A 57671-nucleotide genomic window follows, 5' to 3' on the forward strand; every position below is an offset into this window, starting at 1 on the left:
CAATTCTGTCATTAGTGAGATATTATCCTTAAGTGTATCAATTAAAACTTCCATATACTCTTTGTTTTCTTTTGCAAAATCTTTTGTGATTAGTCCTGCCTTAACTAGTTCTTCGCTTGCTTCTTCTCTTAATACATTTATATCTTGATTTCTTAAGAATTGTGCGTTTACCCAATCTAGTTTGTCCTTATCAAAGATACCGCCTGTCTTGGATACTCTTTCGAAGGAGAACTCTTTGATTAGCTCATCCATGGTAAATATTTCTTTATTATCTTCTGGTGACCAGCCAACTAGTGCTAAGTAGTTATTTAACGCTTCTGGCAAATAGCCTTTGTCCTTGAAGTCTTCTACTGATACGTCGCCTTGTCTCTTTGATAATTTCTTTCTGTCTTTGTTAAGTACTGTTGGTAAGTGAACGTACTCTGGTTTTTCCCAGCCAAGTGCCTCGTATAAAAATACGTGCTTTGGTGTAGATGGTAGCCACTCTTCACCTCTAACGATGTGTGTTATGCCCATTAGGTGGTCGTCAACTACGACTGCCATGTGATATGTTGGGAAGCCGTCTGATTTTAATAGTACTTGATCATCTATATCTTCTGTGTTGATTGTGATGTCGCCTCTAACTACGTCGTGGAATGTTATGTCTGTATCTTTTGGTAATTTTAGTCTAACTACGTATGGCTCGCCATTTGCCACTCTCTTCTTTGCTTCGTCTAGAGGAATATTTCTACAGAAGCCATCATACTTTGGTATTAGGCCCTTGATTTGTCTTTCTTCTCTGATTCTGTCAAGCCTTTCCTTATCGCAGAAGCAGTAGTATGCCTTGCCTTCTTCGATTAGCTGATCAACATATTTTCTATATATATCAAGTCTTTCTGATTGTATATATGGGCCGTAGTCGCCTTTTTGAACTACCTTGCCATCTTCAATGAAAACGCCTTCGCTGTAGTGTATGCCTGCCCAGTGAAGTGAGTTTATCAAGTTTTCTATAGCGCCTTCGACGTAACGTGTTCTGTCTGTGTCTTCGATTCTTAAGATGAAGTCGCCACCCATCTTTTCGGCGAATAAGTAGTTATATAGCGCTGTTCTTAATGAACCTATGTGCACAAAACCTGTTGGCGATGGTGCAAATCTTACTCTAACTTTTTTATCCACGATTATTCTTCCTTTCCTTTATATATGCAATTATCTTGTTAATAGCTTCGCTAGCATCTATCTCTTCATTTTCCATTTCACGACGAGTTGAGTACTCGACCTTGCCTTCACTAGCAAGCTTACCTACTGTAATTCTAAGAGGTATACCGATTAGGTCTCTATCGTTAAATTTGACGCCAGCTCTTTCTGCTCTGTCATCAAGAAGCACTTCGACCTTTTCCGCCAATAGTTTTTGATAAATTTCTTCAGCAAGTTTATTTTGCTCTTCGTCTTTTACATTGACTATTGTTACGATGGCTTCGTATGGACATGATGATATTGGCCAGATGATACCCTTTTCATCGTTGTTTTGCTCAACTATAGCAGATACTGTTCTTGATATGCCAACGCCGTAGCAGCCCATCCAGAAGTATTCGTCCTTGCCATTTTCATCCAAGAATGTTGCCTTCATTGATTTTGAGTATTTTTGACCAAGTTGGAAGATGTTTCCGACTTCTATGCCTCTCTTGAACTCAAGTTTGCCGCCGCACTTAGGACAAACATCGCCCTCAGCTATCATTAGTAAATCATCGACGAATTCAAATTTTTCATTATCACTAATATTATAGTTCATATAGTGATAATTTTCTTCGTTAGCGCCTATAACCATGTTTTTGATATTCTTAACTCTTTCATCGGCGATAAGTCTATCAGCCTTTAAGCCGATAGGGCCAGTGTAGCCTGGGAAGGAGCCCATAGCCTTGATCTCTTCGTCGCCCATCATCTCAATCTCGTGCTCTGCGCAGCCAAGATGCTTTATTAATTTTGTTAGATTAAGCTCTCTTGATCCAGGTATGAAAACTACGATCTTTTCTCCCTTAACCATTAGGTCAACTGCCTTAAGGCATCTATCTTTATCTACCTTTAATAATTCCGCTAAATCGTCAATAGTTTTAACGCCTTTTGTTTCTACTTTTTCAATCTCTTTTATATCTTCATTACTATTGTCATATTTATAAGCTACTTCAGCTTTTTCATCAGTCGCCGAAAAATCGCAGCTATCGCAATATGTGATCACGCCTTCACCAACATCTGAAAGTGCAGTGAACTCGTGTGACTCGTTACCACCGATAGCACCTGAGTCGCCTCTAACTATCCTGTAATCAAGTTCAAGTCTGTCGTAGATGTTTTCGTAAGCTTCCCACATGTTCTTGTAGCTAGCGACCATGTCCTCTTGAGTCTTGTCAAAAGAGTAAGCGTCCTTCATCAAAAACTCTCTCGCTCTATTGATACCAAATCTAGGTCTCTTCTCGTCCCTGTACTTAGTTTTGATTTGGTAGATATTTATTGGCAGCTTCTTATATGAGTTTACATCGCTTCTTATAAGATCTGTGAAAAACTCTTCTGCTGTTGGCGCAAGACAAAACTCTCTGTCGTTTCTGTCCTTTAGTTTAAACATCTCTGGTCCGAAGGTATCCCATCTACCCGACTCTTCCCAAAGCTCTCTTGGCTGAACAGCACTCATGTTGATCTCTTGAGCGTCGTGTGAGTCCATCTCTTCTCTAACTATGGCCTCAATCTTTCTGATTACTCTGTAGCCAAGGTTCATGTATGAATAAATTCCTGAGGCGCTCTTCTTGATAAAGCCGCCTCTTAATAGTAACTTATGTGATGCAATCTCTGCTTCGCTAGGATCCTCTCTCAATGTTTTAAAAAACATTTTACTCATTCTCATAGCTTTCTTCCTCCTCTTGGTACTCGTAGTTTTCTTTTTGTGCGTTGAACATCTTGTAGTAAAGGCTGTCTGTCTTTTGCATTAGTTTTTTGTGCGTGTCAAAGTCCTCTACAGTACCGTTATTTATTAACAAAATTTTATCGCAGAATATCGACGAACTCATTCTGTGTGAGATGTATATCGATGTCTTCTCCTTAACAAGGTAGTTGAAGTTCTCGTAAATCTCCGCCTCGCTCTTCGGGTCAAGTGCCGATGTTGGCTCGTCAAGTATAACTAGCTCGCTGTCCTTGTACAAGCTTCTTGCAATTGCTAGCTTTTGGAACTGTCCTTGCGATAGTTTTTCTCCCGTTTCAGAGTAGCCCATGGAGACTTTCGTGTCCATACCGCTACTTAACGAATTAATTTTATCATATATGTCAATATCTTTCAATACTTTAGTGACTTTTTCTCTGTCGTAGTCAGTCTTTGATGCAACAGTCTCTGCCACAGGGAAATTGTATATATTATAGTCTTGGAACACAACTGAGATAAATTTTTGGTACTCATCCATCTTTATCTTACTTATATCAAGGCCATTAAGAAGTATCTCGCCCTTTGTTGGCTCATAAAGCCTTGTCATTAACTTGATGATGGTTGTCTTGCCAGCACCATTAAGACCAACTATAGAAATCTTTTCGCCCTTATTAATATTGAAGGATAAATTCTTTAAAACGTAGTCTTCAGAGCTTGGGTACTTGAACCACACGTCTTTAAACTCAATCGTGTCAATGGACTTAGGCATATCATATTCGTATGCTTTTGCCTTTTCTTCTGGTAACATCATAAATCTATAGTAAGGCTCTGTCATGTTCCTCATCATAATCATATTGACATAGTTTTGTGAGATGATTCTAACTCTTTGGTTAAAGTTAACAAAGGCCGATGTGTATAGAGCGAAGGAACCGATTGAGATTTGTGGGCCGAAAACATTCGATACGGCTCTAATCGATATATAGATGTAGCTTAAAGCTCTTGATACGCCGTCTAAGATACCGCTAAAGAAAAATGAAAGTGAGTTTATGGTATACATATTCGCTATACCTGCGCTTATGTCCTTCATTAATTTATATATGGATCCATTGACCAAGTTATGCATGGAGAATAGCTTTACATCCATCATCTTACTATTGTCATAAATAATATTCATGTAAGCAGAAAATTTTCTGTTTATATCTTCAAGTGAAGCTAAGAAGTCTCCCATCTTCTTGTTCGCCCAAGCGCCTATGACAAAGTTTAGGCACGCTACTAAAAGAAGTATTACACCTAAAACCCAGGAGAAGCTAAAGGCGATTACCGCTAAGAAGATTACAACTACAAAGGATACAAATACTTCCGCAGCTATTTGAACGAAGTTTGCTAGAGGTGATTGAGTGCTCATGATGAAGTCCGCTTGGTCCTTAAGATTCATGTAATCTTTGTTCTCAAGCATCGAGTAATCAAGCTTCATAGTCTTTTCGCATATATTGTAACGAATTCTTTGTTGCACGCCAGGAAGGTCTACGTTGTTGATGTAGTTGTTGACATAGCCTGGTATTTTGGCTAAGACAACGTTTGCAAGCACCAAAAGTACTACATAAGTCACTATCTCAAAGCCAGCGCCATTCATTACTGAGTCAATAACTAGTTTTGGTAAGAATACATTTATCATCAATAGTCCTGCTGATGACAATGAGGCCAGTAAGATTAAAAATACTGTTTTCTTGGAGTATTCCCAAATTGATTTGATCATGAAGCCATATATCTTCATATGTTCTTTATAGTTTTTCATATTTAGGCCTCCTTAGTATAGTATTTACCTTGTATAGTGAACATTTCGTAATATTCACCCTTCTTCTTCATAAGCTCATCGTGAGTACCCTCTTCGAAGATCTTTCCGCCCTTAAGAAGTATAATTCTGTCGCAGAACTTTGTCGATGAAAGTCTGTGTGAGATGTATATCGACGTTCTGTCCTCTCTTAAGTCATTTAGCTTAGAATATATCTCGTGCTCAGCAAGTGCATCTAAGTTTGCTGTCGGCTCATCAAGTATAAGTATAGGTGAGTCCTTGTACACAGCTCTCGAGATGGCAAGTTTTTGTTCTTGTCCGCCCGATAGTTCAAGAGCGTCCTTAGCAACTTCATGAGACATATTTCTTTCGTAAGCGTTTTTCTCTTCTTCGATACGCTCCTTAAGTCCCACGTCCTCAATTGCTCTCTTGGCTCTTTCCAAGTCATAAGTTTCATGCATAGAAATATTATTACCAAGTGTATACGGATAGATATTTACCTGTTGGAATATGCAGGCAAACATCTTATATAGCTCTTCTTCCTTGAACTCGTTGATGTTTACGCCATTAAGAAGTATCTCGCCTTCGTCCGGTCTAAATAATCTTACTAATAAATTGATTATAGTGGACTTACCCTCACCATTGTTACCAACTAGTGCGATGGTTTCGTTCTTAGCTATCTTAAAGCTTAAGTTATCAAGCACTTTCTTATCTGTATTTGGATAAGCAAAGCTAACATTTCTAAACTCAATATCAACAGCACCACTAAGTCTATCTCTAGTACCATGGTCTGAGCTTAGCTTATCTGTTTCAAGTAAATCATACATATTTTCTACGTAAATAGTTTGATTAACAACAAAAAACTCGTAGTCTTCTATAGCTCTGTCGGCCAATAATACAAATTGTAGCATAAGTGTTAGATACATTAAGAAGCTACCTGTGTCAACTGAGCCATTCTTAAAGCTAAGTATAAGTGTATAGGCAAAAATGCCCTGAGCAATAATTAAAATTATTACTGATAAAAGACTCTTTCTAAAAGTTTTATTCACAGCTCTTAGACTAAAACTCTTTCTCTTATCAATAACGTTTTTATAAGCATTAAGTATCATGTCTTTTAAATTAAAAAGCCTTATTTCTTTACCAGATTTAAAATCACCAGCAGTTTTAGTGTAGTATCTGATTTCATCAGTTATTTTATTTATCTCGGCATCATTATCACTTACTTCTTTGTTTGCTTGTCTTTGTGCGTAGGCATAAGTAATTGCATATAAAAGTAGTAGTGCTCCTGTTAATGGTGATAAAGCCGTAATAACTCCTCCAATAATTATAAGTGAAAGAATTATAGGTGCAGTTCTTGCAAACTCTCTAAGCATGCCAGCAACTCCGCCCCAGTCACTGTTTGTTGCTTCAAAGGCCATGCCATACATCTTAAAGATGGATCTGTCACTTATGTATTTAAAGTCGGCAGCTGCCATCTTTTTGTTTTGCTCGTGCATTAGCTCGAACCTTGTTTTATTTGCAACTGTTATTACTTGATTTGAGCAGTAAAGGCTTACGCCTTCAACTAAGAACTCCAAGACAAAAAAGCCAAGTGAGATTAGTAAAATCCTTCTAATCGCGTCTGTACCGGGATTTTCTACGACTCCAACTATTAGCTTAGGCATTAGTGATAATACTAGTGGAGCGAAGGCTCCTAAGAGACAGGCAAATAAGATGTAAAGAATCATCTTCCTGTCTGTTCTAATCGCGTCTCCAAGCAGGCGCTTCAGTGTTTTTGTGTACTTCATTTTTCTCCTCCTACGAGTTAAGCTCCTTATTGATATTAACTAAGGCAAGCTCTGCCTCGTCAAGTGCGTCCTTAAGCTTCTTACTCTTCTTTAAGTGTTCCTTCGTATATAATTTATTTGAGCTTTTAACTATGTTTGAGAAAGCGGCTAATAGATTGTCAAAGCTCTTCTTAAGCTCTTCTTCACCAGCGAGCTTGTTCTTGTGAACATCGATCCTTGCACTTTCACCAGTAGCTAGGTCAATTGTTTCTCCAAGCTTTGGTGCGTATACCTCAAGACCTTGGTCTCTAGCTATCTTTTGCTTTAAAATTTCTTGTGCATCGCTCTCGCCATGAACCAAGAATACTTTTTTAGGCTTTCTTTCATAAGCATCTAGCCATTTTAATAGCATATTTTGATCGGCGTGTGCAGAAAAGCCTTGCAAGTCATAAACTTCTAGGCCTACGTCCACCATTTGACCAAAGAGCTTAACTCTTCTTACGCCACCCAGAATGATGCGGCCTAAGGAGCCTTCTGCTTGGTAGCCAACTATAACAAGCGAGTTTCTCTTGTCCCAAAGACAATTCTTTAAGTGATGTCTGATCCTGCCTGCTGTCATCATGCCTGATGATGCGATGATGACCTTTGGCGCCTCGTCCACATTAAGCGCCTTCGAGTCCTCTGTCTCGCGAATGTATTTTAAGTGCTTAAACATAAGTGGATCGTCGCCCGACTTAAGCAGCTTTTGTGTCTCTTCGTCTAAAATATCGTAGTTACGCATAAATACTTCTGTCGCGTCGACCGCCATCGGCGAATCAAGAAAAACTCTTACGTTTTGATTCTTTCTCTTCTCGAACTCTTTGTTAAGTAAATATATAAGTTCTTGGCTCCTACCAACTGCAAAGCTTGGTATTAGAACAGTTCCGCCTCTTGCAACAGTCTTATCTATGATATCAATAAGCTTTTGAGTGCTGTCCGTAATTTTCTCGTGATTGCGATTGCCATAAGTTGACTCCATGATGACATAGTCAGCGTCCTTGATGAAAGTCGGATCCTTTAGTAGAGGCCTGTCCGGCATACCAAGGTCGCCAGAAAATACAAGTTTAGTCTCTTTACCATCTTCATTTATGTAAATTTCCAAGATGGCTGAGCCAAGTATATGACCTGCATCTCTAAAGATGATTTTGATCCCATCAAAAAGTTCTATCTCTTCACCATAAGCATAGCCCCTTAAAAGCTTAAGAGTATCATCAACGTCTACGTCTGTGTAAAGAGGCTCAACTGGGTCAAGGCCTTGACGAAGATTCTTCTTAGTCTCAGTCTCAGCGTCTTGCATACCAATCTTTGCCGAGTCGTAGAGCATGACTGGAGCTAGGTCCATAGTCGCCTTAGTCATGATGACTTCGCCGTCGTAGCCATCCTTGACCATCTTAGGAAGCCTTCCTATGTGGTCGATGTGTGCGTGAGTGATTAAAACCTTGTCAATGTCCCTAACATTGTAGTCAAAGGGCCTTTTGTTGAGCTCTTCAAGGTCATTACTGCCTTGAAACATGCCACAATCTATAACAATCTTCTTGCCACAGGCTTCGAGCAAATAGTTGGAGCCGGTTACTTCTTGTGCTGCGCCTAAAAAACTTAGTTTCATATTAGCTCTCCTTTTTTATAAATATCCTCTACAATTGCGTCTATATCTACCTTTTCTTCTTCGCATTTAACATCAGCGATTAGTGGTCTCGTTTGTGGATGGTCTGGCGAAAATACTGAGCAGCAGTCGTCGAATGGCTCTATCGATTTTTCGTAAGTGCCTATCTTTTTCGCTATGTCAATGATGTCAAGCTTATCAAAGGCTATGAGCGGTCTAAAGATGACCATGTCTGTCGCGTCTTCTATCGCTTTAATGCCGTACATTGTTTGAGATGCAACTTGACCGATATTCTCCCCTGTGATGATGGCGTCGTAGCCCTTGTCGTGAGCGAGCTTCTTCGCAACGCGCATCATTATCCTTCTTGAAACGACTGTTGTGTACGAAACGTTCATATTTTGGTTGATGGCTGTGTAAGCATCAAGCATATTATATGAGTATAATTTTATACCTCCAGTGTAGGCAGCAACTATGTCTCTAAGGCCTTTAACCTTCTCAAGTGCTTGCAGCGAGGTAAATGGGTATGAGTGGAAATGTATCGCATCGACCTTAACGCCGCGCTTCGCCATCATATATAGAGCGACTGGACTGTCTATGCCGCCTGATAGTAGGCAAAGTGCCTTGCCGTTAGTTGCCTTTGGCATGCCACCAAGTGCCTTGTGCTTTTCTACTGAAACGTAGGCAAATTTCCTTATGTCAACGTAAACTTCATGTTCGGGCGTATGCACATCAACTTTTAGTCCGTCAGTATTTGTAAGTATGGCAGCGCCTATCTCCCTTGATAGCTCCATCGAGTTAAGCGGAAATTTCTTATCCGCTCTTGTTGATGATGCCTTGAATGTGCCTTTTAAATTCTTTTCCTTAACTAGGTCAATAGCGAGGCGCCTGATCACTTCGATATCTTTTTCACATCTATAAGCCTTTCTGATCCAAACAATGCCGAAGACTTTTTTTAGTGCTTCAATTGCTTTTTCAGATTTTGCTTCGTCCACTTCTATAATTATCTTGCCGATATCATTATAAAGGCTGTCGTAGCCGATGTCCTTCATGTTCTTATCGATGTTTGAGATAAGTTTTTGCTCGAAGTACCTTCTGTTGCCGCCCTTTAGGTGCATCTCGCCCTCACTGATTATCAAATATACTTTATCCGTCATCATTTTTTAACACTCCTAATAAATTTAACCGCTTTCTTAATGATTTCCGCCGACTTTAAGACCTCTTCTTCAGTATTCATCTCGGAAAATGAAATTCTTACCGTCTCTTCAGCTTCTTTTTCGCTGTAGCCATAGCCTTCAAGGACACGCATGTGCTTCTTTTGCTTCGATGAGCAAGCAGAAGACGTTGAAATGTAGACCTCATCTTGCTCTAAGATGTGCACTAAGACCTCGGCCTTGATATTATCAAAAGCTACCGACAAAACGTATGGCGAATAGCCCTCGCCCTCTGAATGAAGGTGAACGCCATCAAGCTCTTTTAGGCTCTCTATCATTTTATTTTTTAAATCATTTACATATTTATAATTATCTTCTAGATTTTTATCCAAAATTTTAACCGCTTCAGCAAGAGCTAAGACGCCCGGAACGTTCTCAGTACCTGCTCTTAGAGAAAATTCTTGTTCGCCGCCATAAATAAGTGGCTTAACCAAGTTCACATCGCGTGCGTAAAGGCAGCCAATGCCCTTAGGCGCGTGAACCTTGTGGCCCGACATCGACAGAAAATCAATATTGCCCTCGCTTAAATCAATACGAAGCTTGCCAAAAGCTTGAACCGCGTCAGTCGCAAAAATTATATCTGGATAAAGCCTCTTTACTTCACGAGAAATGCTTTCTACGTCTATGATGCTGCCCACTTCGTTGTTAACATGCATAAGTGAAACAAAGCCAAAGCCATCATCAAGCTTTGCTAATACATCGTCTAAAGTGATTTGTCCGTCCTTAGGATGAATTTTAATCACTTCAAAGCCATTGGCCACTAGATTGTCAATAGGCTTATTCATCGCTTGATGCTCGACCGCCGTCGTCAAAATTTTCTTCTTCTTTATATCCTTAATCGAATTTACAATAATGTTATTCGCCTCACTCGCGCAAGACGTAAAAATGATTTCGCCAGACTTGATATTTAGAAATTTTTTGATGACGCTCCTCGCCTCTTCAAAGTCATTCCTTAGTAAAAAGCCTGCCTTATGTATGCTCGATGGATTCGCATAAGCTTCTTCAAACGCATGCACAGCCGCATCCATCGCCTCTTTATATACTTTTGTTGTTGCACAATTATCTAAATAAATCATAAACCTCACCACTTCTATTATATTATAAAGCCGTTAAAATAGCAATGAAAAACGCATTCTCATGGGAAAAAATAAATATTTATATCATCACTGCCATAAACATAAAATATTATTTGAAAAATCGTATTATTTATATATTTATCTTGAAAAAAATCAATACTTGTGATAAAATATCTTTATATGAGGAGGGAAGAAAATGGACATCAGACAAATAGAAACTTTTGTTGAAGTCGTTAGGCTTGAAAGTTTCTCGAAAGCTGCAGAAAAGCTATTTATAACTCAGCCAACTGTGTCAAATCACATCACCGCTCTTGAAAAAGAAGTCGGCAGTGAACTTATTGACAGAAGCGGTAGGCTGTTTCGAATTACGCCGACAGGCCAAATTTTGTACGAACATGCGGAGAAGATCATCGATCAGATCAACAATGCTAAGTATGAGATTGACGCCTACGACCAAGGTCTGCAGGGTAAGATAAGCATTTTGTCGAGCTCCATCCCTAGAGAGTACATCCTTCCTGATTTGATCAAGTCTTTCCTTGAAGAGCACCCGAAAATCAGTTTTTCGCTGCAAGGAAGCGATTCAAAGGAAGCTATCAAGAAAATTTTGACTTATGAGAATGACTTTGCCATCGTCGGCAAGATGAATGACAACCCAAAACTTGATTTTGTTAAACTCGTTAAGGACTCAAGTGTACTTATAGTGCCAAATGACAAGTTTGAAAACCTTAAGAATGGTGACACAGTTAAGTTTGAAGACATACTCGAAGAAAACTTTATTCTTAGGGAGTATGGCTCTGCCTCTCTCGAAACCATAATCAACGCTATATATCAAAGCTCGAAGGACGCTAGAAAGCTTAGGATAGTTGGCACATGCGATGACAATGAAGCGATCAAGTCCTTAGTAAGCAAGGGCGTTGGCCTTAGCTTTATGAATAGGATTGCAATCGAAAGAGATATTAAGGAAAATAGATTTAAGTACCTTAACATAAAAGGTGTGGATTTCTCAAGAGACTTCTACTTCTTGTATCACAGAGAAAAGCCTCTAAGCCCACTGGGTAAGAGATTTAAGGACTTTGTCTTAGATTATGTAAAGAAAAATAAATAGATAATGTTTTTTATGGAGTTAGTTTTTTCTAGCTCCTTTTTTGCGGCATATATAATTCCACATTATATATCTTTACATTAAACACTTTTTGTTATATAATAAAAATCGAAAGGGTGATTAAATGGCAAATATCATAAATGCTATAATAAATATCGTAGAAAATCCTAAGCTCGAGTTAAGAAAATACTCTTCTAGTCATAATAGGGTAAATAGCGTTGGTGAAGCGCTAGAAGAATATATTAAAGATGCTTTTGCTGGAACTATAAACGAAAATAATGAAAATAAAAGAAATGAAGTACGTTCAAAGATTTTTAGTTACTTAGGTAATCAAAATAATCCACCTGATTGCATTCTGCGCGATGGTGATGCAATAGAAATAAAAAAGATTGAGTCAGATACTTCTAATCTTGCGCTAAACAGCAGTTATCCTAAGAATAAATTATTTGCCAATAGTCCTATGATTAATAACTCTTGTCGTAATTGTGAACAATGGAATGTTAAAGATATGATTTACACTGTAGGTGTAGTAAAAAATGGTACTCTTAAAGCATTAGCATTTGTTTATGGAAGTGAATACTGTGCTGATAATGTTGTTTATGAAAGAGTTAGAAATACAATTAAAGAAGGTATTGGGGGTATTGATGCACTAGAGTTTGCTGACACAAGAGAACTTGGAAGAGTAAACAGGGTTGATCCTCTAGGTATTTCTTTTCTTCGTGTTCGTGGTATGTGGGGTATTAAAAACCCATTTGAAACATTTGATTATATTTATAAAAAAGATAAAAACAAAAAATTTAATTTGATGGCTATTATTAACGAGGAAAAGTATTATAGTTTTAACAATTACAAAGACTTAGAAAAAATAATAAATAATAATTTAAACGCAGATATTTCAAACGTAAAAATTAAAGATCCTAATAATCCAGCAAAATTAAAAACAGTCAAATTAATAAATTTTAGTATGTAGGTGAAAAATATGAATATTATAAGTTTATTTTCTGGAGCAGGTGGGCTAGATTTAGGTTTTGAAAGAGCTGGATTCAACATTTTGTTCGCTAATGAATATGATAAAACAATATGGGAAACATATGAAAGAAATCACAAATCTCCATTAGACAAAAGAGACATTAGAGCTGTTGCTACATCCTTTATACCTGATTGTGATGGAATAATTGGAGGTCCACCATGTCAAAGCTGGAGCGAAGCTGGGGCTGGTAGAGGTATTAATGATAGTAGGGGCAAACTATTTTTTGACTTCATAAGAATTCTTAAAGATAAACAACCAAAATTTTTTGTTGCTGAAAACGTTTCTGGTATGCTTGGTAATGCACATAAAGATGCCGTGAAAAATATTCTTTTTTTATTTAATAACGCTGGATATAACGTAAGCATTAACTTAGTAAATGCTGCAAATTATAATGTACCTCAAGATCGAAAAAGAGTGTTTTACATAGGTTTTAGGCAGGATTTAAATGTAAAGTTTAATTTTCCAAAACCTTTAAACAAAAAACTGACTCTAAGAGACTCTATCTGGGATTTAAAAGAGTCAGCTATTAAGGCTAGAGATAAAAATAAAACAAACGGTAGCGATTGTATTATCCCAAATCATGAGTACTTTACAGGAAACTACTCAACAATTTATATGTCTAGAAATAGAGTTCGTAGTTGGGATGAACAATCATTTACTATTCAAGCTGGAGGCAGACATGCACCTATACATCCGCAAGCGCCAAAAATGCTCTTTGTTAGTAAAAATAAAAGAATATTTGTACCAGGGGAAGAAAACCTATATCGCAGACTTACAGTAAGAGAATGTGCTAGAATTCAAACTTTTCCAGATGATTTTATATTTTATTATGAAAATGTTTCTGATGGATATAAAATGGTTGGCAACGCTGTACCCGTAGAGCTAGCTTACTGCATAGCTAAAAGTATTAAAGATTGTTTTTAATAAAATAAATAGATTTTGTTTATTATGGAGCTAGTTTTATTGGCTGTATAATATCTATTGGGGAGTAAAACCTCAATAGATATTTTTTTGATAAAATTACAAAAAAAAGTTGCACTTGCACACATTTTATCCTATACTTAAAATACCACTACAACATAGGAGGTGTGTACAAGTGCAAGAATATAATACCATAAATTTGCTAGCTTGTAAAGATGTAGTTGTTAACAATTTTAAAGAAGGTGAAAATGTAGTAGTTATAGAAGCACAGACAAAAAAGTTAAAAAGCTGCCCATACTGTGGTTCTAAACATATCTGGGTTCATGATCACAGAACTCAAAAGATAAAAGATACACAGATGCATGGTAAAAAATGCATAATAAACCTAAGAAAAACTAGGTACAACTGTAAGTGCTGCGGGAAAAGAATTGATAGCAAAACAGAACTAGTAGCAAAGAAAATGACCATGACAAAAAGACTAGTAGCATCCATAGCTAGAGAGTTTAGAGAACTTTACTCAATAAAGTCAATATCAAGAAGATACTCAGTAAGCACATCAACAGTTACAAGAGTCCTATCTTACCTATCAGTAGAGAGAAAAAGTCTTCCAAAAGTACTTTTAATAGACGAGTTTAAAGGCGACAGCGGTTCATACAAGTATCAATGCTCACTTCTAGATGGCATAACACATGAAATCATAGACATAGTTAAAAGTAGGCAAGAAAATATTTTGTTTGAATACTTTAAAAACATACCAAAAGAAGAAAGAGAAAATGTAAAGATATTTGTTAGCGATATGTCAAAAACATTTAAAAACGTTAAAAACGCATACTTTAAAAACGCAGTACACATAGCAGACAAATATCACTTCGTAAGACAAGTCTCTTGGAGCTTAGAAAACGTAAGAAAGAGAATACAAAAAGATACATCAGCAGAAATGAGAATATACCTAAAAAGAAGTAAAAGCATACTTACAAAACCAATGCCAAAACTTAATGATGATCAAAAGCGAGAAGCAGCTCTAATGCTAGAGATAAGCGAAGAGCTAAGACTAGCATATGGCTTAAAAGAATCCTTCTATCAAGAAGTTCTAGTGCAGAAAAACAAAGAACAAGCACAATACAAGGTAAACGCATGGATAGACATATGTAAAAAATCAAAACTTAAAGAGTTTAAATCATGTATAACAGCCTTTACAAACTGGTCTGATGAAATTACAAACTCATTTGACTACAAACATTCAAATGGAGCACTAGAAGGAAAACATACAAAGATAAAGACACTAAAAAGAAACAGCTTTGGTATGAGAAACTTCGAGAGGTTCAGAAAAAGAATAATGCTTTTAGACTAAAATATATATATAAAACATCATAAAAACCTAATAAGCCTATATAGGTTTATTAGTCATGCAAAAATTACATAAATTTGTGTTATTTTAAGTATATAAATTAAAAACGTGCAAATGTTAGTTTTAACATAAAAAGAGAGACTTAAATCAATAAGTCTCCCCAATATTTGACATAGAGCCTAAAAAATTTGATTTTTTACTAAATTTAATAAAAATAAGCAAACCCAGGAAAAAATTCCTGGGTTTGTCTTCACTCTGAGAAGGCAATTGCCTTCTTTAAACTATAAATAACTTTTCTATAACAATTATATTGATTCTCTTCTCATTATTTCATAAATGATGTTAATGTATAAATCGATTCACTCAATAATATCTTTATTCACAAATTGAAGAACTTAGGACTATAAGTCCTAAAACCTTTACGCTATGCGAAGAGAATTGAATCGCAACAAATTATCTATATTCACAAATTCTTGAAATAAATCGATGCATGGGGCGAAGTCTAGCGAGTGCACGTCCGAGGTGTACTTAGACGTACTCCGCAGGACGTAAACGAGTGTTACGAGCGCCAGGCGCGATTTAGACAAGAATTTATTTAAAGCGGTAATCTCCAAACCAAGGATACACCTTCTCCTCAATCTCCTTCTTCGGTATTACCAATGCGCTTAATCCGTGTACGCTACCTGGTTTACCTATTAGTGAAGCTGTCTCCAACTTATCTGAGTGGACTCTACCTATACCAACTTGCAAGATGGATGTAGCAATTGTGCCTCCCGGGATATTTGTCTTAACGTTTTTATTGATTGTGTTCCAAATTGAACCTATCTTTAATATATTTTCAGGTCTTAGGACTTTTTTAGCAAGTGCCTTTATAAAATCTTGTTGTGTCCTTTGTCTACCATAGTCTGCTACACCGTAGCTGGAGTCTTTATAACCTTTTCTAAATCTTAATAGACCTATAACATTATCCTTAGTAATTGTTTGCTTACCTTTTTTAATATTGATGTGCAGCTCATTACCCTTTGTTGTGTCATGGTAATTCATGTCGATTGGCACGTCAAATTCTACGCCACCAACTATATCCACTAGCTCCTCAACTGCCTTATAGTCAACTCTTACGTAGTAGCGAACATCAAGCTTTAGCCAGTCTCTAACTGTTTTAAGCGTTAGCGCTGGTCCGCCGTATGAGTGGGCGTGTGTCAGCTTGTCGTCTGCACCTTTAATCTTTACTATGCTATCACGAGGAAGGCTTAGCATCTTGATTGAGCCGTCGTCAAAGTTTACTTTGCAAAGCATCATTGTGTCTGATCTTTGTCCTTTCATTTCCTTTTGGCCGGCATCTCTCTTATCTATACCCATGAGCAAGAAACAAAGCTCGTTACCGTGCTCTTCCTTCAAAACCTTTTGGTCATCTGGGAATATCGGGTTCAGCTCCTCTTCTGTTTCTTCCTCTTCTTGAGCCTCTTCCTCTACTTGATTTTCTTCTATATTATTATCACCTTTTAATTCGCCGTTGTTGATCCTCTTTTGCGCCCTGTAAAACACAAAGCCAAAGGCTAGAAACGCAACTATAAAAGATATTACAAATTTCTTTTTCATAATCAAACTCCTTTTACTTCTCATATTATAATACAAGGCGCGATATTTTTCAATAGAGTTCATAAATTTGTTACTATTTTGTTAATCTCTCTTTATCTTTGAGAATGGCTTCGCTGCCACTCTAATTAATTTTACACGTTTTACTCACTCTACTTAAGGCGATATGCCTATGATCATCTAGTACTTTTGTCTTCTTCGGAAGTTTTTTCTACTAAATCCAAAAGTTTATTCGTAGTGGCAAGGCCATATCCATAGTTTGTGGTGATGACCGCTCTCTTAGAAAGCTCTTTCGCCTCGGCTATAGGGAGTTCCTTACGAGTTTTGCGGTCGATGTAGCGGCCGTGCTCAAAAATTCTGTCTCTCGGATAGACAAAAAGCGTATCGTCTGTGATGAAGCTGCCTTTGTCAAGATGGGTTAGCGGAAAGACAATATTGTCCTTGCTTGCTTCATCGTCAAGTAGGTCGACGCCCATGTTTGGGTACTTCGTCTTGTCCCAATCAAGTAAATTAATAAGTGTCGCGTATAAATCTAGCTGGCTACCTATATTGTGCCTTTGCGTGTTTCCTTTGTAGCCGGGGACTCTGATTACTAGCGGTATGTTCATCATTTCATCGTAGTCAAGCTCCTTGCCGAGCCATTTCTTAATCGATTCTTGGCGCTCAGCATTTTTAACTGTCATCGCATGATGGTCACCATAAATCACTATGACCGTGTCGTCTAAAAGACCTAGCTCATCCAGATCTTTGAAGAAGCTCTCTATGGCTTCGTCTGTGTATCTCGCGCACTTGGCGTATCTATATACATAATCATCTTCATCTCCGGGAAGCGGCTTAATGCTTGCTAACTCCTCTGGCAAGATGAATGGCGTATGCGTTGTAAGTGTAATCATGAAGGAAAAGAACTTATCGCCATTTTGCGCGGCGTCCTTATACTTCGCCATGGACTGCTTGAAAAATGATTTATCAGCTAGACCCATGTTGATGATCTCGTCTTGGGTAAATTCTTCGCCAAGCATGATGTCATCCACGCCAAGCTCTTCGTAAAAATGCCTTCTGTCGTAGAACTTACCAGTGTTGCCATGAAAGGCCATGGTCCTGTAGCCATGGTCCTTTGCAGATGTGAAGAGACCGTAGTTGTCGCAGTCCTCATAAAGCTTGTAGGCCTGCCCCTTAAGTGAAGGATAAAGTCCGTTAAGCGAGACAAACTCCGCGTCCGAGGTATTGCCCATGCCCAAAAGTTCGAAGTAGTTATCAAAGTAGATGCTGCCCTCGTCCTTGATGAGGCTGTTCATAAATGGAGTAATCTCCTCTCCGTTGTACTCTTTGTTCACAAAGGTATTTTGAAGGCTTTCGCACTGAATTACAATAATATTTTTGCCCTTCGCAAGCCCAGTAAAGTCGTTCGAAGTAAATTTTCTCTCTCTAAACTCTCTTCGGGCGTCCATCTCGATGCTCTCATCTTGCATAGCTCTTTCGTCTACAATTCTCTTTAGCTTACTCATGGCAATGGTCGAGTAAAGCTCTGTACCAAAGATGCTTCCATAAAGGTATTGCGGCGCGATTATCAGTAGCGCGGCTAAGCCTATGCCAATGGCTGAGCGCTTCACGCTGCCCTTCTTTTTTTCGCTCGTCATGACTAAGACAATATTTATTAGTGAAAGTATAATAATCGCGATTAAAAATACGCTGATATTCTCGCGAATAACTGGTCCCGTGCCCTTAAGCTCTTTCGTTTGGCCGAATCTTGAGAAAAGATCAAAGTTTGCAAATTCTGCATAAAAAACGCTTGCGCCTATCTTGGCAAAGCCTGCTACAGCTATGACGGCTGCCCTATATACCCTTGAAGTAAAGGCAAATAAAACTGCTAACTCTATCGCCGATGTTAGTATGATTGCAAGCGTCAATAAAATAAGCCTTGGTCTTTGATCCAAAGCTAGTTTATAAATAAAATTTTTATAATAGAATAATATATTGATTATAAATACTATGCATATTACTATGCTCGCTCTTTTCTTTTTCAAAGCCTTCGCCTTCTTCCTCTTTTCATTATATCACATTTTACATGATTATAATAATATTTTTACTAAGGCTCTTGGCATAAAAATAGAGCCGCTTCTCGCGGCCCATATCGATAAAAAACTATTTTTCTATAAATTTTTTAAACTTATTGGCAAAGTCCTTGATTCTTTCTTTATTGTCTGCTATGAACTTTCCTTCTTCATCTGCAAATGGAATGCTTATTGTGTTCATCGCATCAATATTTGCTCTTAGTTGATGAAGTACTGCTATAAGTTCTTTTTGTGCAAGTCTTGTTCCGTCAAGGCCTTGTGTTACGCCAACCACAGCAAAGTTCTTGCCGCCGATTAGATACTTCTCTTCATCGTTTGGTCTCGATAACCAGTCAACCATGTTCTTGACAGTGCCAGGAACGGAGTAGTTGTACTCAGGTGAAGCAATGATGACGCCATCTGCTTCTCTAATATCTTCCCTAATCTTCTTGATCCAAGCTTCTTCAGGATGTTCAAGATCTGCATTAAATATCTTAAAATCATTTGGATAATATTCTACGATATCGTAATCAGCAAATTCCTTTTCTATTTCCTTTGCTAATAGTTTATTCAGTGAGCCCTCTCTTTGTGAGCCAATTAAAAATACTAATTTCATTTCATCACTCCCTCTTAAACTATATACCCAAATACATTAATTATAATGCTTAAGTCCCAAAATTAAGTCTCTAAAGACGCTCGCAAGATAAAGTGAGCCTGCGACAACTATGACAGCATCATCTGTATATAGCTCAAGTGCCTTCTTGTAGGCTTCTTTGTTGTCTTTAATAAAGTAGATGCCGTCTCTTTCGCCGATCGCCTCAGCAAGCTTTTCGAATTCAAAGTCCCTGCCTTTGTAGACAAGGCTAGTCACGATAAAGTCCGCATCAAGCCCATCGAAAGTCTCGAAAACCTTTTTATAATCCTTATCCTTCAAAAACGATGTGATCATGATAACTTTTTTATCAAGTCCAAGCAAATATTTCTTTAATTCAGCAGCACTCGCCTCGTTATGTGCCCCATCTATGATGATGTATGGATTTTCCTTAACAGTCTCTATACGGCATGGCCACTTAACTTCGCTTAGGCCTTTTTTAATAGCGTCTTCACCTATGTCGAGTCTAAATCTATTAGCAAGGTCCTTTGCTACCCAAACTGCCATGGCCGCGTTTTTCGCTTGAAATTCGCCCGCTAGACTTATGCTATAGTCCTTTCCATCGTAAGTAAATTCAGTTTCTGTATCAGTTTTACCTATGCTTATGGCCTTGCCATCCAAAACTTTTACCTTGGCATCGACCTTTTCCGCTTCGTCTTTAATTACATCAATAACATTCTCCCCTTGAGGGTAGACGTAAACCGTGTCAAATGGCATAATGATGCCTGCTTTGTTAAAGGCAATCTCTTCTAAAGTGTCGCCAAGCACATTTTGATGGTCATAGTCAACTTTCATAATGACATCGGCCGCCTTTTGTGTGAAGCAGTTAGTCGAATCATATAGGCCGCCAACGCCCACTTCGAAGATGGCGAAATCCACGCCTTCATCGGCAAAGTACATAAGAGCGATGAGAGTCACTATCTCGAAGTAGATGCAGTTTATCTCAAGTTCGTTTATCTTATCGACTATGGTTTTTAAGTAATGATAAAAGCGATCAGGCGGAATGAAGTCGCCGTTTATACGTATCCTGTCGTTCATCCCTTCAATCGAAGGCCCAACGAAGAGGCCAGTCTTAAGATTTGCCTTTCTTAAAATATTGTCAAGGATGATGCAAAACGAGCCCTTGCCAACAGTTCCCGCTACGTGAATCACATTTAAATTCGATATATCAAGCTCAAATATTTCTATGAGCCTCTTCATATTCTCATTGCTAGTCATATCGCGCTTGTGCTTAGTCACGCCGTAAAGGCTCTCAAGTATCTCGCTTGATTTTTCAAAATAATTTATCATTTCAATATATAACCTATGGACCAAACAGTTTTTATGTACTTATGGTCTGGGTCAATCTCCTTTAGCTTATTTCTGAGGTTTGATATGTGTACGTTGATGGTGTTGTCAGAGTAGATGTCGTCCTCCCAAACTGATCTGTATAGATTTTCCTTGGTAAAAACTTTTTTCGGATTTTCGATTAAAAGCCTAAGTAATTTATACTCCATCCGTGTTAAATTAAGTGGCACTTCTTTAAAACTGATAACGTTGTTGTCGTTATCAAGGTAGAAGTCCTCGAAGCGCACAGCCTTCTCGCCAAGCCTGTTGTAAGCATTGGAGCGTCTGAGCTGTGCCCTAACACGGCTGATAAGCTCATCATTATCAAAAGGCTTCATGATGAAGTCATCACAGCCAAGGTCAAGGCAGCCAAGTCTAGTCGCCTTGTCAATCTTAGCAGATAGAACTATGATAGGCATCTTCATATCTCTGGACCTAGCGTAATTAATCACGTCTTCACCCATAAGCTTAGGCATCATAAGGTCAAGAAGCATTAGATCCACCTCGTTATTCTTTAGGTAGTCAACCGCTTCAGCCCCGTCAAACACTTGATGCGTCTCAAAGCCGCGCTCACTTAAGAGCTCCTTAATTAAATTGTTTATGTCTTTATCGTCTTCAACTATTAATATCATAAGAACACCTCAAGATAATTATATAATGAAATGGGGATAATAGCAAGAAAAAAGTGGACTAAGCTATATTCAATTTAGCCAAAGAATTTTATATGAATCGATACTTGACAATTTTCTAAAGCTGTTGTAAAATATATTCGGAGAGGCGATATTAATATTAGTTTGTTAGGAGTAGAAATACTCTTTATTTTGCATGCTAATCATAGGGGATTAATTTTTAATTAATCCTTTTTTTATCGCTTAATGCATACGATATGTATGTAAATTTTTTACAGGAGGCTTTATTATGAAGAAAAGATTTTTATCTCTTCTATTTGTCGTTCTAATGTTATTCAATGTTTGCTATGCAAAACCGGTATCATTAAACGCAAAAGATTTAGTAAACGAAAATTCAAGAACTTATATTGAGTTTTCATCATTAAAAGACTACGGTCTTAAAACTGAAATGAAAGACGGTGCTTATACTGTCAGCGATGGCAAGGCAAACTTAGTATTCAAAAAGGATACTAACGAGTTCACTGTTAATGGAACTAAGTTTGCTATGGATGCAAAGACAAAAGTTAAAGGAAACGAGTTTTTAATTCCATTAAGAACACTGTTTGAAACATTAAACTACAATGTCGTATATGATCAAAAAACAAAAAGCTTAAAGCTTGAAAAGAACAAAGAAAATACCCTTCCAGTTAAAGAAGCTAACTACACTATAACAAAAACTCATAAAAAAGTAGCATCTCTTGCTCCAAGCGTTACAGAAATTATCTTTGACCTAGGCGCAGGGGATATGCTTGTAACAAGAACAGACTACTGCAATTACCCTGCAGCAGCTGCCAAAATTACTTCAGTTGGTAAAATGAATGAACCATCAATAGAAAAAATTATTGCTCAAAAGCCAACAGTAGTTATAGCCGAAACACATTTCAAAGAAGACGTTTTAAATCAACTTAAAAAGGCTGGCATGGAAGTAATTGCATTCAAGACACCAAATTCTATGGAAGAAACATATGAATCAATCAAAGCTATAGCAAGTATAATTGACAAAAACTATGAAGCAAGAGCCCTTATCTCAACTATGAAGGGTAAATTAGCTCAAGTTTCTCTTAAGACAAAGAAACTTAATAAACCAACAGCATACATCGTTGTAGGCACTGGTGAAAGCGGCGAATACACTCACGGAAAAGATTCATTTATGAATGAAATCTTAAAGATCTGTGGCTATGTAAATGCAGGTGAAGACGCTGAAGGCTGGAGCTATACATTAGAAAAACTAATAAAGAAGAATCCAAATTATATACTTACACCTCAATGGGCAATGGACACTATAAAGACAGGTGCTGCCTACAAAGGTCTAAGCGCTGTTAAAGATGGCAAAGTTGTTCAAATCAATGATGATATCTTCTCAAGAGCATCAAACAGAGTCGTTACAGAAGGCTTAAAAGAACTACTAAAGATAGCTCATCCAGAAGTAATTAAAGACTTAGAATTTTAATGAAGAAAAAACTGTTTTTATCTTTATCTTGCGTAGTGCTCCTTGCACTTATGGTCTATGCAGTAACTTTAGGCTCAGTATATATAGAGCCTGAACTAATACTTAGATCAATACTAGAATGGATAAAATATGGGATGGATGGGGTCACTTGTGATGACTCCATCCGTTTTATTATCTTTGAAGTGAGACTACCAAGAATAATACTCGCGGTGCTTACAGGCAGCCTTTTGTCAATGGCAGGAGCAGTCTATCAAGCGATATTTCAAAATCCCATGGCAGATCCATACGTAATAGGTATATCATCAGGTGCGGCCTTTGGTGCGACCATCGCCATCATATTCTTACCGCCAATGATGCTTCTTGGTAACTCGATAGTAAGCTTGGCAGCCTTTGTCTGCGCTATACTGACAAGCATACTAGTATACTTCATCTCAAAAACAAAGAGAGGCGTAGATACATTCTCGCTATTATTGACAGGCGTAGTCATCAGCACAGTGCTTTCAAGCTTTATCTCGTTAATGATGCTAGCCCACCAAGACGAAGCAATGAAGATTATGACTTGGACCATGGGCTCATTCAACGCAAAAAGCTGGAACCATGTATTAACAATACTTATACCGACAGTCATAGGCATATTCTTCACAATATATCACGGCAAAGACCTCAACGTCCTTGTTATGGGCGAAGAAGAAGCGATGACCATGGGTCTAGACACAAAGAGATTAAAAAGAAACATGCTACTTATTTGTGCGCTTCTGACATCCATCGCCGTATCAGTCAGCGGTATCATAGGCTTCGTTGGCCTTATAGTGCCGCACTTCATAAGGCTAATCTTCGGAAGCGAACATAAATTTCTACTCAAAGCTTCACTCATATTTGGAGCAATATTTATGCTTCTTTCAGACACAATCGCTCGATCACTTATAAGCGGCTTTGAAGTACCAGTTGGCATCATCACTTCACTTATAGGCGGACCATTATTCTTAATACTACTTGTGCGTTACAGGAGAAGTTTAAGATGAATATACTAGAAATAAAAAATATATCATTCTCCTATGGAGATAAAAAAGTTTTAGACAATATAAACTTTAGCATTGATTATGGTGAAAAAGTTATAATCATAGGACCAAATGGCTGTGGCAAGACAACATTACTTAGAATAATTTCTGGCTATCTAAGGGCTGATGCAGGTGAAATTTTACTCGAAGGAAAAAACTTAGATGAATATAAGGCAAAGGAAAAAGCAAAAATACTTGCCATGATGCATCAAGAAAATAAATCGTCTTTCGATTTTAAGGTCGAGGAAATAGCTGAGATGGGCCGCTACCCTTATGTGCCGTGGAACGCAAAGCTAAGTAAAGATGATAAAGTAATCGTCGATAGATCGATAAAGCTGATGAACTTAGATGCTTTTAGAGAAAAATCCATACTAAAGATATCCGGCGGAGAAAAAGCCCGTGTCATGGCAGCCAAAACATTTGCACAAGAGCCAAGACTTATGCTCATGGACGAGCCAGTCAGTGCTATGGATATAAAACAAGAATTTCATCTTATGAATATAGTGAAAAAAAGCGATATAAGCTACGCAATAGTACTTCATGACCTAAACCTAGCTGGTGCCTTCGCTGACAAGATTGTACTAATGAAAAAAGGACAGATAATATCTGTCGGCACAGCAAAAGAAGTATTAACAGAAGAAAACATAAAAAAAGTCTACGAAGTTGATTCAGAAATTATAATCAGAAACGATAGACCTTATGTCTTGCCACTTAATGGCGATTATTAATATGAATAAAATACAAATCTCATGAGATAAGCTCATGAGATTTTTTATTTGCAAAAAAAAGTGAGTAGATCTCTACCCACATACATATCACGCTGCATTTATTAAGCTGTGCAAAGCCTCTTTGCCTTGGTATACCTCGTGCATAAGCCTCTCTATCGTGTATCCCTCCATAAGCTTAGTCTTGACGAAAGTCCTTAGCCCATCATAAAGCTCAAAGGTGCGCTTAGTGCTCTCAGGCCTTGTGTAGACCTTCCAGTAACGGCAATAAAGATAATTTTGGCCCTCGTTCTCGATAAAGCCAATAACATCGTCAATGGGAAAGCCAAGGAAAATGCCTATCTCGTGTGGGAACTCAAAGTGCCTTAGCTTAGATTTAAGAGTAGATAGACATTGATCGAGCTCAATTGCTTCGTAGCCGTAGTCCTTTAAAAACTTCGCTATCCTAGGCTTTTGAATGTACCTAGCGAGCCTCTCTTCATTGTAGATGAGTAGAAGCATACTTGCTTCGCACTCACAAAGCTTTTCGATTGCTATGCCATAAGCCATGAAGATGCCCTTATACTTCTCAAGAAGCGCCTCGTCATATGATGCATTCGCCTTCGATAGAGATATTAAATTTGCTAGCTTAGTCCCCATAAGAACAGGGGCGCAGTGATTTGCCAAGATGGACTCAAACTTCACTTCGCACATGGCACTCTTCCTTTCAGATAAATTAGTTAGGTGCGTCTAACTCCTTGATGATATATTAGCACATGCTAAGTGATATGTCAAGTGTTTTTTATTTATAGATTATATTACATTCATTTAATTTTTCGCTTAAATGTGTTTCATCTGAATTTCTAAAATAATAAAATAATACCTTCTTAGATTACTTTACCCAAAAGAAAGAGCAATCACAAATTTAATGCGACTGCTCTATCTTGTAATAGTTTTAAAGAAGAAATTTATTTTTTATCACTATCAGCTTTTAATTTTTCCATCTCTTCAATGGCCTCACTCTTTCTTCTTATAGAGTGTAGTATAAGTGTAACAGTAACGACTGCATATGAAATGAATGTTCTTAGGTACTCACCTATCATTGAGTTGCCTGTGATGTTAGCGCCTGCTGTAGGCATTACTATAAACATCAAGTGGAAAAGTACTGTACCAACAAGAGCATTTTTGATTGTCGCCTTTGATACGCTCGCTCCACCTATTAGTAAGGCTGCTGCTGCATATAGTGCTGCTTGATCTGCGCCATTATATGTGTTTAAGTTACCTATGTTTTGTAGATAGATTATTTGTCCGAAGGCTGCCATAACTGTAGAGATGACTACGGCTTTAAGTCTTGTCTTATCTACATTTATGCCGGCATCTTCAGCTATTCTCATATCGGCTCCAACGGCTCTCATGTCTTGACCAAGTTTAGTCTTTCTAAACCAAACTATGAATAAACATGCTAAAGCGATAACTATGAAGGTTGCTATAGGTAATTGAACACCTAAAACTGATATATCGTGGCCAATAATTCTGTCCACTAATTTATCAAGACCCTTTTGACTTTGTAGGTCGATAGCATTTCTAACGCCATAGCCACGTGATAGTATTAGGTCTTTGTTCTTGAATGGAATTACTCCACCAAAGATGTATAGTACAAAGAATTGATAAACACCTGTCATGAAATATCCAAGTATCATGGATGTAATCATTTCTCTTGATTTTGCTTTATTTAGTACGCCGCCTGCGAATAAACCAAGTACTACAGAGATTGGTATTGATACCAATGAAGCGATGAGTATAGCTGGAAGTCCTGTTATTCCCCAATTTTCAACGAAGATTAAGGCAACTTGACCAGCCATGGCGCCTAGTACCATACCAAAGTTAATGCCTAAACCGGCAACTATAGGTATAAGTAGTGAAAGTACCAAAAAGGCATTTCTCGCAAATCTTATGATTACTTGTGAAACCAAGAATTGTGGTGAGAATCTACTAAATATTATGCCTATCGCACAAATGATGATAAACATTACTGGGACGGTGTATTCATTTACTGTAAACAATTTATTACGCTTTTTCATTATTTTCCACCCTCCTTACGTGTCAAGGCAAATAGTATAAGTCCGTTTGATATGATAAGTCTTAAAACGTCTGAAATATCAACCTTAATTGCTGTATTAATAACCGTTGGTGTCATTGTTAATATACCTTGGAAAAGTAATGTACCTATCAAAACGTTCTTGATATTAGCTTTCTTAATGGATGCGCCACCAAGTAGTATAGCTGCAACACTTGGGAAAGCGAAGAATTGTGGTGCGTTATACATTTGAACGAAGCCATAACTTTGTTCGTAGATAACCATACCAGCTGCGCCTAATGCACATGATAATATTACTGCTAGCATCCTAGTTTTGTTTATGCTGACACCTGCTGCTCTTGCATAATTTTCGTTTGAGCCAACCGCTGTCATTGTTGTACCTTTTTTAGATTTAAAGAAAAGATAAACTAAATATGCAAATATCGCAAAAACTATAAACATACCTGTCGGTATAAGTAGTTTATCGCCTAATTCGCTTGCCGTTTCTAGCTCTATACCAAGTATACGAGAAAAGGCTTTCTCCCAATATGCTTTTAAAGATATAGTTGTTCTTAAACCTTCACCACTGAAACCCATAACTGATTCTGGATTTTTAAATGGAAGTACAACCCAAAAAATGTTCATTAACGCGATGAATGAGAACCCAACGTATGTCGCAATAATCATTTCGTCGCCTTTTACTCTGTTTAATATAAGACCGTATAACCAGCCAAATATCGCTCCAAATATCATGCCTATTGCAAGTGCGAATGTTACACCGCCAATACCTGTCAGTCTTAATTCTAGCGATAAAACTGCTCCTAACATACCGCCTATAAGTCCAACTGGCAAACCAAAGTTAAGTCCGCATCCTGCTTGTATCATAGGTATCATCGATAAAACTAGTATGGCGTTCATACCAAAACGTGTTAAAACGTCTATGAATGATCTTTTTAAGTCAACGCCTATAAAACCTCCAACTATGAAAAGTCCTACTATGAAAAAGAAAATGATTACTCTAGGAAGTCCGATTCTTTTAACTAAATTTTCTTCTCTCATATTCTACACCTCCTCCGGTTTTGTTCCGGCCATCATTAGTCCAAAGTACTCTACCGGATCTGTAGGTAATAGCTCGCCAAATACTTTGCCTTCAAAGATGACAAGTATCCTGTCAGCTATGCTTCTTAACTCTTCAAGCTCACTTGATATGATGACTATGGATGTATCATGCTCTCTGTTATACTTTTTAAGCGCTTCAAGCACAAGTGACTTCGCTCCAATGTCTATACCACGAGTTGGTTCTGATACAAATAAGAATTTTGGTTCTAGGGCAAATGCCTTTGCCAAGCATACCTTTTGTTGATTACCACCTGATAAGTTCTTTGCCTTTTCACTAGGGCCTTGAGTCCTTATTTCAAGTTCGTCAATGTATTTAAGAGCTTCTTCTTTCATCGCCTTATCATCTCTAAACTTGAATGGACCCACCTTTTTTATGAATCTATCATTAACCATCATAGCATCGAAGGCTATGTTCCAGTCAATGCCTTCATCAAGAAGTAAGCCAACGCCACGTCTGTCTTCAGAAACAAAGGCTAAGTTCTTTTTCAAAACTTCCTTTGTATGAGTTATATCTAGAGGCTCTCCTTCATAAGTAACGGTTCCGCCAGATGGGTACAAGCCCATAATACCGTTTGGAATACCTAATTTACCTTGACCTGCTAAACCGCATACGCCAAGTATCTCGCCTTTTTTAACTTCAAAGGAAACATCTCTAACCGACTCACCCGGCATATCTACATATAGATTTTCAACCTTCATTATAGTTTCGTCGCTTATTTCTCTTAATTCTTTAGACTTTTCCTTCTTTGACATATCACGACCAACCATCCAACTTGCTATTTCCATGATATTAAGATCTTTATTTTCAGTATCTTTAATAATTTCTCCGTCACGAAGAACAATAACTTGATCACAAACATCGATTATTTCACGAAGTCTGTGTGAGATGAAAATGATGGCTATCCCTTTTTTTGCAAGTCTCTTCATCGCATCAATAAGTATATCGGCTTCCGACTCAGTTAGTACTGCAGTCGGCTCATCCATGATAATGATTTTTACCTTATCTTTAGAAAGCTCTCTAGCTATCTCCAAAAATTGCTTGTGACCAACTGGCATATCCTTTGCTAAAGTCTTTGTGTTTATGTCAACGCCAAGCTTTTCAATAGCTTCCTTTGCTTTCTCTTCCATCGTAGATCTTTCCAAAGTATCCAATTGTTTGCCAAATACAGCAGAGATTGGATTCTTCTTAGTGATTTCACGATTTAATAATATGTTTTCTGTTGCAGTAAACTCTGGTATCAATGAAAACTCTTGATGCACCATGCCTATGCCGGCCTCAAGTGCGTCGATAGGATTTTTAAAGTTTACCTTTTCACCATCGATAAGAACATCTCCTTCATAGCCGCCAGTCTCTCTAATGAAAGACATGCCAAAGAGTATGTTCATCATGGTCGATTTACCAGCACCATTTTCTCCTACAAGTCCTAAGATCTCTCCTTCTTTAAGTTTGAATGAAACATCTTTTAAAACGTGGTTACCGGAGAAGCTTTTTCCTACATTTCTAAACTCTAATATCTCGCCCATAAAAAACCTCGCCTTCAATAATTTAAACGGAGCAGCAATGAGGCCGCTCCGTCCATTAATCAAATATGTCTATTTCTTAGATTGATAATCTTCTAGCATCTTGTAAATATCAGGAACTTCTTCATCAGTCATCTTTAAGAAACCTTTACCAAATACATAAGTATCTTGTAGTACTAGTATATGGTTCTTTCTTTCTTCCATGTTTGTTCTGTCAACATAAGTTGAAACGTTCCATGCAGCACCTGGAGTCATGTCGCCTAATACAGTCTTAACATCATCTGTATTCATCATATCTTTACCAGATTCAACCATTCTCTTACCAAGTTCGATTAGAGCTTGAGTAGTTGAGAAACCATATGAATATTTCCAAGTACCCATTCTACCAGGGTTCTTTTCAGATAATACTTCTTCTTCTTTTTCAACTATCTTGTTGAAATCACCAGCAGCTTCTTTAAGGTCAAGTCCTAGAGCTCCTGGATATCCAAGTATTGGAGATGGTAAGTCTTGTTCTACGAAAAGTGCTCCTAATTCAGAAACTTTTAGTAGCATTGGTTCAGTATGAGAATCGTTTGTTGCAAAGAATGCAGTATCTTTACCATATTTTTGTACCCAAGCTGGCATTTGTTCCAAAATAAAGTTTTGTGCGCCTGGGATACCGATATCACTTGTTGGGTCTGGTGCAGTTTCCATAGCAAATTCCATACCGATCTTATCGCAAGTTGCTTCCATGATATCTTTTCTTAAAGACAATAGTTCGATGGACATATGTCTTGGGAAAGAAACGTGAACGAATTTCTTAGCGCCCATCTTTTGAGCAGCTAGTGGGATTAAATATCCACGAGTAACGTTATCTGGGTCGATAACTAGGTCAGCTGCGCTTTCGATAAGGTTAGGGTCTTCTTGAGAGTTAGATACGAAGCAGAAAATGTCAGGACGTCTTTCCTTAACTTGCTTAAATGCTGCTGCAGTACCAGGTACACCTTGGTTAACAACGATAACTTTTAGCTTAGGGTCGTCAGCAAGTGAAACTATTTGTTGGATAGTTGTTTCTTGTTCTGATGAGAAGCTGTCAGGGTAGTTTTTGTGAACTATAAGTCCGCCATCCTTAGCATCTCCATATTTAGCTATCATACCTTCACAACCACGTTGTTCGTCTTCAGATTGTGATACAGTACCAGTTACAACACCGATGTGAAAATCACTAGCTTCAGTAGCTTCGCCGTCTTTAGTTTCGCCATCAGTAGCTTCAGTAGTTTTTTCGCCTTCAGTCTTGTTAGCGTCAGTAGCAGGTGCATCATTTTTGTTACATGCTACTAGAGAAAACATCATAATTAGCGCGATTAACATCGCAAGTACTCTTTTCATCATAAAACCTCCTCGTACTTTAATGTCCTCTTAGCTTAAGATAATTTCAACGGATCTTAAGTTATAATTCAAAGAGCCTAATCTCGTGAGACAACCCTCTTAGCTTGAATAGCTTAGCAGTATTCTTAAAGTTCACGATAGCTATGTTTCACTTTATCAAGTGGAAGCTCTTTTATATATTATAGCACCTATCACTTTAAAAGGCAAGTATTTTTGAAATATTTTTATAAAATTTGCAAATTTATTTAAAATATACTTAAAACTAATGGTATTAATCGTGTATATGCAATATACGATTACTTTACTTGCAATAAATTCACTATATTATGAAGTAAAAGTGCTAAGTAGATAAAATATTTTTGCAAAAGAAAAAGTCTTATGGACTTGCCACAAGACTTTTAATATGATTAATCCAAATCATCGAACATTTTTAGCGCTTTCGCTCCATACGCAGTTCCCGGACCACCATTCATCAAGATACAAGTTTTGATAACGTCGATAAGTTGTTCTCTTGTGCCGCCTGCTTTTTTAAAGCTTGTTATGTGAGCTAGCATACAAGGAATGCACTTGATAGTGATCGAGATGCCTAGGGCAACCATTTCTTTTTCGATAAGTGTTGCAGCGCTTTCTTTTGTGTAAACTGCGTGTAAATCACCGAATGCTTTCATGATTTCTGGTGATGAATTGATTAGCTCCTTACTTAATTCTCCGTTTAATTCTCTTTCTTTTTTGTAATCCATAATATTACCTCCCTTTATTTTTTGAAATATCTTCCAATTATATATTACCCATTAAGCTCCTCCATTGCCATTGAATATATTTATAGTTTTGCTTTGTATTATAAGTAAAATCAATAGGCTTGTATATATCTGATTCAAAAAAATAGACATGCCGTGGTAAAAGCATGTCCATTTACATTGTATCGCATCTAAAATACTTTTTTCTATTTAAATAGTAATTTTGCAGAGCAATTTGATGCATGGGACGAAGTGGAGTTTTTTTTGCAAGCTTGGCCGTAAGTTTAATCAAAGCTATGTTCGCTACGCTCCATACCTTTGTAAACTCTGGCATAAGGCATGCATAGCCAATCGAACTTCGTTTCACTCGTTCTCTTGGTGCATGGACTTAACCGTATATAGCATACTCGAGCATTGCCGAGGAAGGAACGAGCTCAAGGGCTCATTTTAACGCGAAATTTTATAGCTCGTATATAAATTCTACATCAATCTTAAATCCCTTTTTCACTCCGCTATAAACCATATCCATCTCCAAAGCTTCTTTCATAAACTTATCTGCTTCTTCTCTTGTAATGTCGTCTATATAGTAATACACTTTGATTTTGATTTCGTCTATGCGCGGCGCATCATCAACGCCAACTACTTTTAGCGTGCGAAGTGGGTTTGTGGTCTTTACTTCTGCCTTTGCTTCTATCTCATCTAGTGAAAGCTTCTTGATTTTAGCTTCTCTAATGATTGTGAGCATCATCGACTCCAAAATTCCTGCCAAAAATATCTCCACCGACGATAATTCTTTTTTCTCGTTATCGTATGGCAGCTCTTGGTCTGTCGATATAAAGGCCATGTCGCCGTAGCTGTTAACGGTCTTGATGTCATTTGATGTCGCTCTCATAGTAAAATCAAAGCGGCCCATCTCTTCCGTGCTGTTAAAATTACCGTAACTACTCATGTTTTTCCTTCAATTCTTTAACTGCTGTTTCAAGCTCTGCTAATTTTTTATCAATTATTTCAAGTGTTGATACAGGTCTATTAGCAAAAGTAGCGAAGCCACAATCTGGGTTTAAGAATAATCTTCCTTTGTCAATGTAGCCAAGTGCTTCTTCGGCTCTCTTGACCATATCTACATGCGATTCAATCTCATCAGTTCTTGGGTTTATGACGCCAAGACCTAGGATATACTTTTCTCTAATTTTGTCTGAAGCGAATAAACTTTTTAGCTCGCCCGCTCTCTTTGTTGAAAATTCAAGGAATAGCGCGTCTGTATCTATGTCTTCAAATAATTTGATTAGCGGTGTATATGGTCCTTCTAGCAAAATGCTTTCGTCTTTAGACCAATTGCCACGGCAGACGTGAAGCGCGCGCATCGACTTAGTCCTGTCGATATGCTCCATGCATGACTTAATTAAGTGAGTCGCAAATTTTAGCTCCTCTGTCGGATCCTTCTTTTCAGAAAGTGCTGCACACATGAAGGTACGCGGCTTTCCTTCGGTAAATACGACTTCAGTTAAAACTGGTTCGTCAAATTGAATTATGTCGACGCCTATCTTTTGAAGCTCTTCTATCTCTTCCTTATAGATTTTGATAACGTCTTCGCCAAGCTCTTCCTTAGAGCCATAAGCCTTGCTAGATAAGTTATATAGCCACATTGAACGAGTTACTAGATATGGCCCTGGCAAAGTGATCTTAACCTTATGATCAGTTCTTGCCTTTAATCTCTTTAGCTCGTCGCAAACGATATTGGTCTTGCGAGAGACTTTTCCTGTACATATAGCGTTTTTTATGCTTATGGCTGGAACGTCAAGTATAGAAAGTATTTGCTCGAAGGCTTTTTTATCGTCGATATACTCAAGCATCTCAGACATGGACATCATTTTAACGCCATTTAACTTTGTCGATATAAATGAAACGTAGTTATCTCTTGATAATTCGCCTGATGTGACGTAAGTTATGCCGTGCTTTTCTTGCATGCGAACAACGGCTTCTTCCTCAGCATCTATTAACTTAATAAAGTCCTCTTCACTTAGAGAGCCCTTAGATCTCTTTCTAAGGGCCCTTAATATATCTTCTGTTCTTGGCATGCTTCCTATAAGTGAAGTGGAGAATGCCCTAGTCACGGTATTTGCCGAAGAAGTCTAGATACTTATCGGCGTTAGTGATTTGTTCGAAACCACTAGTTCTGCCTTCAACCCATTCTGTTAGGCCTTCAAGGTCCATGATCTTCTTGTGTTCTGGATCGTTGTAATCCATTTGAAGAAGTATCTTAGCCCAAGCTTTGAAGTCTTCTGATGGGAAGCCCACGCGAGCTGAGAATATACAGTGATCGAAGTGAGGTGTTTCACCTAAAACTTCTAATTGGTTAGCATCGATAGTGCCGTCCTTTGACCAAGCGTTGAAGTTTAGGTCAATAGTGAAAGCGCAGTCTACATCGCCTGCTTCAAGTGCTTTAACAGCGTCAAGTTCGCCGCCAACGTGGTCTCCGTTAAGTCCAACGCCCTTGTCGAAGCGAACTTCTTCATAATCTTTGCCATATTCTAAGCCTTTAGTCTTTAGATAATAGATAGGGATAAGTCTTGCTTGAGGGCTGTCAAATGCGCCGAAGCCTATCTTTTTGCCCTTAAGATCTTCAAAAGACTTAATGCCCGAGTCTTTTTTAACTAGGCAGATAGTCTTTCTGTCTCTATCTGTGTCTCTCATAGGACCATTTTCACTTTTACCGTCAGTTCTGATTTGAGTTTGTAACCAAGCTAATGGTGAGTTCCAAGCGATGTCTATATCGCCGTTAACAACAGCATCTACTTGTAAGTCATAGTCCTTGAAGTAAACGCCTTTAACTTCCATGCCTCTCTCTTCAAAAAATTTGTGGATCATGTCCCAAATGATACTAACCTTTGGATCATAAAGAACTGCTCCAACTTTTATCTTATCAGTCATCTTTCCTCCTATGGTATTGGTTGATCTGTGATCAATTTACCAAGCCAAATTGTAAGCACGTCTACTGATGGTGCCATGATTTGACTTGCATATGCATCTCTCATATATTTTTCTATAGGGTTTTGTTTGTTATAGCCCTTACCGCCAGCAACTCTCATTGCATCGATAGATGTTTCGATAGCTGCTTCACTTGCGTTAACTCTAGCTGCGATGATGTCAACAACTGCATCAGCGTCGCCTCTTTCAGCCTTTTCAGCTGCAAGCTTTGTAAATGCTTCTGCTGCGTGAGTTCTGTTGTAAATCTTAGCTAAGTGTATTTGAACTGTTTCAATATTTGATAGAGATTGTCCTGTAGGATATTTTCTCTTCATAGCGTGTTCATTAGCTGCTGTAGAGATGGCTTTGCCTAGACCTGAGTAAACACTTGCTAGACCTAAGATGAAGTATGGTGCAACAACTGAGAATACTTGTGCTTGACCGCTACCCCATTCGCCAATTCTATACATATCTTCAAGTTCAACATCCTTAAGAACCATTGGGCAAGATGCGTTGCTTCTCATACCCATACCGTTCCAAGCTTGCATTTCAAAATGAACGCCTTCTTTATCTATAGGAACTACCCAGTTATCGATTTCTCCTTCTTTCTTAGAAGGTACTAATACTAAGTAGTAGCTAGCGTATTCAGCTGAAGTAACCATTGACTTAGAGCCGTTTAATACGCAAGAACCATCTTTGTGTTCAATGCCCATTTCTGGGATGTAGAAGTGAGTACCTGTACCGAATTCACTATATGCAAGTGCACATAATTTTCTTTCTTCAAGGATTTCTTTAACAATCTTGTTTTTAAGCTCATCATTACCATTAGCCAAGATACACATAAGTGCTACGTTATGCATCATGTAGCATAGACCGACAGATGCGCAGCTTTCAGCTAGAGCCATACAGATTTGTGAGTGGTCCTTAATAGTACCGCCTTCACCGCCCATTTCCTTAGGTATCATCACCTTAAAGAAACCTTCTTCGCCTAGTTTGTCGAAAATTTCCTTTGGAAATTTTGCTTCTTCGTCTAATTGTTTTGCAACGGGATCAATGTATTTTTTTGCAAATTCCCTTGCTCTTTCAAATGAATTCATAATAAACCCTCCCTTTCGTGTTTATATCGATATTGCTATCGTCTTAAGTATATCACAACGATTACTTCATTACAAATAAGATTTTTCAATAGTTTCAGGCTTTTATATTGAAATTTTCTATATAAATTTTCTTCTGATATAATAAAAAATATTTAACTTGTTTGTGAAAAATAGTGATGCTTATAAAAAAGACATGCCTTAGTAAAATGACATGCCCATATATAATATATTTATTTTTCTAATTCCTTTAGCGCCTCAAGTATCAATTCCAAAATTAGCTCTACAAAGTATACCGCATCAACATTTTTATCTGAAGTGGCAAGAGCATCGTAGTAGTCCTTCTGTCTTGACTGTATCAACTCTTCGACAGGAAGCCAGTAAAACACTTCATTATAAGCGCCTAATAAAACTGTGTGCCAAAGCCTTCCCATTCGGCCATTGCCATCTTGAAATGGATGAATAAACTCAAACTCATAATGAAAGATGCTGCTCTTAATAAGTGGATGAAGGTCCGAGTCCTCATACCACTTAAATAAATCACTTACTTCTTCAGCTACAAGATCTGCAGGCGGCGCCATATGTATAAGCCTCTCACCATCGAAGATGCCAACACCTTCACTTCTGAACCTGCCGTTCTCCCTAATAAGTCCTTGCATCATAAGTCTGTGAGCTCTAAGAAGGTCGTCTATAGAACCCGGATTCATCTCAAGCATTAGCTCATAAGCGTCGTAGGCGTTTTTCACTTCTCTAATCTCGTTTGGATTGCCAAGGACCCTCTTGCCAGCGATGATGCTTGTCACCTGCTCAAGCGAAAGAGTGTTCGCTTCAATCGCAAGCGACGAGTGTATGGTCTTGATCCTATTTTCTTTTCTAAGCTTCGGATTGATTTTGCCCGGCTTTATATTTACTCTATCTAATTCGGCTTCAATTGAATCTACTAATTTAGCTATCGTTTCATTCATTGTGAATGGTGGAGCATAGTTCTTCATAGTATCACCTCTAAATATATATACCCAAAAACACTATTTGGGTATATATATACAAAGGGGATGATATATAATGAAAGTACATGTAATTACAGGCGGCGGTAGTGGTATAGGCCTTGAAATCGCAAAGGCATTTGACGATGGTCTTGTTATCATTACTGGAAGAACTGAGGAAAAGCTAAAAAAGGCGTGCGAGGAGCTAGGCAAAACTGGCAAAGCGAAGTACGCGTACAAGACTTGTGATGTCTCTGATAAGAAGAGCGTTATGGATCTACTAGCATTTGCTAATGAAAAGGGCGATTTGATGACAGTAGTCAACTCGGCTGGCGTTTCAGGCGTTGGCGCAAGTGTAGAAGCCGTTTTGAACGTTGACCTAAAGGGCACTAAGTTCATCACTGATGCTGCTTACGACTTCCTTGCAAATGGCGGCGTCCTTATAAATATCGCGTCAATGATGGGTCACATCTTACCCGTGAGCGATGCGTACATCAACGAGCTAATTGAGCCAGAAAAAGATGGCGCTATAGATAAAATCTCTGGCCTTGTTAATGGCAATAGCGATAACGCATATAACTTTGCTAAGCTTGGCGTTATCGAGATGGTTAAGGCAAACGCAATGAAGTTCGGCAAAAAAGGACTTCGTATCATGTCCGTTTCTCCTGGCATCATCATGACAGAGATGGCTAAAAATGCGCAAAGCGAAAATGCAGACATAATGAAGAAGATGGTAGAAAATACTCCAGCACAAAGAACTGGCGAGCCAGAAGACATTGCAAACGCAGTGAAATTTCTAGCAAGTGACGATGCAAGCTTCATCACAGGCACTGATCTACTTGTAGATGGCGGCTTATCACTAGTATTAAAGTCAATGTATCAATAATTTTACGCATACGAAAGGAGCAGACGATGTGATATGTCTGCTCCTTCTTTTTGTATTCGTCTAAGTCCTTGGATTTAAGCTCATTGCGACTAATGTTACGTTCACAACTAGCATAAGCATAGTCGCTGTTAAATACACTGCTAATTTTATTTTACTTGACGTACTGTCTTTATCAAATTTTTTGCTTGCCCACACAATAAATTCAGCTAGACCAAAGACAGTAAAAACAATCAATGGTGTAGTAAAAAATAGCATAGTGTCTGGACTAGAGCCTCTTTTAATTGAAAACATTATTAAAAAGTATAAAATTTCTATAATTATCATTTTGCCACCTATTTAAAATAACTCACTGTGCCCGCTTCACTTATCTCTTTCATACCAATGGCCCTGTAAAAGGCATTAGCTACTTCATCCATCGCATCGGTGTTAACTTGTATCCAGCGAACGTCCTTGTACTTTTCAAAAACTTCATTCATAAGCTTTTTAGCTAAGCCATTACGCCTATAATCTTTTTTAACAATTAGGTCTTGCACTAAGACTACGTGTTCAGCGTCACCCACGCATCTTACAAAGCATACAAGCTCATCATCATCCATATATCCAAGCGTTAATAAAGAATTTTTTATCGCCCTGCTAAGCTTTTCGTCATCAGCTAAATAAGCAGTCCAGCCAGATTCTTCGTAAAGAGCTTTTATTTGAGATAAATAGCTTTCATTTATTTCTATTAGCTTCATAAAAATCACCTCTATGAAGATAATTATATCACAAAATAATAGCGTCCACTGCATAATGTGAACGCTAAAATAAAATATTTTCAAAATTAATTAATATTGTCGTTTGTTTTTGGTTTCGCTAATACTGTTATTATTGTAAAAGCAATCGCAAAACCAAGCATAATAAGTAAATTCGTTTTTATTGCGTCAAAACTTGGATTTGAGGCTAAAACATCATTATTCTGTATATAATAGTAGCTCGGGAATATCTTTCCTATCTTTAAAGCTGTTTCGCCTAAAAACTCTTGCGGAACAAAGGCGCCGCATAAGAAGGACGAGCCGAGTGAAACTACATTCGTTACGCCTCCAACGGCGTTGTCGTTCTTAACTAAGCTTGATATCATCAGCGCCATAGGCACTATAGCAGTGGTAAATACAAGTGAGTTCAGCATCATTAGGTTTACGTGTAATTTTGAAAAATCATACTTATACAAAATCACATACAAAAGCATATACAAAAACCACACGATTAGCGCGTTTGCGATGTGCCCAAGCGTTAGATATAGATTCATCTTTTTACTTGGCACGGGCGAGGCCAAATTTCTCATGGCAATCTTCTTTCTCTTGTAAACTTTGACAATGATTGAGACGATGAGTATAATTTGTGAAAGAAGTAGATAGTTTAGAAAGTTAAAGAAAAATCTCGCGTCTTCGTCAGTTTTAACAGCGCTTCCACCTTTGATGGCTATATCAAAGTTCTTTTCTAAGTCCTCGTCACTATACTTAATCGCATCACTTAAATCAAAGCCGGCCTTTTCGTAAGCAGCCACTTGGCTTAAGTATATATTGACCTTCTCTTTAACATTCATCGCGTAGATATCGTTAGGCGCCGACCTATACAAAACTTCCCTCGCTTCGTCAAAGTCCTCAGGTATCTCAAGCATAGCGCTTATCGATCCATAGAACAATTTATCCTCGACCAAGGACTCATCCATGTCCACGATCTTGTCATTTTTAGCTAAGTATGTGCCGAGCGCCTTCGAAAGCTCCGTCCCTGCCTTGTCGTTTAAGTATATATCTACCCCGACGCTCTTGTAAGCCTCTTTGTTATCACTTTTTGTTGAAAATACAAGTAAAGCCGCAAATATAATCGTATATAGAATTATGGCTGTCCTGTGCGCCCATACTATTTTGAAATAATTTTTAAAGACTTTCATATTCTTTACCCCTCATGAAACATAGCGATACTATAATGAAAATAGCGGTAACGATGCCTAAGTAAATCATATTTTGCATAAACCTATCCATCGAATCGTAGTAGTATAGCGAGTAGACCGCATCAGTCACGATGGCAACAGGATTGATCTTGTTGATGATAGGTGCCTTCTCAGCTACAATCACCTTCATATCACTCTTCATCATACCTGCCAAAAACGACATCGTCATGGTGATGGCGATACCCAGACCTATCTTAGTGTCGATCGTTGCCTTATTTGATACGCCTAACAAAATACCGAATGTAACGCCCGTTAGTGACGATAGTGCCGACAAAGCTACAAGCGGAAGAGCTCTGTCACCAAATTCTACTCCTAAACCATTTTTTAGGTAAAATATGAAAAATAAAGTTATCGCAAAATTAATAATCCAGCTCGCAAGCACTGCAGCTCCAAGGCTTACACTCTTTTTAACAGGCGATATTGCATTCCTTTTAGCGTTAACCGAAAGATTTGCTTCGTATTGGTAAATTACATACATGCCCCACATGTAGCCGTATATAGTCGTCATACCAAGAAGCGTGTAGAAAAACGCATTGACTGAATCCATATTTTTTCTAGAAAGATCTTTTATATGATTATCCACATCCAAAATTTTGCTCAAATCAGCACGTGGATCCTTTTGCATAATCCTAGATATCATCGAAGACTTTTGTGAATACACATTCATGATCGTCTCAACTATAGTCTCAGATATGCCAGAGCGTTTAGTATAAATCTTGTCCATCGACTCGACATAGGCCTTGATACTATCGTCCTCATCCAAGATGTCTTCACTCTTTGCGCGAGTCACATTGAAGTAGCCTTCGTCCTCCATTTCCTTAATAAAACTACTAAAGTTCTCGTCCTCCATAAGGCTCTCGTTCACCGCCACGTCTATGGTCTTGAACTTCCAGTTATCACTAATGCCGCCAAAGGTCAGCTTGAAGAATATCCCTAGGACTATGGGAAAGACTAACGCCCAAAAGAGCATGTCCCTCTGCCTTAGAAGGTACTTGAATGTATTTTTAAATGAATGCAAAAACATACTAATCCCTCAAATCCTTACCAGTTAGCTCCAAGAAGACGTCGTTAAGACTAGGCTTTTCAACATTTAAAGAGCTGTAACGAATACCGTTGTCATCAAGAAGCTTGATTAAATTCATTAAGTAGCCATCGCCGTGGTCAAAGCTAAGCTTGACAGAGCCGTCCTTGTTCTCATAGCTAAGTAAGTGCTCAAACGCCTTGATCTTCGTAATGACATCATCATTTAGATTTTTCGAAGTAAAAGAGATCTTTTCATTCATAGTAATCATGTCCTTAAGCTCTTCAGAAGTGCCCTTTGCAATGACCTTCCCCTTGTCAATGATGACTATATCGTCACAAAGAAAGTCAACCTCGTCCATGTAGTGCGATGTGTAGATGATGGTCGAGCCCTCATCGTTAAGCTTTTTGATCCCTTCCAAAATACTGTTTCTCGATTGAGGGTCAACAGCCACAGTCGGCTCGTCAAGAATGATAATCTCAGGTCTGTGAGCAATGCCACATGCAATATTAAGCCTTCTTAGTAGACCGCCAGAAAGCTTTTTAGGTTTAAATTTAACAAAATCATTTAAGCTAACAAGGTCTATCGCCCTTTCGACAAGCTCCTTCCTCTTAGCCTTATCACTTATGTAAAGACCACAGAAGTAGTCGATGTTCTCATAAACACTTAGCTCGTCATAAACGCCAACGTCTTGAAAAACAACACCAATCCTTCTTTTAATCTCATAAGCATCAGGCGACATAGGCTCACCAAATATCTTTACAGTGCCCGCATCCTTCTTAAGAAGAGATAAAATGCAGTTTATAGTCGTCGACTTACCACTACCATTGGGCCCAAGTAGACCCAAGATCTCGCCCTTCTTCACGTCCAAATCCAAATTGTCAACAGCAGTGAGCTCCTTGTACTTCTTCACAAGACCCCTTACCTCTATAACAGTATCCATAATTACCTCCTTACAAGTGTTCATTATAATTATACCACCAAAACTATTAACATCGTATAAAAAATATGTAAAACGCATGTAAATTCAATTAAAATAGAAAATATACGAAGTGGCAAGACCATAAACATGGTGGAAAATGGATGCAATAGCTTTACATTTAAAAATAAATGGAGTATAATAAACATAGATTGGGGGAATAGTTTTGAAAAAGTTATACCAAGGAAAAACAAAAGACGTTTACGAATTAAACGACAAAGAAGTATTATTAAAATTTAAAGACGACGTAACAGGCAAAGACGGCGTTTTCGACCCAGGCCAAAACCAAGTCGGCCTAACAATGGAAGGCGCAGGACACAGCGCATGCCTACTAACAAAGTTCTTCTATGAAAAATTAAACGCAAAAGGACTAAATACACACTTCGTTTCAGCAGATCCAGACAAAAACGAAGCAGTAGTTAGAAAAGCAAAAGTATTTGGTAACGGCGTAGAAGTCATCGTGAGATACAGAGCAGTTGGCTCCTTCATCAGACGCTACGGACAATACGCAGAAAGCGGCATGAAACTACCAGCCTACGTTGAAATCACATTAAAAGACGACGACAGAAACGACCCACTAATTACAAAAGACGCACTAGAGATACTAGGCATCATGACAGGGGCTGAGTACGACGAACTAGTTGGCCTTGCTAAAAACATCGGCGAGTTCGTAAAAGAAGAGCTTGCAAAGAAAGACCTTGAGCTATACGACATAAAATTCGAGTTCGGTATGGTCGATGGTAAAGTCGCTTTGATAGATGAAATATCAGGCGGTAACATGCGTGCATACAAAGGAGACGAGTACGTAGAACCACTTAAATTGGAAAAGATATTATTGGAAGACGTTAAATAGATACGGGATAAATGGATAAGGAAAAAGGCTGCCATGTGATATGCACCCACAAACCCGGACAAAATAACCGCGTTTATTACACGGCTTGTAACCTGTACTCAACAGGTGACAGGCCGTTTAATTTTGTCTTTATTCTCTTGTTGTTATACCAGTCAATATATTCTCTAATAGCAGCTTCTAATTCCTCAATAGTTTTGTAGTTTTCACAGTAAAACATCTCTTGTTTTAACAATCCAAAGAAATTTTCCATGGGTGAATTATCTAGGCAATTTCCTTTTCTAGACATACTCTGTTTGATCCCATATTTTTCAAGTGTATATACCCAACTCCTATGTTGGTAATGAAAGCCTTGATCGGTGTGGATCATTAAGTTATGCTTTACAGGTATGGTTTGTATTGCGTCTTTTAATGACTTTAGTGTGAACTCTACTGTTGGAGATTTGCTTATGCTGTAGGAAATTATTTCTCCGTTATACAGATCCATTATTGGAGATAGGTAGAGTTTTATTTCCGAATTTCTTATTCTAAACTCTGTTACATCACTTACCCATACTGTATTTATCTTATCCACATAAAAGTCTCTATTTAAATTATTTTTAGCAACTTTACCTACATTGCCTTTGTATGATGAGTAGGCTTTTCTTCTTAAGCCATACTTGTTACATAAGAGATTGTTTTCTTTCATGATTCTAAGAACTTTTTTATGGTTCATAATTATGCCTTCTTTTTTTAGTTGTAAGCACACTCTTCTGTAGCCATATCTTCTTTTGGATTCTTCAACTACTCTCTTTACTCTTTCAATATCTTTGGCTTCTTTTGTATTTACTTCCTGTAGTTTCTTCTCCCATTCATAGTAAGAGCTTTTTGGCAAATCAGCAGTCTCTAGCCAATACTTTAAAGGTAATTTCTTGTATTTTTGCCTTAGTTCAAAAATTATTTTGGTCTTTTCTTTGTTTTTTGCAATCTCTTTTGAACTAAGGCTTCCAGTTTTTTTTCGTATTCTAGCCTTGCTTTTAGGTATAGATTTTCTTGTCTTAATTTAATTAACTCTTCTTTTTCTGAAGGGGTAAATTCATTTATCTTATCTTTGCTCATATTAGAATCTCCTAGTTTCTTTGGCCTTCCTCTCTTCCCACATAAACCTTCAAAACCTTTTTCTTTATACTTCCTTTGCCAGACAGCTATTGTGGATGGCTGTTTGATTTTGAAGTGTTCTGCAGTTTCTTTGTAGGATAGACCATTTATTTTCCTATATTCTATCACAGATAATTTAAATTCTCCACTATATGAACTATTTTTAATACTTTTCTTGAGGCCTTCTTCACCAAACATTCCATATGACTGAATCCAATTTCGAATTGTATCTTTAGATATCCCATATTTTTTCGATAGATAAATTTGTCCATATCCTTCTTGGTTTTCTTTTACTATTTTTAATTTCTCTTCATATGTTATTTTTTTCATTAAAATACCCCCTTATTTCCGTGTCCGGATTTAAGGGGGCAGTACACATGAAGGTAGCCTTTTTTGTGTGGGTTTATTTAATTTTCTTTAACTATACTACTAATCATAGAAACAATATCGTCATTTTTTAATTGCTTCTTAAATACAACGTTTACTCCATCCTCTTTCATAGTCTCAAAGAACTTTTCAGCTGATTTTATTCTTAAATCTTCTTCACTTCTAAGAGACTTTTCATCTTTCATGTCCTTTGTCTCTACAATAAAATTAATTTGTGACTCGCCATCTTTTTTATTTATTACATACATAAAGTCTGGACTTGTTGTTCCTCCAGTAAATAGTGGTATCTGTATAGATCTGCGAGGTATTTTACCAAAAACAACTACATCAGCTATATCGCTTTTTACTAAAGTTTCTTTTTCTTTTGGACTATCGTATACTACAGCATCATAAATGAATTTTTTAGGCACAGCACAATTATCATCTCTATATAAGCCTAAGAGTCCTTGAGATATACTATCTACCACTTCGCCTTTATAGTTAGTTAAACTAGTTTCTTTTATATTTACATCTAGAGCTTTATATGAAAACTTCTTTATAAGTTCTTCATCTAGCCAAGTATTAAACTCACTTACAACAGCTTGTATGCTTTCCTTCGTAAATAGTCTATCATCTATACGTTCATAGTCGTGATAGTACTTGCAAAGCGCTTGATGAATTAAATTTACAGGTACCGCAATTTGTTTATTCATTTGCTTTAAAAATTCAGAATATGTCAATTTTTCATCAACCGTGAAGAAATTACTTACTCTATCTTTTAAAACTACCGCACCATTTTCTGATTGAAGTCTTGATGTTTTTGTCAATATATTAGTGTCTTTATATACATCTGAACTCAATATTTTATATAAGGCATCAACAAGTTCTTGATCTGGAATGCTTTCAAACTTCATATAGTATTTTTGATTTACTTTTTCCCAAAGTTTTCTAATAGAAGTAAATTTATCTTTTCTAATATTAACAACATTTTTCTTTTTTCTTCCATCAATAATTTTACTTGGCTTTAAGTTATTTATTGCTTCAGGATAGTCTTGATACAAGTCATCAAGCTTTTCTGTTTTTATATTGCCATCCATATCAATATATTTTTTGCTAAGCATATCAAGGAAAATATCATCTTTGTCTTTACTCATAATAGTCGACAACTTAGGCAATATAGTTTTAACGTTCATTAGCTTATTGGCTTGGTCTGAATTTATTTCATCTAAAAGTTTGCTTGCAAAATCTTTTTCAGAATAATCAATCAAATACTTTAAATAAAATTGTTCATCAGAAATTCTTTGACCCTTTTCATCAACTGGTAGCCTTAGTCCTCTGCCTACTTCTTGAAGTTTGCTAATTTCAGAGCCAGAAGACCTTAGCTTTACAATTTGAAAGACATTAGGATTGTCCCAGCCTTCTTTTAAAGTCCACTTTGAAAAAATAAATCTCATTGTGTTCCATTTGCCTTTATCATCCTTAAAATTTAGTAAATAATCTTTATCTTTAAGAATTTTATCAATTTCTTCCTGAATTTCCTTATCAGAAGATGCATTGTCCTGACTAAAATATCCGCCATTAGTTTTGCTAATAACTTCTAAAGAACTTTCTAAGTATTCTTTGTACTCTAATAATTTTTCATCTTGTCTAGTATCTAGTTCTTTATCAATATTATTTATTTCATGTTTTATATGCTTTTTAAGTAAATCTTCAAACTTTAGTCTTAAACTACCTTTACCCCCATCTTCATCTCTATATGAACTAACAGAGTCTATAAAAAATAAACTAAGCGTTTTTATTTTTTTACTTCTCATAAAATTTTCTTTTTCAGATTCAAAATGATTCACTAAGGCTTGTTTAAGCATGAGCTCTTGATAAGTATCTGTATATATGCCACCATATATAATATCAGACTTAGAAAGAACTTGACCATTTGATAATCTAACGCCGCTCTTAATCCCATCGTCTCCAAGCTTTCCTATTTCATCAACACTTAGTCCTGAAAAGTCATTACCAAAAGAAGCTAGAGACTCGCCTTTTTTGAATTCAATAGTTTTCTTGTTTATCTCATCTCTAAATGTACATACTTTAGGGGTTTTCTTAAAATCCATCAGTTTTAGTTTGCTTTCATTCTCTTTTTCAGCATCTATCATATATGTCTCTACACCTTTTACAAGGTTTTGATTAAACGCTTGGACTGAATTTAGATTAAAAATTAAATTATTATAATCAATCTCATTGTTTTTAATCTCTGGGAATGTCGCACCAAACCTAATTATACATTGAGGATTGATTTCCTTAAGAAGTGTTTTGTATGCTGAATTAGATTTTTTAAATCTATGTGGTTCATCAATGATAACGACTGGTCTTGTTGCTTCAAGAGCCTTATATGGTTTAGTAAATGTACCAATAACAGTTTGATCATAATCAGTAGCCATAGTGCTTTTTGATAAAAGCATACCAGAATTCATAAGCAATACTGAAAACTTATTTTTCTCTAAACTTGTTCCTCTTACAAACTCAGCTACAGCTGCTGGAAAAAGTTTTCTGCCTTTAGGATTTTTTTGAGCCTCTAAACTTGTTAAGAATAGTTTTTTATTTGGATAAAGATCCGCAAAATGCCTCTTTGCATAATCAGCAGTTAAAAAGCTCTTAGACCCCTCTCTAATTGCAGTTGTAGGAACAAGAATTATAAACTTATGAAAACCATATAATTGATTTAGTTCATACATCATTCTTGTATAGCAATATGTTTTTCCTGTTCCTGTCTCCATCTTTATGTCTAAGCCTAAATAGTCATCTTCGTCACTCTTTCTCCACGCTTGAGGAATGCTAGGAAGTTCTTCATATCCGTTCCATAACTCATTAATATTATTATTTATTTTTTCATCCTGCAAATCAATAATTGGATTCGCGTACACATCGTTTGATTTTTTTATAGCTACTCCATCAAAAGCTTTTTTTATAGCTGTCAAAAAATCATTTTGATGTGGCAGTATTGTTAACTCTATCATACTTAAAACCTTTCAATCAAAGTCACGTTCTTGTTATTCTTCAAAACTTTTATATTTTTTCTTAATTCATTTAATACAGAAAATTTAACTGAATATGAATATATAACTAGTCTTGTTATATCTAGTGAATCATCTTCAATTTGTTTAATTAATTTCATTACATCGTCTGACTCTAGTCCTTCGTCAATAATGTATAGTGTTTTTTCAATTAGTTGTGCTATATAATTTTCTAGTTTGTAATCTATTGCTTCTTTTATCAAACCATATCCATCTTCGTTAAGCCATGTAGCTAAGATATTTTCTTTGCCACTAGCATGTTTGTTGTCAAAAACTGATATCATATCATCTGAAACTAGTTTTATTTCTGGCTTGAACTCTTCTAGATCTAATAATGTTTTTTCTCTTGGTTTTTCTAAATAAAATAGTTTATATCCATAGTCGATATCTGCTTTTGTTTCATCTTTTATCTTTGCAGCTGCTCTTTCAATTCTGTCTCTACCAATTTCATCTACTGTTCTATAACCTGCTTTGTATGCTGGTTTATTTGTCAGAATTGTTTCTGGTAATTGGACAAGCATATATTTTATTTTATATTTGTACTTTGCATTTAATTTTAGAACCGTTTCTGCTGTGGTACTTGATCCGGAGAAAAAATCCAGTACTATTGAATTTTCTGATTGCGAAATCTGTATTAAAATTTCTAAAAATTCAATAGGCTTTGGATTTGTAAATGCATCCTTGAATCCAAATAAGTTTTTTAGATGTATGGAAGCTTTTTTATTTCCTTCTATACCAGTTAATAAATTTGATATTTGCTTAGTTCTTCCTTCTAGGTAGTATTTTACATATGGCGTCCAATTAGATCTTTCATAGCCATCAATAATTAATTCTGATTTCTCTTCGTATTCCCAATATATCATATCCTCTCTTAATAATTCTTTATAACTATCATTTGACATTCTCCATCTACTCAAATAATTTTCAGGGCCAAAAGGGTATACCTCACTTCCATCTGGAGCTTTAATTGGAAAAAACATAGTTTCTCGATCTTCTTTTCTATCCTCATTACCTGTTTTTCTTAGTTGTAGAATAGAAAAATCTCCTTTTTCGTCTTTTTTATTAAACCTTTTCGCGTCTTGCTCGTTTAATGGTATTCCTCCCAAATTAAATAAACTTGTTTTAGAGTAAGAAAGACAGTAATCTAACGAACTTCCCACTTTGTTGGCATCCTGACCAGTTGTTGTGCCAGTAGCTCTTGAAATACAACCAACAAAATTATCTTCACCAAATATCTCATCACACATTAACTTTAAATTTGCTTGCTCATTATCATCAATGCTGATAAAAATAACACCATCATCAGCTAATAAATCTCTTGCTAGTAATAACCTAGGATACATAAATGTTAACCAAGCAGCATGAGAACTTTTTCCTTCAAGATTTAAAATTCTATCTGCCTCTTCTTCTGTTATGCCTATCTTTTCCGCAAGATTTTCAGCAGTAAATTTAAAACTATCGGGATAAACAAAGCCGTCAGAGCCTGTATTGTATGGCGGATCTATATAGATGCATTTGATTTTTCCAGAGTATGAACCCAATAAATGTTTTAATGCATCTATATTGTCACCAACAATATAAACGTTTTCACTGTCTTTGTTCTCAGGCTTTTCATTGTGCTCAACGTCTGGCGAAATATATGTTTCAGTATTTAGTGAACTTTCATATTTAGCATAAGATTTGCCTAAGAAGTCTAGTTCGTAAGCTTCTTTTGTTAGCTCCACTTCTTCCTCTTTCAAAAAGTCTTTAAATGAGTCAAGCTTAAAATCTCCCTCTTTTGTGAAAAATTCAGGAAAATCATCTTTAAGTTTCTCCATCTTTTTACTGTTAACTTTAATATCAAGATTATCTTGTAAGTTTTTACCTATCATATATTTCCTCCCAATGTATTTTTAGTAATTATAATGTAAATTGTCAATAATCTCTCGTTCTTCCTCTTTTTTTATCATATTTTTCAAACCATTAACTTTATCTTCTATTAATTTTTTATGCTTCAAAAATTTTATATCACTTAATAATGGATATAATGATTCAAGAAATTTTACCCTTTCTTCAAAAATTGGAACTAAACTACCATATCCGCAATAAGAATTGGGTGTAAGAGATAAGCGTTCAAAAGTCCCGTAACTATCATTATTTTCTAAAAATATTTTAATCAAATATAACTTTGTTTCATCTTCTAGGTCACATACGATATCAAAAATTATATTTATTAAATTAGTATTTGCTTTCTCTTTGATAATATTAGCTAGCCATTCTTTTTGATGACTTTTAATCAACTCATTACTTTCATCAGTTTTAAACATCATATTAAAATACTGTCTCGTAGTCCAACTATTTAATCCTTGTATTGGATAATTATTAATAAAATAATCAAAATAATAAGCATATTTATCACTTTCCCACAAAGCCTTATTTCTACTTGACATAAAATCTCTGCTAACCTTTAATTCTCTTAAAACTAGATTTAAATATCTTTCTAACCAAGAATCCTCTAGATTTATAAATTCAACGAGATATTTACCATTGTAGTCAAACGAATCAACATTTTCAAGCATATAAAAATAAATATCTTGTAGCAATTTTTCACTCCCTCTAAAAAGATTAGTTAGTTCTTTAGGATTATATGTGTATATATTAAATAGAGACTTAAAGTATATATTAAGCAATATACTACTATGATCTTTCTTTTCATATAGAATTGATGAGACATCTACATATAAATTTGGCTCAAGATTCAAAAATTTATCGAGAAGTCTTAGCTTTCTAATTGGAAATACGTTTAAATCTTTATCTTTTTCAAGCTTAAAAAAAACTATGAGTTCTTTTAAGGTATCTTCGTCCACTTGATAGTCTGGTAAATTCTCAAAATATGAAAATAACCATTGATCTTTTTGAGCAAAGTCTGCTTCTTTAATCATATTATATAACTCTTTATACTTATCATTATTTATTGCTAATTCAAAAATAAAGTCTGGACAAATTAAAATTTTGCTCCCATATTTAGTATATGCACTAAAGAATAATTTAAACTTCTCAAAGTCAAATTCTTTTAATATTAATTCTAATCCATCGTTTATCTCCCATTCTTGATTATTTATTAATGGATCAGATAAAATATTATTAGCATTTTTTACGAATTCTTCTAGTTCTGATAATTGTAAATTGTTAGCATATTTAACTAATTTTTTGTTCCTATCTTCTGTATATTCATCATAATTTAAATTTGATTTTCTATTATAATCCTCTAATATTGTAAATAGTTTCCAAATATCTGTATCAAAATAGTGTCCCCATTTTTCTTTTGTATTTAAACAAAGATTGTGCGTGGCATCAATAATATTTCGAACTATCTTTAAAAAACCAACGCTATTTGATTTAAGTACACCTAATAATTTATCTACATACTCATAATCATTCTTAACGATATTTTGATCTGGTTTCTGTAAAATATTAATTGAGTATGAATAAATAAACTTTTTTACATTTTCTTTCCAATCATCTATTTTTGATAGATGTAACATAATTTTCCAACATAATTTACGATACACTGTTAAACCATTTGTATTTTGTAATTGTATGTCATGATATGTAAATCCATCTCCATTATAAATAAATGAATTAAATGAAAAAGCTAATGAATATTTAGCCCATTGATAAGCAAGAGCCATAGCCGATTGATTTTTTTCTACAGCTTCATCATACAAAGTTTTAGTGATAATAACTTGTGTGTTATAGTCATAAGTGCAATCAATAATATTTACTCCATAATTGCTCTCGAGCCAACTATATGATGTTGTTATCGTTTTGCTGGTCTTACTTGCGTACTCTATTAGTAGGAGTATAACTGTAGATAAATGTTCAGTATTGTTATACCCTTGTAGAAGCTCTAAAGGTGATTCACTACTATAAAAATTATTTTTAGAAAAATCTAGATTATAAGGTGTAAAGATTTCATTTTCAATACTTTCAATTTCTTCTTTAAATATTAGAAAACTCTCGCTAGGTCTAAGCATGTGAAAGTCTCTCACAAAACTTTTATAACATGTGTTGTTTTCACTTTTTAAAATATCCCATACTTTTAATATTTCGCGTTTACAATAGTCATTTGTATCTTCAGAGTTGTACATATTAAAAGCAGTATTTACTAAATCAATTAATTCCTTACGATAGGTAGTATATCCATGCTCTAACAATTTAGATAGTGGAAATAGCTTCCTTTTTAAGAAAACATAATATTTCATATAGTTTGAAAAACACTGGTCTGTAAATATAGCGATCCTATTTATCGTAATTTTTAGAACTTCCAATTTGTTTAAAATTTGTAGTTTCTCATTAACTTCATTATTACTAATTCCAAAAGAATCTAAGATTTTATCTATTTTAGAAAAATCTTCTAAATTCAAAGACTTTATAACGGATAATAAACCTGCTGTAAAACATAGTTTTGTATCATCTCCTATAAAGCTTTCAACAAATCTTCCGTAATATTCATCATAAAGTTCGGAAGCATCTTTTATCGAATCCAAACTGTTTTTCTCTACAGCTAACTTTCCTGCCATATATGCCATTCTAGCATTGCCATTAGCTATATGAATAATTTGTTCTTGATAATTATAATTTTGTATTTTTAAATTATCTTTCAAAAATCCTCTTATTTCATCATTTGTAAAAGCGGCTAATTCTATTATTTTGGGATTAACAAATTGTTTCAATTCATTTATAGGTTCAAAACTTGCATAATCTCTAACTGTGGCTACTATTTTTATATTATCATGTTTAATATGTATAAACCTTATTATAGCCTGCAAGTCATTTAAATCATTAATGTCATCCATAAATAGCAAATAGTTTTTGCCCATGTCTATTTTACTTATAAAATCATCATACAATTTTTGTCCATTACTTTTAAAACAAAGAATTTCATAACTTTTATCTTTAGAAAATATATTTAGAGCTTCTAAAGCTAATCTCGTTTTGCCAACTCCAGCTTGTCCTGTAATAACTACTACAGGGTCAGTATTTAATGCATTTATTAAAGATTCTAGCTCTTTATTTCTATACTGAAAACTTGTATTCAGTGGCGCTGAAAAACGTAACGAATCATAATAAATTATAAAATCATTTAATGTAAAAATTTGACAAGTATCAATATTTATGCCTAAATACGTAGCAGTTATGTGAGTGCATTGAAGAGCTTTAGTAGCAATCTCGTCAATACCCCAAATTGTCAAGCTAACACCCTTATCTTTACATAAATCATGTAAATTTTTATTTTCACTTGGGCTTAGATGTGCAGTTGTATAGCAACAAATAATTTCTTCAATGTCTGCAATATCTATTTTAGTTTTGGATTCATCAAGACATTTAGCTATATCATCACTTAATTTATTATAAATCCCGTCAGTTTGAGTAGTATACTCAATAAAAATATATTTGTCATTTTCGTTTCTTATATAAGTATCTGGAGTTCCCTTTATCGTTTTTCCAGTCCCTGGTTTTAATCCATATGAATTTATTTGCCCAGATCTATAATTACTAATTAATGCATCGCAAAACTCTTGAAAGTCAGCTGGACTTAATTTTTCTATTTTGCTTTTAATATCTTTAATAATGAACATATTAATGCATCCTTCCATAATTATATACTAAATTGGTTTCTTTACTATATTATATCACATAATACTCTTTTTAACCCATAAAAATAGATGCCAAGTACTTTTTTGCTTGACATCTATTATCCTTATCTTATTTATCTTTTATTCTTAAAAGCGTCGCTATTGCCTGCTCTTTTGTGTAGTGGCTCTTCGGCGAAAATCTTCTTTCGCTTACTCCTTGCATAATCTTTGCTGTATAAACTTTTTTGACGTCGTCTATTGTCCAAGTGGAGATGCTTTGGCTATCTGTAAAGCTAATATCGTCTGATGCTAAATTCATCCCAAGCTTTTCGCTTAGCTTTGACAAGATCACTGCGGCTTCTTCTCTTTTTATTTTGCCGTCTGGGTTAAATTTGTTACTGCCAAGGCCATGTACTATGCCTTCGTAGGCTAATTTTTCGACTGAGAGCAAAACGTTGTCGTCAAATTTAACTCTGCCTGAAATTTCCTTTTTTGTCATGCTTTCATAAAGATTTACGGCTATGCTACAAAACTCGCCTCTCGTTATATCATCACGATAATTATTTTGAAGTATTGCAGGAACGATTCCTTCGTCTATGGCTCTCGTAATCTCTTTTTCTGCCCAAGCAGATGGCTTTTGCCAAGCTTTTTGCTCTTTGCTATTGTTCAAATCGATGCTATATTTTTTATTGTTTTTGTATGCTTCAAATTTGCCTTTGCTGATATACTCTATCCTATCATATTCAAATGCTACAAGTACTTTTCCGCTTCTATCAATCACGCCGCTTTTTGCATTGTTTGTAGTTGACTGAGAACCAGCGTACCATTCATTTGCCTTGCTTTTAACGATGGCGTAGTCGTCTTCAAAAACTATTCCCGATGGCCAAACTTCATCTATAATAAAATCTAGGACCATATTTTGCTTATCATCAAGTAAGGCTAGTTTAGGAACAAGTGTTTCTTTAATTGCCTCACTTTTTTCGTTTAATACGTTTTGCTCGTTTTTTGCATTTACTTTTAAATATCTAGAAAGGGTAATGTATCCAGCCTCATCTACTCCGCTTACCATGCCATCGAAATGTGTTGGCGTTAAATTTCCACTCATAACGGAAATATAATACTTTTGATCTGTATCGGACTTATCTTTTTCTGTCAATAATAATTTATTCTCTGGTAAAAAGTATATGTCTTTATACTTAAATGGTATTGTGACGCTTTTTTCTTTAGTGTCTATCACGCCGACAAAGCCACTTGCATTGTCATTTGAAATGTAAACGATGGCGTATTGATCTTTTGTTTTGTCGAAAGATATATTGTGTGAAGCGTATTCAAAGTGGTAGCCAAGAACTGGTTTAGGCGCTTTTTCAAGCTCTGATACAATCGCATCTATTTCCTTTTGATTTAAACTTATATCGCTTGCAGCGTATGTGCCTTTGCTAAAAGCCACTGTCAAAAATATTAATAAGGCTATTTTAAATAAATATTTTTTAATTTTCATTGTCATTTACCCCTAATACCAACTATTTTTAATTATTTGAGTATCATTCTTTACTATAATTTCATTCTTCGCTTACGCCATTGAAGTATTCATCTGTATATAATACTTCTACTTCTCCTGACCAATTAAGAATAGATCCAATAAAATCATTAATATCTAGTCCTGGCATTTCATATATTTCCTCATCTCCAAAAGTTCCACAGGCATCCTCTACAAATACAGTTTCGTAACCTCTATCAGAGGATAAGATGCTACTAAACAAGCAGCAATATTCTGTGTTAAAGCCACAGATATATACCTTTGATACTTTGTTTTCGCTTAACATTTCTTGAAGATTTGTATTATGAAATGGATTACATGATGATTTTGGTATAACATAATCAGCAGCTTCTCTAAATCCATCTAGCAATTCTACATCGCTGGAAGCTTTATAAAACGGACTTTCGCTGTCGTCCGAAAAATGTTGAGTTAAAAGTACGATATCGCCTTTGCTCTTAAAATCATTTATTAAGAGTTTAATGTTTTTTAAAGTGTTTGAGAAATCTTTTTTCTTTAAAATCCCTTTTTGTACATCTAATACGATTAATGCGTTCATAATTGATATGACCTCCTTTTATTATTTATATTATATCACATATCCCCTCTCCCTTGTTTATTTTTCTATTATAGTATATAATTTATATATAACAAATTTATCTATAAAGGAGTGAGCGCATTGAAAGAGTTTTACAAAAAGTACTTTATGAAGCAAAAGATGATGCATCCTGTGATTTACTCCATGATCCCTATCGCCTTAGTGGCAACGTATTTCTACGGTCTAAGGGTTTTGGCTCTCTTAATCACGAACGTGCTCGTCGCTCTATTCGTTGAGTACTTATCGAACAAGAAGATTTTTAAGCTCGAAAAGATTTCTGAGGCGGCGTTTGCTACTGCCTGTCTCTACACTATGACGCTGCCTGCATCGATCCCGTTTTGGATCTCTGCTGTGGGTATGGCTTTTGGAATTTTCTTTGGGAAAATGGTTTTTGGCGGCTTCGGCAAGAATGTATTTAATCCTGCTTTGGTTGGCCGTGTATTTATCTATGTTAATTTCCCTAAGTTTATGACTATTTACTGGAATGAGGCTGCAAATGGCTTACCTGGTGGCTTTGGAACGTTCTTAACTAGGGGTCTTGACTCTCTATCTGAGGCGACACCTATGACGATGTTTAAGCTTGACGGCTCTCTTGAATCAGTAAATTCGATGCTTTTAGGTAATATACCTGGCGTTATCGGTGAGACTTCTAAGGTCTTAATCATCATCGCGGCTATATACCTAATTGTAAAGAAGGTGGCTAGCTGGGAGATCATGGCTGGAAGCACTTTAGGTTTTTTAGCTCTAAGTTTGATTCTTCGTGCTATGGGCGTGACTACTGTGCCTGACCCTATCAGCGGCATCTTGATGGGCGGTTTCTTATTTGGTACTGTCTTTATGGCGACTGACCCGATATCTGCTGCTAAGACTACGCTTGGCAAATGGATTTATGGCGTGATCATCGGCGTTGTGACTGTTATCATCAGGGGCTTTGCGTTATTCGCTGGCGGGGTTATGTTTGCGATTTTGATTGGCAACACTTTTGCTCCTATCATCGACTACGCCATCAATGCGGCGAAGGCTAGAAAGAAGGAGGCGCGTGCGAATGGCTAAGAAAAAGAAATCTATCGTTTATCCTGTAGTTTTTATGTTCGCTCTAGCACTGCTATTGACCCTTGCTCTAGCTTTTCTAAATGAGGTAACTGCTCCTGTGGTTGAGTTTAATCAAGACATTGAGCTTAAGAAGAAGATCTTAAATGTTTTTGACATCTTGCCTTCGGACGCTGATGCTACTACTATTGACAAGGTTTTCAAGGACAATGTAGTGAGTGAAGATTATAAGGGTAAAAATTTATATATTTATAAGAGTGGTGAGGAGACTCTTGCTTATGCGGTTCCTATAAACGGACCGGGTCTATGGGGCTCAATTAGTGGCTACATCGGTGTTACAAATGATTTGACTAAGACGACTGGTCTTGAATTTATCAAGCAAGATGAAACGCCCGGTCTCGGCGGACGTATCACTGAGGATGCTTACAAGAATCAGTTCCGCGGCCTTGACATAAGTAATTACACTGATAAGAACATCGTTATCAACAGACCCGCAAGTGGCGGCAACATTGACGCGATAAGCGGTGCGACTCAAACATCGACTTTCGTTGTGAACATGATCAACGAGGACCTTGACGAATTTATTAAGAAGGGGGTTAAGTAACTATGTCTAATAAATACACTAAACTACTTAAGAACGGCGTGCTTGATGACAATCCGGTTTTGGTTCAAGTCATCGGTATCTGCTCGACTCTAGCTGTTACTAACCTTTGTATGAACTCGCTCGTTATGGGTCTTGCTCTTGCCTTTGTTACTGGCTGTTCATCGTTTTTGATCAGTCTACTAAGAAAGGTAACGCCTAAGCACATACGTATGATGGTTCAAGTCTTTATCATCTCGTTCTTCGTTATCATCGTTGATATATTCTTAAAGGCCTATATGCCTGAGATGAGCAAAACTTTAGGGCCATATGTCGGCTTAATCATAACTAACTGTATAATTATGGGACGTGCTGAAGCTTTTGCCATCAGTAACGATCCTATATCAAGCTTTGTAGATGGCGTGGCATCTGGACTTGGCTACACTTGTGTACTTGTCGCTATCGCCATAATCAGAGAGCTGCTGGGCTTTGGAAGCATCTTTGGCTTTAGAGTAATGCCTGAGGGCTTCGTGCCTTGGACTATGATGGTTATGCCACCTGCGGCATTCTTCATACTGCCAATACTTATGTGGATCGCCAACAATCGTTTAAAAAAGAAAGGAGATGCTAAGTAATGAGTATACATCCTTTAGTAATATTTTTCGCATCGATTTTTACATCGAACATGATATTCTCAAACTTCCTAGGCATGTGCTCCTTCATTGCTGTCAGCAAGAAGATAGAGACTGCAACTGGTCTAGGCATCGCGGTAACTTTTGTACTAACGATAACAACGGTTATCAACTACTTTTTATATAAACTCGTGGTGATGTTTAACATAGAATATCTAAGATATATAATATTTATCATATCCATAGCGGCCTTCGTTCAAGTTTTGGAAATGATTTTGGAAAAGTACGTGCCAAACCTTTATTACGCTCTTGGCATATTTCTTCCATTAATCACTGTTAACTGCGCGATACTAGGTGTAAGCTTATTCATGGTTATCAGAGAATACAATTTCCTACAAACTGTGGGCTTCGCTATAGGCAGTGGTCTTGGCTGGATGCTTGCCATCGTGTCAATGGCTGGAATTAGATCGAAGATTAAGGAAAATTCTATACCTGAAGGTCTTAGAGGCTTCCCTATCACACTGATTATCACTGGGATTATGGCGATGGCCTTCATCGGATTCTCAGGCATAGTGCAAATATCGTAGGTGACGGCTATGGGACAAATAATTATTACTACTTTAGTCGTAGCTGGTCTATGCGGGATATTTGCTCTACTATTGTCAATAGCGGATAAATACATCGCGGACTATGGCCAAGTGAAACTAACTATTAACAATGAAAAAGAATATACTGTTGATGGGGGCGAGAGCTTACTATCAACACTTAGAAATCAAAAGGTCTTCATACCATCGGCTTGCGGCGGCAAGGGCTCATGCGGCTACTGCAAGGTCAAGGTTTTAAGCGGCGCGGGCCCAGTGCTTGCGACTGAAAAACCGCAACTAAGTGAAGAAGAGCTTAAGACTAATGTGAGACTATCTTGTCAAATCAAGGTCAAGAATGATATTTCTATAGAGATACCTGAAGAGCTATTCAACGTAAAAGAGTATGAAACTACTTTGGTTGAGAAGCTTCCACTTACTGATAGAATCACGAAATTTAGATTTGAGCTGCCTGAGGGCGAGACTATCAGCTTCAAGCCGGGTCAATACGTTCAGCTAAAGGCTGAGGCGTATCCAAAGGGCGATGACTACGAAGGATCAGACGAAGAAGTGTTCAGAGCTTACTCCATCGCCTCGAGTATCAACGATACAAAGCACATCGAGCTTCTTATCGGCTT

Annotated in this window: 49 protein-coding genes (2 of these 49 only partly in view); 14 read left to right on the forward strand and 35 right to left on the reverse strand. The window is 36.5% G+C overall.

The window, feature by feature from the left end; all coding sequences use genetic code 11:
- The 7 genes in view from gltX to BN3004_RS01420 are tightly spaced (at most 10 nt apart) and all read right to left on the reverse strand, a layout consistent with a single transcriptional unit that may run on beyond the window.
- On the reverse strand, window positions 1–1155 hold the 5' portion of the coding sequence (gltX, locus tag BN3004_RS01390) for a glutamate--tRNA ligase (RefSeq protein ID WP_058259495.1). Its footprint begins 321 nt before the window's first position; 1155 of the gene's 1476 nt are visible here — the first part of the coding sequence; it begins with the start codon at window positions 1153–1155; the stop codon falls past the left edge of the window.
- Complete coding sequence (locus BN3004_RS01395) at window positions 1148–2869, reverse strand: proline--tRNA ligase (RefSeq protein ID WP_058259496.1); 1722 nt, start codon at window positions 2867–2869, stop codon at window positions 1148–1150. The genes gltX and BN3004_RS01395 overlap by 8 nt, the downstream gene beginning before the upstream one ends.
- Complete coding sequence (locus tag BN3004_RS01400) at window positions 2856–4676, reverse strand: ABC transporter ATP-binding protein (protein ID WP_058259497.1); 1821 nt, start codon at window positions 4674–4676, stop codon at window positions 2856–2858. Before BN3004_RS01400 ends, BN3004_RS01395 begins: the two co-directional genes overlap by 14 nt.
- A 2-nt stretch (window positions 4677–4678) precedes the next feature.
- Window positions 4679–6460 carry an ABC transporter ATP-binding protein gene (locus BN3004_RS01405; RefSeq protein ID WP_058259498.1) on the reverse strand — a complete coding sequence of 594 codons (1782 nt, stop codon included), beginning with the start codon at window positions 6458–6460 and terminating at the stop codon, window positions 4679–4681.
- Window positions 6461–6470: 10 nt separating this feature from the next.
- Window positions 6471–8084: an MBL fold metallo-hydrolase RNA specificity domain-containing protein gene (locus BN3004_RS01410; RefSeq protein WP_058259499.1), complete on the reverse strand. Its 1614-nt coding sequence runs from the start codon at window positions 8082–8084 to the stop codon at window positions 6471–6473.
- Window positions 8081–9238 (reverse strand): tRNA uracil 4-sulfurtransferase ThiI, encoded by a 1158-nt coding sequence (gene thiI, locus BN3004_RS01415; RefSeq protein WP_242854175.1) that lies wholly within the window; start codon window positions 9236–9238, stop codon window positions 8081–8083. The genes BN3004_RS01410 and thiI overlap by 4 nt, the downstream gene beginning before the upstream one ends.
- Window positions 9235–10368, reverse strand: a complete 1134-nt coding sequence (locus tag BN3004_RS01420) for a cysteine desulfurase family protein (protein ID WP_058259500.1) — start codon at window positions 10366–10368, stop codon at window positions 9235–9237. Before BN3004_RS01420 ends, thiI begins: the two co-directional genes overlap by 4 nt.
- A 196-nt stretch (window positions 10369–10564) precedes the next feature.
- Here BN3004_RS01420 and BN3004_RS01425 point away from each other — a divergent pair, with 196 nt between their 5' ends.
- The 4 genes from BN3004_RS01425 (at window position 10565) to BN3004_RS01440 (ending at window position 14772) form a co-directional block, all read left to right on the forward strand.
- Window positions 10565–11473 carry a selenium metabolism-associated LysR family transcriptional regulator gene (locus BN3004_RS01425; RefSeq protein WP_058259501.1) on the forward strand — a complete coding sequence of 303 codons (909 nt, stop codon included), beginning with the start codon at window positions 10565–10567 and terminating at the stop codon, window positions 11471–11473.
- Between the two features lie 121 nt (window positions 11474–11594).
- A complete protein-coding gene (locus BN3004_RS01430; RefSeq protein ID WP_058259502.1) occupies window positions 11595–12440 on the forward strand; it encodes an NgoPII family restriction endonuclease in 846 nt (281 codons plus the stop codon).
- A 9-nt stretch (window positions 12441–12449) separates the two neighbouring features.
- Entirely contained in the window at window positions 12450–13424 is a 975-nt protein-coding gene (locus BN3004_RS01435) for a DNA cytosine methyltransferase (RefSeq protein ID WP_058259503.1), read from the forward strand.
- A gap of 172 nt (window positions 13425–13596) precedes the next feature.
- Window positions 13597–14772, forward strand: coding sequence for an ISL3 family transposase (locus BN3004_RS01440; protein ID WP_058259271.1), 1176 nt, complete (start codon window positions 13597–13599; stop codon window positions 14770–14772).
- Window positions 14773–15360: 588 nt separating this feature from the next.
- Here the strand turns inward: BN3004_RS01440 and BN3004_RS01445 are convergent.
- From BN3004_RS01445 to BN3004_RS01465, 5 genes are all read right to left on the reverse strand, one after another.
- Entirely contained in the window at window positions 15361–16368 is a 1008-nt protein-coding gene (locus BN3004_RS01445) for an LCP family protein (RefSeq protein WP_058259504.1), read from the reverse strand.
- Between the two features lie 173 nt (window positions 16369–16541).
- On the reverse strand, window positions 16542–18389 hold the full coding sequence (locus tag BN3004_RS01450) for an LTA synthase family protein (protein WP_058259505.1): 1848 nt from the start codon (window positions 18387–18389) through the stop codon (window positions 16542–16544).
- Between the two features lie 118 nt (window positions 18390–18507).
- Window positions 18508–19032, reverse strand: a complete 525-nt coding sequence (locus tag BN3004_RS01455) for an NADPH-dependent FMN reductase (protein WP_058259506.1) — start codon at window positions 19030–19032, stop codon at window positions 18508–18510.
- Window positions 19033–19068: 36 nt separating this feature from the next.
- Window positions 19069–20358 carry a bifunctional folylpolyglutamate synthase/dihydrofolate synthase gene (locus BN3004_RS01460; RefSeq protein WP_058259507.1) on the reverse strand — a complete coding sequence of 430 codons (1290 nt, stop codon included), beginning with the start codon at window positions 20356–20358 and terminating at the stop codon, window positions 19069–19071.
- Entirely contained in the window at window positions 20355–21026 is a 672-nt protein-coding gene (locus BN3004_RS01465; RefSeq protein WP_058259508.1) for a response regulator transcription factor, read from the reverse strand. The genes BN3004_RS01460 and BN3004_RS01465 overlap by 4 nt, the downstream gene beginning before the upstream one ends.
- 286 nt (window positions 21027–21312) lie before the next feature.
- Here BN3004_RS01465 and BN3004_RS01470 point away from each other — a divergent pair, with 286 nt between their 5' ends.
- The 3 genes from BN3004_RS01470 to BN3004_RS01480 are packed head-to-tail and all read left to right on the forward strand — an operon-like array spanning window position 21313 to window position 24298.
- The gene (locus BN3004_RS01470) at window positions 21313–22512 is read left to right on the forward strand and encodes a helical backbone metal receptor (protein WP_058259509.1); all 1200 of its coding nucleotides are present in this window, start codon (window positions 21313–21315) and stop codon (window positions 22510–22512) included.
- Window positions 22512–23534, forward strand: coding sequence for a FecCD family ABC transporter permease (locus BN3004_RS01475; protein ID WP_058259510.1), 1023 nt, complete (start codon window positions 22512–22514; stop codon window positions 23532–23534). The genes BN3004_RS01470 and BN3004_RS01475 overlap by 1 nt, the downstream gene beginning before the upstream one ends.
- Window positions 23531–24298, forward strand: coding sequence for an ABC transporter ATP-binding protein (locus BN3004_RS01480; protein ID WP_058259511.1), 768 nt, complete (start codon window positions 23531–23533; stop codon window positions 24296–24298). Before BN3004_RS01475 ends, BN3004_RS01480 begins: the two co-directional genes overlap by 4 nt.
- A gap of 87 nt (window positions 24299–24385) precedes the next feature.
- Here BN3004_RS01480 and BN3004_RS01485 read toward each other — a convergent pair whose 3' ends face one another.
- The 11 genes from BN3004_RS01485 to BN3004_RS01535 all read right to left on the reverse strand — a co-directional run bounded on the left by BN3004_RS01485 (window position 24386) and on the right by BN3004_RS01535 (window position 36149).
- Window positions 24386–24988 (reverse strand): DUF3793 family protein, encoded by a 603-nt coding sequence (locus tag BN3004_RS01485; protein ID WP_058259512.1) that lies wholly within the window; start codon window positions 24986–24988, stop codon window positions 24386–24388.
- 254 nt (window positions 24989–25242) lie between these two features.
- Complete coding sequence (locus tag BN3004_RS01490) at window positions 25243–26355, reverse strand: ABC transporter permease subunit (protein ID WP_058259513.1); 1113 nt, start codon at window positions 26353–26355, stop codon at window positions 25243–25245.
- Window positions 26355–27410: an ABC transporter permease subunit gene (locus tag BN3004_RS01495; RefSeq protein WP_058259514.1), complete on the reverse strand. Its 1056-nt coding sequence runs from the start codon at window positions 27408–27410 to the stop codon at window positions 26355–26357. The genes BN3004_RS01490 and BN3004_RS01495 overlap by 1 nt, the downstream gene beginning before the upstream one ends.
- 3 nt (window positions 27411–27413) lie before the next feature.
- Window positions 27414–28994, reverse strand: a complete 1581-nt coding sequence (locus BN3004_RS01500) for a sugar ABC transporter ATP-binding protein (RefSeq protein ID WP_058259515.1) — start codon at window positions 28992–28994, stop codon at window positions 27414–27416.
- A 69-nt stretch (window positions 28995–29063) separates the two neighbouring features.
- Window positions 29064–30362, reverse strand: coding sequence for a DUF3798 domain-containing protein (locus tag BN3004_RS01505; protein WP_058259516.1), 1299 nt, complete (start codon window positions 30360–30362; stop codon window positions 29064–29066).
- A gap of 404 nt (window positions 30363–30766) precedes the next feature.
- The gene (locus tag BN3004_RS01510) at window positions 30767–31099 is read right to left on the reverse strand and encodes a carboxymuconolactone decarboxylase family protein (RefSeq protein WP_058259517.1); all 333 of its coding nucleotides are present in this window, start codon (window positions 31097–31099) and stop codon (window positions 30767–30769) included.
- Window positions 31100–31556: 457 nt separating this feature from the next.
- The gene (locus BN3004_RS01515) at window positions 31557–32045 is read right to left on the reverse strand and encodes an OsmC family protein (protein ID WP_058259518.1); all 489 of its coding nucleotides are present in this window, start codon (window positions 32043–32045) and stop codon (window positions 31557–31559) included.
- Window positions 32038–33210: a cobalamin-independent methionine synthase II family protein gene (locus BN3004_RS01520; protein ID WP_278315517.1), complete on the reverse strand. Its 1173-nt coding sequence runs from the start codon at window positions 33208–33210 to the stop codon at window positions 32038–32040. The genes BN3004_RS01515 and BN3004_RS01520 overlap by 8 nt, the downstream gene beginning before the upstream one ends.
- Window positions 33203–34027, reverse strand: coding sequence for a phosphate/phosphite/phosphonate ABC transporter substrate-binding protein (locus BN3004_RS01525; protein WP_058259520.1), 825 nt, complete (start codon window positions 34025–34027; stop codon window positions 33203–33205). Before BN3004_RS01525 ends, BN3004_RS01520 begins: the two co-directional genes overlap by 8 nt.
- Before the next feature lie 8 nt (window positions 34028–34035).
- Window positions 34036–35160: an acyl-CoA dehydrogenase family protein gene (locus tag BN3004_RS01530; protein ID WP_058259521.1), complete on the reverse strand. Its 1125-nt coding sequence runs from the start codon at window positions 35158–35160 to the stop codon at window positions 34036–34038.
- A 230-nt stretch (window positions 35161–35390) separates the two neighbouring features.
- Window positions 35391–36149, reverse strand: coding sequence for a Fic family protein (locus BN3004_RS01535; RefSeq protein WP_058259522.1), 759 nt, complete (start codon window positions 36147–36149; stop codon window positions 35391–35393).
- 70 nt (window positions 36150–36219) lie between these two features.
- Here BN3004_RS01535 and BN3004_RS01540 point away from each other — a divergent pair, with 70 nt between their 5' ends.
- On the forward strand, window positions 36220–37026 hold the full coding sequence (locus tag BN3004_RS01540; protein ID WP_058259523.1) for an SDR family NAD(P)-dependent oxidoreductase: 807 nt from the start codon (window positions 36220–36222) through the stop codon (window positions 37024–37026).
- Between the two features lie 60 nt (window positions 37027–37086).
- Here BN3004_RS01540 and BN3004_RS01545 read toward each other — a convergent pair whose 3' ends face one another.
- The 5 genes from BN3004_RS01545 to BN3004_RS01565 form a co-directional block, all read right to left on the reverse strand.
- Window positions 37087–37350, reverse strand: coding sequence for a hypothetical protein (locus tag BN3004_RS01545; RefSeq protein ID WP_058259524.1), 264 nt, complete (start codon window positions 37348–37350; stop codon window positions 37087–37089).
- Window positions 37351–37358: 8 nt separating this feature from the next.
- Entirely contained in the window at window positions 37359–37760 is a 402-nt protein-coding gene (locus tag BN3004_RS01550) for a GNAT family N-acetyltransferase (RefSeq protein ID WP_058259525.1), read from the reverse strand.
- An 86-nt stretch (window positions 37761–37846) separates the two neighbouring features.
- The gene (locus BN3004_RS01555) at window positions 37847–38956 is read right to left on the reverse strand and encodes an ABC transporter permease (RefSeq protein ID WP_058259526.1); all 1110 of its coding nucleotides are present in this window, start codon (window positions 38954–38956) and stop codon (window positions 37847–37849) included.
- Window positions 38943–39986 (reverse strand): ABC transporter permease, encoded by a 1044-nt coding sequence (locus BN3004_RS01560; protein ID WP_196792453.1) that lies wholly within the window; start codon window positions 39984–39986, stop codon window positions 38943–38945. Before BN3004_RS01560 ends, BN3004_RS01555 begins: the two co-directional genes overlap by 14 nt.
- A gap of 55 nt (window positions 39987–40041) precedes the next feature.
- Complete coding sequence (locus tag BN3004_RS01565; RefSeq protein WP_058259528.1) at window positions 40042–40980, reverse strand: ABC transporter ATP-binding protein; 939 nt, start codon at window positions 40978–40980, stop codon at window positions 40042–40044.
- A 202-nt stretch (window positions 40981–41182) separates the two neighbouring features.
- On the opposite strand from BN3004_RS01565, the gene BN3004_RS01570 reads away from it, so the two are divergent.
- Window positions 41183–41869: a phosphoribosylaminoimidazolesuccinocarboxamide synthase gene (locus tag BN3004_RS01570; RefSeq protein WP_058259529.1), complete on the forward strand. Its 687-nt coding sequence runs from the start codon at window positions 41183–41185 to the stop codon at window positions 41867–41869.
- A gap of 76 nt (window positions 41870–41945) precedes the next feature.
- Here BN3004_RS01570 and BN3004_RS01575 read toward each other — a convergent pair whose 3' ends face one another.
- The 7 genes from BN3004_RS01575 to BN3004_RS01605 all read right to left on the reverse strand — a co-directional run bounded on the left by BN3004_RS01575 (window position 41946) and on the right by BN3004_RS01605 (window position 54151).
- A complete protein-coding gene (locus BN3004_RS01575; protein WP_148344886.1) occupies window positions 41946–42908 on the reverse strand; it encodes an IS3 family transposase in 963 nt (320 codons plus the stop codon).
- Window positions 42803–43333 carry a helix-turn-helix domain containing protein gene (locus BN3004_RS01580; RefSeq protein WP_058259269.1) on the reverse strand — a complete coding sequence of 177 codons (531 nt, stop codon included), beginning with the start codon at window positions 43331–43333 and terminating at the stop codon, window positions 42803–42805. Before BN3004_RS01580 ends, BN3004_RS01575 begins: the two co-directional genes overlap by 106 nt.
- A 77-nt stretch (window positions 43334–43410) precedes the next feature.
- Window positions 43411–46383 carry a type III restriction-modification system endonuclease gene (locus BN3004_RS01585; protein WP_058259530.1) on the reverse strand — a complete coding sequence of 991 codons (2973 nt, stop codon included), beginning with the start codon at window positions 46381–46383 and terminating at the stop codon, window positions 43411–43413.
- A 2-nt stretch (window positions 46384–46385) separates the two neighbouring features.
- Window positions 46386–48311 (reverse strand): site-specific DNA-methyltransferase, encoded by a 1926-nt coding sequence (locus BN3004_RS01590; protein ID WP_058259531.1) that lies wholly within the window; start codon window positions 48309–48311, stop codon window positions 46386–46388.
- Between the two features lie 21 nt (window positions 48312–48332).
- The gene (locus BN3004_RS01595) at window positions 48333–52061 is read right to left on the reverse strand and encodes an nSTAND3 domain-containing NTPase (RefSeq protein WP_058259532.1); all 3729 of its coding nucleotides are present in this window, start codon (window positions 52059–52061) and stop codon (window positions 48333–48335) included.
- Between the two features lie 127 nt (window positions 52062–52188).
- On the reverse strand, window positions 52189–53556 hold the full coding sequence (locus BN3004_RS01600) for an S-layer homology domain-containing protein (RefSeq protein WP_058259533.1): 1368 nt from the start codon (window positions 53554–53556) through the stop codon (window positions 52189–52191).
- Between the two features lie 61 nt (window positions 53557–53617).
- A complete protein-coding gene (locus BN3004_RS01605; protein ID WP_058259534.1) occupies window positions 53618–54151 on the reverse strand; it encodes a cysteine hydrolase family protein in 534 nt (177 codons plus the stop codon).
- A gap of 120 nt (window positions 54152–54271) precedes the next feature.
- Between BN3004_RS01605 and BN3004_RS01610 the strand changes: the two genes are divergently transcribed.
- The 5 genes in view from BN3004_RS01610 to BN3004_RS01630 are tightly spaced (at most 9 nt apart) and all read left to right on the forward strand, a layout consistent with a single transcriptional unit that may run on beyond the window.
- Window positions 54272–55243 carry an RnfABCDGE type electron transport complex subunit D gene (locus BN3004_RS01610; RefSeq protein ID WP_058259535.1) on the forward strand — a complete coding sequence of 324 codons (972 nt, stop codon included), beginning with the start codon at window positions 54272–54274 and terminating at the stop codon, window positions 55241–55243.
- A complete protein-coding gene (locus BN3004_RS01615) occupies window positions 55236–55844 on the forward strand; it encodes an RnfABCDGE type electron transport complex subunit G (protein ID WP_058259536.1) in 609 nt (202 codons plus the stop codon). Before BN3004_RS01610 ends, BN3004_RS01615 begins: the two co-directional genes overlap by 8 nt.
- 2 nt (window positions 55845–55846) lie before the next feature.
- Entirely contained in the window at window positions 55847–56455 is a 609-nt protein-coding gene (locus BN3004_RS01620) for an NADH:ubiquinone reductase (Na(+)-transporting) subunit D (protein WP_058259537.1), read from the forward strand.
- Entirely contained in the window at window positions 56455–57039 is a 585-nt protein-coding gene (locus BN3004_RS01625) for an NADH:ubiquinone reductase (Na(+)-transporting) subunit E (protein WP_058259538.1), read from the forward strand. The genes BN3004_RS01620 and BN3004_RS01625 overlap by 1 nt, the downstream gene beginning before the upstream one ends.
- 9 nt (window positions 57040–57048) lie before the next feature.
- On the forward strand, window positions 57049–57671 hold the 5' portion of the coding sequence (locus tag BN3004_RS01630; protein ID WP_058259539.1) for an NADH:ubiquinone reductase (Na(+)-transporting) subunit F. It continues 493 nt past the right edge of the window; the window shows 623 of its 1116 coding nt (coding positions 1–623); it begins with the start codon at window positions 57049–57051; its stop codon lies off the right edge, out of view.

Source organism: Fenollaria timonensis, assembly GCF_001457835.1.
In the GTDB taxonomy this organism is placed as follows: domain Bacteria; phylum Bacillota; class Clostridia; order Tissierellales; family Peptoniphilaceae; genus Fenollaria; species Fenollaria timonensis.

Coding starts and splice junctions, on each gene's coding strand:
- thiI (WP_242854175.1), bottom strand. CDS start 9,238: ATGATGACGGATAAAGTATATTTGATAATCAGTGAGGGCGAGATGCAC.
- BN3004_RS01475 (WP_058259510.1), top strand. CDS start 22,512: ATGAAGAAAAAACTGTTTTTATCTTTATCTTGCGTAGTGCTCCTTGCA.
- BN3004_RS01410 (WP_058259499.1), bottom strand. CDS start 8,084: ATGAAACTAAGTTTTTTAGGCGCAGCACAAGAAGTAACCGGCTCCAAC.
- BN3004_RS01495 (WP_058259514.1), bottom strand. CDS start 27,410: ATGAGAGAAGAAAATTTAGTTAAAAGAATCGGACTTCCTAGAGTAATC.
- BN3004_RS01585 (WP_058259530.1), bottom strand. CDS start 46,383: ATGATAGAGTTAACAATACTGCCACATCAAAATGATTTTTTGACAGCT.
- BN3004_RS01515 (WP_058259518.1), bottom strand. CDS start 32,045: ATGAGTAGTTACGGTAATTTTAACAGCACGGAAGAGATGGGCCGCTTT.
- BN3004_RS01460 (WP_058259507.1), bottom strand. CDS start 20,358: ATGATAAATTATTTTGAAAAATCAAGCGAGATACTTGAGAGCCTTTAC.
- BN3004_RS01580 (WP_058259269.1), bottom strand. CDS start 43,333: ATGAAAAAAATAACATATGAAGAGAAATTAAAAATAGTAAAAGAAAAC.
- BN3004_RS01445 (WP_058259504.1), bottom strand. CDS start 16,368: ATGAAAAAGAAATTTGTAATATCTTTTATAGTTGCGTTTCTAGCCTTT.
- BN3004_RS01550 (WP_058259525.1), bottom strand. CDS start 37,760: ATGAAGCTAATAGAAATAAATGAAAGCTATTTATCTCAAATAAAAGCT.
- BN3004_RS01525 (WP_058259520.1), bottom strand. CDS start 34,027: ATGACTGATAAGATAAAAGTTGGAGCAGTTCTTTATGATCCAAAGGTT.
- BN3004_RS01555 (WP_058259526.1), bottom strand. CDS start 38,956: ATGAAAGTCTTTAAAAATTATTTCAAAATAGTATGGGCGCACAGGACA.
- BN3004_RS01480 (WP_058259511.1), top strand. CDS start 23,531: ATGAATATACTAGAAATAAAAAATATATCATTCTCCTATGGAGATAAA.
- BN3004_RS01420 (WP_058259500.1), bottom strand. CDS start 10,368: ATGATTTATTTAGATAATTGTGCAACAACAAAAGTATATAAAGAGGCG.
- BN3004_RS01510 (WP_058259517.1), bottom strand. CDS start 31,099: ATGGATTACAAAAAAGAAAGAGAATTAAACGGAGAATTAAGTAAGGAG.
- BN3004_RS01605 (WP_058259534.1), bottom strand. CDS start 54,151: ATGAACGCATTAATCGTATTAGATGTACAAAAAGGGATTTTAAAGAAA.
- BN3004_RS01545 (WP_058259524.1), bottom strand. CDS start 37,350: ATGATAATTATAGAAATTTTATACTTTTTAATAATGTTTTCAATTAAA.
- BN3004_RS01560 (WP_196792453.1), bottom strand. CDS start 39,986: ATGCTCTTTTGGGCGTTAGTCTTTCCCATAGTCCTAGGGATATTCTTC.
- BN3004_RS01400 (WP_058259497.1), bottom strand. CDS start 4,676: ATGAAAAACTATAAAGAACATATGAAGATATATGGCTTCATGATCAAA.
- BN3004_RS01405 (WP_058259498.1), bottom strand. CDS start 6,460: ATGAAGTACACAAAAACACTGAAGCGCCTGCTTGGAGACGCGATTAGA.
- BN3004_RS01540 (WP_058259523.1), top strand. CDS start 36,220: ATGAAAGTACATGTAATTACAGGCGGCGGTAGTGGTATAGGCCTTGAA.
- BN3004_RS01530 (WP_058259521.1), bottom strand. CDS start 35,160: ATGAATTCATTTGAAAGAGCAAGGGAATTTGCAAAAAAATACATTGAT.
- BN3004_RS01565 (WP_058259528.1), bottom strand. CDS start 40,980: ATGGATACTGTTATAGAGGTAAGGGGTCTTGTGAAGAAGTACAAGGAG.
- BN3004_RS01590 (WP_058259531.1), bottom strand. CDS start 48,311: ATGATAGGTAAAAACTTACAAGATAATCTTGATATTAAAGTTAACAGT.
- BN3004_RS01455 (WP_058259506.1), bottom strand. CDS start 19,032: ATGAAATTAGTATTTTTAATTGGCTCACAAAGAGAGGGCTCACTGAAT.
- BN3004_RS01395 (WP_058259496.1), bottom strand. CDS start 2,869: ATGAGAATGAGTAAAATGTTTTTTAAAACATTGAGAGAGGATCCTAGC.
- BN3004_RS01485 (WP_058259512.1), bottom strand. CDS start 24,988: ATGTGCGAAGTGAAGTTTGAGTCCATCTTGGCAAATCACTGCGCCCCT.
- BN3004_RS01425 (WP_058259501.1), top strand. CDS start 10,565: ATGGACATCAGACAAATAGAAACTTTTGTTGAAGTCGTTAGGCTTGAA.
- BN3004_RS01625 (WP_058259538.1), top strand. CDS start 56,455: ATGAGTATACATCCTTTAGTAATATTTTTCGCATCGATTTTTACATCG.
- BN3004_RS01465 (WP_058259508.1), bottom strand. CDS start 21,026: ATGATATTAATAGTTGAAGACGATAAAGACATAAACAATTTAATTAAG.
- BN3004_RS01500 (WP_058259515.1), bottom strand. CDS start 28,994: ATGGGCGAGATATTAGAGTTTAGAAATGTAGGAAAAAGCTTCTCCGGT.
- BN3004_RS01490 (WP_058259513.1), bottom strand. CDS start 26,355: ATGAAAAAGCGTAATAAATTGTTTACAGTAAATGAATACACCGTCCCA.
- BN3004_RS01600 (WP_058259533.1), bottom strand. CDS start 53,556: ATGAAAATTAAAAAATATTTATTTAAAATAGCCTTATTAATATTTTTG.
- BN3004_RS01430 (WP_058259502.1), top strand. CDS start 11,595: ATGGCAAATATCATAAATGCTATAATAAATATCGTAGAAAATCCTAAG.
- BN3004_RS01505 (WP_058259516.1), bottom strand. CDS start 30,362: ATGATGAAAAGAGTACTTGCGATGTTAATCGCGCTAATTATGATGTTT.
- BN3004_RS01620 (WP_058259537.1), top strand. CDS start 55,847: ATGTCTAATAAATACACTAAACTACTTAAGAACGGCGTGCTTGATGAC.
- BN3004_RS01435 (WP_058259503.1), top strand. CDS start 12,450: ATGAATATTATAAGTTTATTTTCTGGAGCAGGTGGGCTAGATTTAGGT.
- BN3004_RS01595 (WP_058259532.1), bottom strand. CDS start 52,061: ATGTTCATTATTAAAGATATTAAAAGCAAAATAGAAAAATTAAGTCCA.
- BN3004_RS01615 (WP_058259536.1), top strand. CDS start 55,236: ATGGCTAAGAAAAAGAAATCTATCGTTTATCCTGTAGTTTTTATGTTC.
- BN3004_RS01470 (WP_058259509.1), top strand. CDS start 21,313: ATGAAGAAAAGATTTTTATCTCTTCTATTTGTCGTTCTAATGTTATTC.
- BN3004_RS01535 (WP_058259522.1), bottom strand. CDS start 36,149: ATGAAGAACTATGCTCCACCATTCACAATGAATGAAACGATAGCTAAA.